Source organism: Polaromonas sp. A23, from assembly GCF_002001015.1.
Classification (GTDB): domain Bacteria; phylum Pseudomonadota; class Gammaproteobacteria; order Burkholderiales; family Burkholderiaceae_C; genus Polaromonas.
The window spans coordinates 1-57671 of the sequence record NZ_MUNO01000001.1 but is presented as its reverse complement, the minus strand read 5'-3'; the positions used below and the strand labels follow the sequence as shown (position 1 = coordinate 57671).

Annotated in this window: 49 protein-coding genes (1 of these 49 running past the window's edge); 20 read left to right on the top strand and 29 right to left on the bottom strand. The window is 58.2% G+C overall.

Features of this window, described 5'->3' with window-relative positions; all coding sequences use genetic code 11:
- On the top strand, positions 1-873 hold the 3' portion of the coding sequence (locus tag B0B52_RS00245) for an efflux RND transporter permease subunit (protein WP_077591594.1). 2262 nt of this gene lie to the left of the window's left edge; 873 of the gene's 3135 nt are visible here — the last part of the coding sequence; its start codon lies off the left edge, out of view; the stop codon is at positions 871-873.
- A 118-nt stretch (positions 874-991) separates the two neighbouring features.
- Here the strand turns inward: B0B52_RS00245 and rfaE2 are convergent, their stop codons facing one another.
- The 4 genes from rfaE2 to B0B52_RS00225 all read right to left on the bottom strand — a co-directional run bounded on the left by rfaE2 (position 992) and on the right by B0B52_RS00225 (position 4109).
- Positions 992-1495 (bottom strand): D-glycero-beta-D-manno-heptose 1-phosphate adenylyltransferase, encoded by a 504-nt coding sequence (gene rfaE2, locus B0B52_RS00240; protein ID WP_077591593.1) that lies wholly within the window; start codon positions 1493-1495, stop codon positions 992-994.
- Between the two features lie 9 nt (positions 1496-1504).
- A complete protein-coding gene (locus tag B0B52_RS00235; RefSeq protein ID WP_077591592.1) occupies positions 1505-1855 on the bottom strand; it encodes a Rid family hydrolase in 351 nt (116 codons plus the stop codon).
- Positions 1855-2724 carry a ferritin gene (locus B0B52_RS00230; RefSeq protein ID WP_077591591.1) on the bottom strand — a complete coding sequence of 290 codons (870 nt, stop codon included), beginning with the start codon at positions 2722-2724 and terminating at the stop codon, positions 1855-1857. The genes B0B52_RS00235 and B0B52_RS00230 overlap by 1 nt, the downstream gene beginning before the upstream one ends.
- A gap of 758 nt (positions 2725-3482) precedes the next feature.
- Positions 3483-4109: a glutathione S-transferase family protein gene (locus tag B0B52_RS00225; RefSeq protein ID WP_077591590.1), complete on the bottom strand. Its 627-nt coding sequence runs from the start codon at positions 4107-4109 to the stop codon at positions 3483-3485.
- A 182-nt stretch (positions 4110-4291) separates the two neighbouring features.
- Here B0B52_RS00225 and purB point away from each other — a divergent pair, with 182 nt between their 5' ends.
- Positions 4292-5680 (top strand): adenylosuccinate lyase, encoded by a 1389-nt coding sequence (gene purB, locus B0B52_RS00220; RefSeq protein ID WP_077591642.1) that lies wholly within the window; start codon positions 4292-4294, stop codon positions 5678-5680.
- A gap of 113 nt (positions 5681-5793) precedes the next feature.
- Here purB and B0B52_RS00215 read toward each other — a convergent pair whose 3' ends face one another.
- Both B0B52_RS00215 and B0B52_RS00210 read right to left on the bottom strand, forming a co-directional pair.
- Positions 5794-6102 (bottom strand): hypothetical protein, encoded by a 309-nt coding sequence (locus B0B52_RS00215; protein ID WP_077591589.1) that lies wholly within the window; start codon positions 6100-6102, stop codon positions 5794-5796.
- A 66-nt stretch (positions 6103-6168) separates the two neighbouring features.
- Complete coding sequence (locus B0B52_RS00210) at positions 6169-6609, bottom strand: DUF3717 domain-containing protein (RefSeq protein ID WP_077591588.1); 441 nt, start codon at positions 6607-6609, stop codon at positions 6169-6171.
- A 458-nt stretch (positions 6610-7067) separates the two neighbouring features.
- Here B0B52_RS00210 and B0B52_RS00205 point away from each other — a divergent pair, with 458 nt between their 5' ends.
- The 3 genes from B0B52_RS00205 (at position 7068) to B0B52_RS00195 (ending at position 8731) form a co-directional block, all read left to right on the top strand.
- Positions 7068-7796: a TerC family protein gene (locus B0B52_RS00205; RefSeq protein WP_077591587.1), complete on the top strand. Its 729-nt coding sequence runs from the start codon at positions 7068-7070 to the stop codon at positions 7794-7796.
- 63 nt (positions 7797-7859) lie between these two features.
- Positions 7860-8309 carry a hypothetical protein gene (locus tag B0B52_RS00200; RefSeq protein WP_077591586.1) on the top strand — a complete coding sequence of 150 codons (450 nt, stop codon included), beginning with the start codon at positions 7860-7862 and terminating at the stop codon, positions 8307-8309.
- A gap of 71 nt (positions 8310-8380) precedes the next feature.
- A complete protein-coding gene (locus tag B0B52_RS00195) occupies positions 8381-8731 on the top strand; it encodes a phage holin family protein (protein ID WP_077591585.1) in 351 nt (116 codons plus the stop codon).
- Here B0B52_RS00195 and B0B52_RS00190 read toward each other — a convergent pair.
- The gene (locus B0B52_RS00190) at positions 8690-10216 is read right to left on the bottom strand and encodes a M48 family metalloprotease (protein ID WP_254425584.1); all 1527 of its coding nucleotides are present in this window, start codon (positions 10214-10216) and stop codon (positions 8690-8692) included. The genes B0B52_RS00195 and B0B52_RS00190 overlap by 42 nt on opposite strands.
- Positions 10217-10280: 64 nt before the next feature.
- On the bottom strand, positions 10281-11132 hold the full coding sequence (gene tfpZ / locus B0B52_RS00185; protein WP_254425583.1) for a TfpX/TfpZ family type IV pilin accessory protein: 852 nt from the start codon (positions 11130-11132) through the stop codon (positions 10281-10283).
- On the opposite strand from tfpZ, the gene moaC reads away from it, so the two are divergent.
- Positions 11108-11596, top strand: a complete 489-nt coding sequence (moaC, locus tag B0B52_RS00180) for a cyclic pyranopterin monophosphate synthase MoaC (RefSeq protein WP_077591583.1) — start codon at positions 11108-11110, stop codon at positions 11594-11596. The genes tfpZ and moaC overlap by 25 nt on opposite strands.
- A gap of 8 nt (positions 11597-11604) precedes the next feature.
- Here moaC and B0B52_RS00175 read toward each other — a convergent pair whose 3' ends face one another.
- Positions 11605-13125, bottom strand: a complete 1521-nt coding sequence (locus B0B52_RS00175; RefSeq protein ID WP_077591582.1) for a PglL family O-oligosaccharyltransferase — start codon at positions 13123-13125, stop codon at positions 11605-11607.
- Between the two features lie 364 nt (positions 13126-13489).
- Here B0B52_RS00175 and B0B52_RS00170 point away from each other — a divergent pair, with 364 nt between their 5' ends.
- From B0B52_RS00170 to B0B52_RS00140, 7 genes are all read left to right on the top strand, one after another.
- A complete protein-coding gene (locus tag B0B52_RS00170; protein ID WP_139351763.1) occupies positions 13490-14770 on the top strand; it encodes a nucleotide sugar dehydrogenase in 1281 nt (426 codons plus the stop codon).
- Between the two features lie 99 nt (positions 14771-14869).
- Positions 14870-15679, top strand: a complete 810-nt coding sequence (locus B0B52_RS00165; RefSeq protein ID WP_077591580.1) for an ABC transporter permease — start codon at positions 14870-14872, stop codon at positions 15677-15679.
- Positions 15669-16958 carry an ABC transporter ATP-binding protein gene (locus B0B52_RS00160; protein WP_139351762.1) on the top strand — a complete coding sequence of 430 codons (1290 nt, stop codon included), beginning with the start codon at positions 15669-15671 and terminating at the stop codon, positions 16956-16958. Before B0B52_RS00165 ends, B0B52_RS00160 begins: the two co-directional genes overlap by 11 nt.
- On the top strand, positions 16958-18262 hold the full coding sequence (locus tag B0B52_RS00155; RefSeq protein ID WP_077591578.1) for a hypothetical protein: 1305 nt from the start codon (positions 16958-16960) through the stop codon (positions 18260-18262). Before B0B52_RS00160 ends, B0B52_RS00155 begins: the two co-directional genes overlap by 1 nt.
- Positions 18259-19392, top strand: a complete 1134-nt coding sequence (locus B0B52_RS00150; protein WP_371327346.1) for an acyltransferase family protein — start codon at positions 18259-18261, stop codon at positions 19390-19392. Before B0B52_RS00155 ends, B0B52_RS00150 begins: the two co-directional genes overlap by 4 nt.
- Positions 19393-19601: 209 nt before the next feature.
- Positions 19602-20465, top strand: a complete 864-nt coding sequence (locus tag B0B52_RS00145) for a class I SAM-dependent methyltransferase (protein ID WP_077591576.1) — start codon at positions 19602-19604, stop codon at positions 20463-20465.
- Between the two features lie 14 nt (positions 20466-20479).
- Positions 20480-22705 (top strand): glycosyltransferase, encoded by a 2226-nt coding sequence (locus B0B52_RS00140; protein WP_077591575.1) that lies wholly within the window; start codon positions 20480-20482, stop codon positions 22703-22705.
- 39 nt (positions 22706-22744) lie between these two features.
- On the opposite strand, the gene B0B52_RS00135 is transcribed toward B0B52_RS00140, so the two are convergent.
- From B0B52_RS00135 to B0B52_RS22625, 8 genes are all read right to left on the bottom strand, one after another.
- Positions 22745-23764 (bottom strand): glycosyltransferase family 2 protein, encoded by a 1020-nt coding sequence (locus tag B0B52_RS00135; protein WP_217349762.1) that lies wholly within the window; start codon positions 23762-23764, stop codon positions 22745-22747.
- Complete coding sequence (locus B0B52_RS00130) at positions 23761-24621, bottom strand: NAD-dependent epimerase/dehydratase family protein (RefSeq protein WP_168173449.1); 861 nt, start codon at positions 24619-24621, stop codon at positions 23761-23763. The genes B0B52_RS00135 and B0B52_RS00130 overlap by 4 nt, the downstream gene beginning before the upstream one ends.
- Entirely contained in the window at positions 24618-25715 is a 1098-nt protein-coding gene (locus B0B52_RS00125) for a glycosyltransferase family 4 protein (protein WP_077591640.1), read from the bottom strand. The genes B0B52_RS00130 and B0B52_RS00125 overlap by 4 nt, the downstream gene beginning before the upstream one ends.
- A 38-nt stretch (positions 25716-25753) precedes the next feature.
- Positions 25754-27316, bottom strand: a complete 1563-nt coding sequence (locus B0B52_RS00120; RefSeq protein ID WP_077591572.1) for a hypothetical protein — start codon at positions 27314-27316, stop codon at positions 25754-25756.
- A 54-nt stretch (positions 27317-27370) separates the two neighbouring features.
- Positions 27371-28252, bottom strand: a complete 882-nt coding sequence (locus B0B52_RS00115; protein WP_077591571.1) for a glycosyltransferase family 2 protein — start codon at positions 28250-28252, stop codon at positions 27371-27373.
- Positions 28253-28272: 20 nt separating this feature from the next.
- Positions 28273-29979: a pilus assembly protein PilF gene (locus B0B52_RS00110; protein WP_254425582.1), complete on the bottom strand. Its 1707-nt coding sequence runs from the start codon at positions 29977-29979 to the stop codon at positions 28273-28275.
- Positions 29980-30248: 269 nt separating this feature from the next.
- Positions 30249-30710, bottom strand: a complete 462-nt coding sequence (locus B0B52_RS00105; RefSeq protein WP_077591569.1) for a pilin — start codon at positions 30708-30710, stop codon at positions 30249-30251.
- 209 nt (positions 30711-30919) lie between these two features.
- Positions 30920-31465, bottom strand: coding sequence for a hypothetical protein (locus B0B52_RS22625; protein ID WP_254425581.1), 546 nt, complete (start codon positions 31463-31465; stop codon positions 30920-30922).
- Positions 31466-31468: 3 nt separating this feature from the next.
- Between B0B52_RS22625 and B0B52_RS00095 the strand changes: the two genes are divergently transcribed.
- Positions 31469-33841 carry a tetratricopeptide repeat protein gene (locus B0B52_RS00095; RefSeq protein WP_254425580.1) on the top strand — a complete coding sequence of 791 codons (2373 nt, stop codon included), beginning with the start codon at positions 31469-31471 and terminating at the stop codon, positions 33839-33841.
- An 11-nt stretch (positions 33842-33852) separates the two neighbouring features.
- Entirely contained in the window at positions 33853-36018 is a 2166-nt protein-coding gene (locus B0B52_RS00090; protein WP_077591567.1) for a glycosyltransferase family 41 protein, read from the top strand.
- Between the two features lie 13 nt (positions 36019-36031).
- Here the strand turns inward: B0B52_RS00090 and B0B52_RS00085 are convergent, their stop codons facing one another.
- From B0B52_RS00085 to sucC, 10 genes are all read right to left on the bottom strand, one after another.
- Entirely contained in the window at positions 36032-36958 is a 927-nt protein-coding gene (locus tag B0B52_RS00085) for a class I SAM-dependent methyltransferase (protein WP_077591566.1), read from the bottom strand.
- 270 nt (positions 36959-37228) lie between these two features.
- On the bottom strand, positions 37229-39634 hold the full coding sequence (locus B0B52_RS00080) for a GspE/PulE family protein (protein ID WP_077591565.1): 2406 nt from the start codon (positions 39632-39634) through the stop codon (positions 37229-37231).
- Entirely contained in the window at positions 39631-40422 is a 792-nt protein-coding gene (locus B0B52_RS00075; RefSeq protein WP_077591564.1) for an MBL fold metallo-hydrolase, read from the bottom strand. The genes B0B52_RS00080 and B0B52_RS00075 overlap by 4 nt, the downstream gene beginning before the upstream one ends.
- Before the next feature lie 35 nt (positions 40423-40457).
- Entirely contained in the window at positions 40458-42707 is a 2250-nt protein-coding gene (locus B0B52_RS00070; RefSeq protein WP_077591563.1) for a CHASE2 domain-containing protein, read from the bottom strand.
- A 63-nt stretch (positions 42708-42770) separates the two neighbouring features.
- Entirely contained in the window at positions 42771-43430 is a 660-nt protein-coding gene (locus B0B52_RS00065; RefSeq protein ID WP_077591562.1) for an FHA domain-containing protein, read from the bottom strand.
- 40 nt (positions 43431-43470) lie between these two features.
- Positions 43471-44256 (bottom strand): Stp1/IreP family PP2C-type Ser/Thr phosphatase, encoded by a 786-nt coding sequence (locus B0B52_RS00060; protein WP_077591561.1) that lies wholly within the window; start codon positions 44254-44256, stop codon positions 43471-43473.
- Positions 44257-44266: 10 nt separating this feature from the next.
- Positions 44267-46996 carry a CHASE2 domain-containing serine/threonine-protein kinase gene (locus B0B52_RS00055; protein ID WP_077591638.1) on the bottom strand — a complete coding sequence of 910 codons (2730 nt, stop codon included), beginning with the start codon at positions 46994-46996 and terminating at the stop codon, positions 44267-44269.
- 225 nt (positions 46997-47221) lie between these two features.
- The gene (locus tag B0B52_RS00050) at positions 47222-47923 is read right to left on the bottom strand and encodes a TerC family protein (RefSeq protein ID WP_077591560.1); all 702 of its coding nucleotides are present in this window, start codon (positions 47921-47923) and stop codon (positions 47222-47224) included.
- 161 nt (positions 47924-48084) lie between these two features.
- Positions 48085-48978 carry a succinate--CoA ligase subunit alpha gene (gene sucD, locus B0B52_RS00045; protein WP_077591559.1) on the bottom strand — a complete coding sequence of 298 codons (894 nt, stop codon included), beginning with the start codon at positions 48976-48978 and terminating at the stop codon, positions 48085-48087.
- 114 nt (positions 48979-49092) lie between these two features.
- Positions 49093-50253, bottom strand: a complete 1161-nt coding sequence (sucC, locus tag B0B52_RS00040) for an ADP-forming succinate--CoA ligase subunit beta (protein WP_077591558.1) — start codon at positions 50251-50253, stop codon at positions 49093-49095.
- A gap of 195 nt (positions 50254-50448) precedes the next feature.
- On the opposite strand from sucC, the gene argC reads away from it, so the two are divergent.
- Positions 50449-51372: an N-acetyl-gamma-glutamyl-phosphate reductase gene (gene argC / locus B0B52_RS00035; protein ID WP_077591557.1), complete on the top strand. Its 924-nt coding sequence runs from the start codon at positions 50449-50451 to the stop codon at positions 51370-51372.
- A 134-nt stretch (positions 51373-51506) separates the two neighbouring features.
- Here argC and recX read toward each other — a convergent pair whose 3' ends face one another.
- Both recX and recA read right to left on the bottom strand, forming a co-directional pair.
- Complete coding sequence (gene recX, locus B0B52_RS00030; protein WP_077591556.1) at positions 51507-51980, bottom strand: recombination regulator RecX; 474 nt, start codon at positions 51978-51980, stop codon at positions 51507-51509.
- 106 nt (positions 51981-52086) lie between these two features.
- A complete protein-coding gene (gene recA, locus B0B52_RS00025) occupies positions 52087-53223 on the bottom strand; it encodes a recombinase RecA (RefSeq protein WP_077591555.1) in 1137 nt (378 codons plus the stop codon).
- Between the two features lie 166 nt (positions 53224-53389).
- Here recA and B0B52_RS00020 point away from each other — a divergent pair, with 166 nt between their 5' ends.
- The 4 genes from B0B52_RS00020 to B0B52_RS00005 all read left to right on the top strand — a co-directional run bounded on the left by B0B52_RS00020 (position 53390) and on the right by B0B52_RS00005 (position 57302).
- The gene (locus tag B0B52_RS00020) at positions 53390-53893 is read left to right on the top strand and encodes a MarR family winged helix-turn-helix transcriptional regulator (protein WP_077591554.1); all 504 of its coding nucleotides are present in this window, start codon (positions 53390-53392) and stop codon (positions 53891-53893) included.
- Positions 53894-54137: 244 nt separating this feature from the next.
- Positions 54138-54812: a response regulator transcription factor gene (locus tag B0B52_RS00015; RefSeq protein ID WP_077591553.1), complete on the top strand. Its 675-nt coding sequence runs from the start codon at positions 54138-54140 to the stop codon at positions 54810-54812.
- Between the two features lie 139 nt (positions 54813-54951).
- On the top strand, positions 54952-56388 hold the full coding sequence (locus B0B52_RS00010) for a sensor histidine kinase (protein ID WP_077591552.1): 1437 nt from the start codon (positions 54952-54954) through the stop codon (positions 56386-56388).
- A 122-nt stretch (positions 56389-56510) separates the two neighbouring features.
- A complete protein-coding gene (locus B0B52_RS00005; RefSeq protein WP_077591637.1) occupies positions 56511-57302 on the top strand; it encodes a gamma-glutamyl-gamma-aminobutyrate hydrolase family protein in 792 nt (263 codons plus the stop codon).
- Positions 57303-57671 lie beyond the last annotated feature (369 nt).

Sequence of the window (57671 nt, the reverse complement as noted above, 5' to 3'; positions counted from 1 at the left end):
GACCTGAGCGTTCTGGAGCGCCTGTCTGTGCCGGGCACCAAAGGCCCGGTGATGCTGGGCCAGGTGGCGACGCTGGAGATTGCCGGTGGGCCGGCCGTGATAGACCGCTACGACCGTTCGCGCAACGTCAACTTCGAAATCGAACTGTCCGGCTTGCCGCTGGGCGACGTGACCAAGCTGGTTCAGGAACTGCCTGCCGTGAAAAACCTGCCGGCCGGCGTCAAGGTGGTGGAGATCGGCGATGCCGAAGTCATGGGCGAGCTGTTTGCCAGCTTCGGTCTGGCCATGCTGACCGGTGTGCTCTGCATCTACATCGTGCTGGTGCTGCTGTTCAAGGACTTCCTGCACCCGGTGACGATTCTGGCCGCTCTGCCGCTGGCACTGGGCGGGGCGTTCGTCGGCCTGCTGATTGCGCAGAAAAGCTTTTCCATGCCGTCGCTGATCGGACTGATCATGCTGATGGGTATTGCCACCAAGAACTCCATCCTGCTGGTCGAGTACGCCATCGTCGCGCGACGCGACCACGGCATGACCCGGATGGAAGCGCTGCTGGACGCCTGCCACAAGCGGGCCAGGCCCATCATCATGACCACCCTGGCCATGGGCGCCGGCATGATGCCGATTGCCATTGGCTTCGGCGCGGCCGATCCGAGCTTCCGCTCGCCGATGTCGATTGCGGTGATCGGCGGCCTGATCACGTCCACCGTGCTGAGCCTGCTGGTGGTGCCTGCCGTGTTCACTTACATCGACGACATCGAGCATGGCTTCAGGCGCCTGGCGGCACGTGTGCGTGGCCGCCGTTACGAGCCGCCGGAGGCAGGGAACCGGAAGCTGGCTTCCGAGGTTAGGCCGGCGGAATTGCCGGCACCGTAAAACAGGGCGCCAAAGGGAGGTAGCGAGGGCTTGTGAACAAAATCAGGCCTTTGCCCTTGATAGGCGGACACAGTCAGCTATCTATTCAATAGCATTTGAGAGGTGGACTGCAAGTGCTTCAGGGCTGCTGCCGGATCTTTTTCACCAGCGCCGTTGTTGAATAGCCGTCCACAAACGGAATGGCCAGCGCATTGCCGCCGTAACTTTTGACCACGGCGGTTTCGGCGAGCTTGTCCATGTCGTAGTCACCTCCCTTGACCAGGATGGCGGGCTTGAGTTCGGTGATGAGCTCCAGCGGGGTGTCTTCGTCAAACCAGGTGACGAGGCTGACCGACTCGAGCGCGGCCATCAGCACGGCGCGGTCTTCCTCATTATTCAGCGGACGGTCTGGGCCCTTGCCAAGGCGCCGCGCCGAGGCGTCGGTGTTGAGCGCCACCACCAGACTGCCGCCAAGGGCCCGCGCATTGGCCAGGTAAGTCGCGTGGCCGCGGTGCAGTACATCGAACACGCCATTGGTGAACACTACCGGCCGCGGCAGCGCCGCCACACGTTTTGCCGCTTCGGCGCGCGCGACAATTTTTTTTGTGAAGGGCGGTGGGGAAGTGGGCGACGCGCTTTGCATCACGCGACTTTACCGGAAGGCCGTGACCACCATCTCGACCAGCAGGCCGCCATCGAGCTGGGCGCCAATTACCGCGCGTTGCGGCCAGGTCGCACTGTCATCGCCAATCCACTCGCGCCAGGCGGCATCCAGCACGGGTTTGTGCTGGAAGTCGGTCAGGAAAATCTGCACACTGAGCAAGCTGGCGCGCGAAGCGCCCACGTGTGCAAGGTGGGCGTCGAGCATGGCGAGGGTTTGCGCGAGCTGTCCGGCGAAATCCAGCCCGGCATCGCTCGCATTCGCCACTGCAAACACCTGAGCATCCCGGGCAACCACGCGGCTGCGGCCGCCCGCTGCGCTCGGCCAGCGCAGGTCCTGCATCAGGCGCCGTTAGGGGCGGGCTTGGCAGCCAGTGAGGCTGCGATTTCCCGGCTCAACTCCTTGCGGTAGCGGTTGAGTTCCTGCACGGTCTTGAAGCTCTGGTTCATCAGCAGGCTCATGTTGTGCAGGATGCGTTCGACCACTTTGCCTTCCCAGACGGCATCAAAATTGATCTGCTTGTCCAGCCAGTGTTCCAGCCACTCAGGGTTGGGCAGGCGCGACTGGATGGTGTCACGTGGGAACAGGCTTTTGTTGACATGCAGGTTGGTCGGGTGCAGAGCCTGCGCGGTACGGCGGGCACTGGCCATGAGCACACCGACCTTGGTGAAGGCGGCCTTGGCGTCATTGCCGAAGTTGTTGATGGCGCGTTTCATGTAACGCAGGTAGGCGCCGCCGTGGCGCGCCTCGTCCTGGCTGAGCTGGGTGTAGATCTGTTTGATAACGGGCTCGGTGTGCCACTCGCTGGCGCGCCGGTACCAGTGGTTCAGGCGGATCTCGCCGCAGAAATGCAGCATCAGCGTTTCCAGCGCGGGAGCGGGCTCGAATTCAAAGCGCACCTCGTGCAGCTCTTTTTCTGTCGGGGCCAGCTCGGGGCGGAAGCGCCGCAGGTATTCCATCAGCACCAGCGAATGTTTCTGCTCTTCGAAGAACCAGATCGACATGAAGGCGGAAAAATCGCTGTCGTCCTTGTTATCACGCAGGAACATCTCGGTGGCCGGCAGAGCCGACCACTCGGTGATGGCATTCATCTTGATGGTCTGGGCCTGCTCGTCGGTCAGCCTGGACGCGTCGAAACTAGACCAGGGGATGTCCTTGTCCATGTCCCAGCGGACCGATTCCAGTTGTTTGAAGAGTTCCGGGTAAAGCATATGGATTCCTTATGCGGCACATGCCGTACTAGATTCAGCCAATTTTAGGGGCTGAATGTGACAACTCTTTTCAACAGGGCCTTTTAGGCCCATTTCGCGAAAGATTCAGGAGGGTTGAGCTCTTTTGAACCTCTTTGGTCCTTCTACACCGTTCCCGTGGCTCTGGATAGCAGCCAATGCCGCCAGAACAGCCGTGACTCGCACGTCGCAATCCTCCGGGCCGCCGGGTCCGGGCACCGGCGCTGCGAAGTCCAACCGTAGCGTAGGAGGCGCGAATTTAACTTCCTGAAGCTCTTTCGCCGTTAACAAAACTTTACCTCGATTGTTCTGCCGCCAGGGAACTGCCGGGTAATTTTCGAACTCTGATCTTTACCTGTGCCGCTCTCGCTCCACCAAGCATTACATCGGCACCACCTGTTTTTTGTTGCGAAGACTTCCAGACCCTTGTGGTCAGGATGCAATCCCGAGGCGGTTCTCCTCCTCCTCCCTCCCTCCCTTGTTCGCGTCGGGGCGCTTCGCAGCATTTTTATCTTCCAGCGGCTGGGCTGACTTGCCCGGCCTGGGTCTGCTTCCAGGCGACCATTGCCGGCAGACGGCCGCGGAGCCAACGCCGATCTCGCGTTGTTTAAACCTGGCAGTGACCGTGAAAGCCGCCTGCGGGCGAGCAGCTTGCGCTGGATCAGGAAGCGGCTTGCTCCTGTTTTTATAGCTACCTATACCCTCTTGACAAGGGCTAACAGCCAGTTTGACGCTTAAAGCTAGGCGGGCTGGGTGTCGATGAAGCTGGGACGCTGCATCAGCTTTTCATGGAGCCGAGCCAGGTTGGGGTATGACGTGCGCCAGTCGATCTGCGCGAAACGGAAGTCCAGGTAACCCAGTGCACAACCGACCGAGATATCCGACAGGCTCAGATGAATGCCGCTGCAAAAGGGTTTGTCACCCAGGCCAGTGCTCATCGCACGCACGGTGTCATGGATTTTTTTCAACTGGCGATCAATCCACGCCTGACTGCGCTGCTTGTCGTTGCGGCCGGCCCAGGTGGCCTCCAGCCGGGCCAGAATGGCCGCGTCCAGCAGGCCGTCTGCAAGCGCTTCCCAGGTTTTTACCTCGGCGCGTTCACGGCCCTGCACCGGAATAAGCTTGCCGACCGGCGAGAGCGTATCCAGGTATTCGACGATTACGCGCGAATCGAACACGGCCTCTTCAGAGCCGTTGGAGCCTTCCATGACCAGGCAAGGAACCTTGCCCAGCGGATTGGATTCGGACATGCTCGTACCTGCTGCCCAGACATCTTCAAGGACGAACTGGTAGTCGAGCTTTTTTTCAGCCATGACAATGCGCACCTTGCGCACATAGGGGCTGCTATGGGATCCAATGAGTTTCATAAGTCAATCTTTTGTCGTGGGCCAGGGAGCCCGTTTGGCTCACAACGCAACTTTAAAAATTGTGTTGGCCGGACCCAGCCGATTGCATTCTATCGAGTAAGCAGCGCCGGCGGACTGACAGGTACCCGAAAGTACCCAAAGCGGCCCCGGCGCCGACAGGCCGCCCGCCTACAATGACGCCCATGAATCCGTCCACCAGCTTCTCCATCACAGCCCTGTCTCCTCTGGACGGCCGCTACGCCGCCAGGCTTGCCCCTTTGCGCCCCCTGATGTCGGAGCTCGGTTACATGCACCGCCGCGTTCAGGTGGAAGTGGCCTGGTTCATTGCCCTGTCGGATGCGGGTTTTGCCGAATTCAAGCCCCTGAGCCCCGGTGCGCGCACCTACCTGCTGGGGCTGGTCAAGCATTTCTCGGAGGTTGACGCCGCCGCAATCAAGGAAATCGAAAAAACCACCAACCATGACGTGAAGGCAGTCGAATACTGGATCAAGTCCAAATTCGAGGCCCGGCCGGAACTTCAGTCGGCAGCAGAGTTCGTACATTTCGCCTGCACCAGCGAAGACATCAACAACACCAGCCATGCGCTGCAGCTGAAAAGCAGCCGCGAGCAGGTGCTGCTCCCGGCGCTCGACAAGGTCATCAAGCAGTTGCGCGAGATGGCTCATCGCTACGCCGACCAGCCCATGCTCAGCCGCACGCACGGCCAGACCGCCAGCCCGACCACCGTGGGCAAGGAAATCGCCAACGTGGTGGCGCGCCTGGATGTGGCCCGCGACCGCATCGCCGCCATCAAGTTGATGGCCAAAATGAACGGTGCGGTCGGCAACTACAACGCCCACCTGTCGGCCTGGCCGAACTTTGACTGGGAGGCGCTGAGCCGCCGCGTCATCGAATCACCCGAGCCCCTGGGCCTGGGCCTGACTTTTCAGCCCTACAGCATCCAGATCGAGCCGCACGACTACATGGCCGAGCTGTTTGATGCCGTGGCACGCACCAACACCATCCTGATCGACTTCGCGCGCGACGTCTGGGGTTATGTCAGCGTGGGCTACTTCAAGCAGCGCCTGAAAGCCGGTGAAATCGGCTCCAGCACCATGCCGCACAAGGTCAATCCGATTGATTTTGAAAATGCCGAAGGCAACCTCGGCCTGGCCAACGCCTTGCTGCGTCATTTGAGCGAAAAACTGCCGATCAGCCGTTGGCAACGCGACCTCACCGACAGCACCGTGCTGCGCAACATGGGTGTGGCCTTTGGTTACGCCGTGCTGGCCTACAGTTCAATGAGTACCGGCCTGGGCAAGCTCGAACTCAATGAGGAAGCGCTCGCCGAAGACCTGGATGCGTCCTGGGAAGTACTGGCCGAGCCGATTCAGACGGTGATGCGCCGCTACGGGGTGCAGGGCGCCTATGAAAAGCTCAAGGAAGTCACGCGCGGCAAAACAGTGACCGCCGAGGCCCTGCACGAGCTGATCCGTTCGCTGGAAATACCGCAGACGGAGAAAGATCGCCTGCTGGCCGTCACGCCGGGCAGTTACATCGGCAAAGCGGCCGAACTCGCAAAAAGAATCTGAGGCACCCACGGTCGCTCACTGCGTGTAGCTCCCTGCCCCCGAGGGGGCCGCTGCGCCTGCGGGCTGGCAAAGCCAGACCCGCGGCCCCTGCTTGAAAATGCGGGGACCCTGTTTCAGGCGGGCACCGGCATGTCGGCACCACAGGCCCAGCATTGCTCAAAACCACCGTCTACCGTTTCACCGCAGATGCAATGCCAGTGCCGCTGCGGCAGGTTCTGCAGGCTGTGCAGCAAGGCTTCTGCCCGTGGCTTTTCGTGGTCATGCGTCAACCAGACTTCGGGCTGGCACTGGTCCGGCGGTAACTCCCCAGCCACGCTACCGAGAAAGTAGCGCTGCACCGTGGCCGAGAAACCTGCCTGCTGCAGCACGTCGGCCCAGAGTGCCGCAATGGCGATATTGGGAGCGCGTGCAAGGCGAAGCATGCTTCAGTTTACTCCTGAATCCATAGCTGACAATGCCCGCCAGATAAGGAGCAACGAGCGAAAACTCTAAGAATTCAAGGCACCGCCGGCAGGCTGGTCCCGGTTTTCCAGCGCACGATCGGCATAACGGCCGAACCGCCACGCAGTCGCCTCCTGTGTGATGCGCCGCCAGGTGCCGCGTTTGGCGACCGGGCTCATCTCGGGCCAGAGTTGCACCTCTTCAAAAGTGCGGCCACAGCCTTTGCACAACTCGTCACCCTGGCTGGTCGAGCAGATGGCAATGCAGGGCGTATCTGCCGTCGTGTCATACCAGGCCCGCCAGGCCGTCATGGCCGCCAGTGGAAAACCGGTTACATCCGCCTCATCCTCACGGTAGAAAACCAGCAAGGCATAGACCTCGGCCAGGGCTCGCAGTTCGGGCGCAAGAGTTACGCCGTCGGGCGACGGTTTTTTCTCGCGCCAGTAATTGATCGCGGCTTCGATATCGGTAATGTGGACGCCGGGCATTGGAGAAGGAGAAGAGGTGGAAATGTAAACCGCGCGTGCAGGCGCGCCGAGGACAAGGAACTGCCGGACGAAGGATTATCGGCGAGAAGATCTGAGGGAATGCCTGATTCGCGGGAAAGTCCTACAAGAACGGGACTTGCGCTAAATCAAAATCTATCGGTAAAATGCAGGCACGAAGGGGAGTAACTCCCTCGTTTTGCTGCACTACAAGATAAAACAGACCAAACAGCAAAATCGCTACGGCAAGTCGTCATTTCGAAGCTAACGCTTCCGGCTTGCTGGACATGTAGAGACACTGCATGTCGAGCCAGACCTTCGATTGAAACCTGTACAGGTTTGATCGAGGTGCTCGCGGCCTTTTAACCAGCGGCATCCACTCACAGACCTGTCGGTTTCAACGAAGCCGGAAATCCGCCTGCGGATTTTCACGTCGAAACTCGATATGGAGTCTGTGAAACATGGAACTTTTCTCTACCCCCTGGTGGACGGCCCTGCTGGCCATCATCCTGATTGACCTTGTGCTGGCCGGCGACAACGCCATCGTGATCGCACTGGCCGCGCGCAACCTGCCCCCGCATCTGCAGAAAAAAGCGATTGCCTGGGGCGCCGTCGGCGCCATCGCAGTGCGATCGGCCATGACGATAGGCGTGGTGTGGCTTCTCAAAATTCCGGGCCTGATGCTCGTCGGCGGCCTGGGCCTGTTGTGGATCGCTTACAAGCTGCTGGCTGACACCGACGACAAGGAACACGACGGCCCTGCGGCCAGTACCTTCTGGGGTGCGATGAAAACCATTGTGGTGGCCGACGCGCTCATGGGCATTGACAACGTGCTGGGTGTGGCAGGCGCCGCGCACGGCTCATTTGACCTGGTCATCATCGGGCTGCTGGTCAGTGTGCCCATTGTCGTGTTTGGCAGCACCTTGGTGCTCAAGCTGGTCGAACGCTTCCCCGCGATCATCAACATTGGCGCTGCCGTACTGGCCTTCACAGCAGCCAAGATGATTGTGAGCGAGCCGCTGCTTGACGGCATCTACGGCGGCCCCGACGCAATTGCAAGCGCCGAAACCCTGCACAACATCGCCGAATGGGGCACTTATGCCCTGGCCGTCGCCGGCGTGCTGGGCGCGGGCTGGTGGGCCACGCGCCGTACCAAATCCAGTGAGGGGCACAAACTCATCACTGAATAAATACCACCGAGCAAGAGAGAGAGCCAGAGAGTCCGCATAGCACGTAAAACCAAGGAGAACTTTATGGACAACATGATCGTTTACATTGATGAAGCCGCCTACGCATTGAAGATGCTGACGCCGATGCTTCCATCCGGCGAGGGGCGCACACCTACGCGCTGGATCGTGGTCGGCTGTGCGCCGCGCGTTACCCACCACGCCAGCAAATGGGTCACCAACAGCGCACGTCAAAGTTGGCGCGGCAAATGGGCAGAAAAGGTCTTCGCACAGGTCATCCCCTTGCTGCAGGGCCCAGGCGACTCGGTGATCACCCAGGTGGCCAGCGGCCCCCTGTGCGATTTGACAGATTCGCTGATGGCCCAATATGGCTCGGGACGCGTGCTGGACGCACGCCGGCCCAAGCTCGGCCAGGACTTGCCGCCTGTCACACGCCAACAACCCCAAGAAGCGCAAGGCGTATGGGGTTACGCCGCGGTGGTGGCCGGCACCGGCATGCTGCTGGCGGTGGACTGAGCCGGCAGCTCCTGAATGCGGCCTCCTGACCCTCGTGGCCAGGGACCGCACAGGGTGCTATTCTTGCGCCCATGAAACTCATCATCAAGTGGATTTTCAGTGCTGCCGCCTTGCTGGCGGTGGCTTATCTTTACTCCGGCGTCACCGTGACGAGCTTTCCGGCAGCACTGCTTGCAGCAGCCGTGCTCGGTGCACTGAATGCCGTGGTCCGACCAATATTGGTGTTGCTGACGCTACCGGTCACGCTTGTAACGCTGGGACTGTTCCTTTTTGTCATCAACGCCCTGATGTTCTGGGCCGCGGCCAGCCTGCTCAGCGGACTGCAAGTCACCGGCTTTGTCGCCGCCCTGATCGGTTCGCTGATCTACTCCGTGCTGCAACTAGCGATTGAGTTTTTCCTCGAGCGCCTGTTCCCGAAGTAACTGGTCGATCTCTCTTGCGCGCGTGTCGATGATGGACGCTTCAATATAGCTGTTGGCGCCGGCGCCGCCGTCCCGACCGCTTCGTATCACATCCTGTGCAGCCCTGAATCTGTCTCTTGCGGCGCCGTAGTCGAGCTGGGCCACGCGGCTTTCCGCATCAGCGCGAATCGCCCTGAGCGTCTGGCCTTGCTGGCCATACGCCGTCGCCAGCAGTTGCCAGGCAACGGCGTCCCGCGGGTGGTTGCTGACCCAATTTTGCAGTGCGCCTGACACATCCTGGAGTCCTCGCCCCATGGCCAGATCGGCCCGCGACTGCAACAGCAAGGCGGCCCGGCTGCTGGTGTTGGCAAGACGGGGCAAGGCTGTCGTGCCGCCTGCGGCCAGTTCAAGTTCAAGCGCAAGACATTCTGCCGGCTCGGCCAGCGCTCTGGTTGGTGCTGTAGCTGCCTTCAGCCGGCCAGCCAGACTGCGCGCGAGCGCGTGGTCGCGAAGCCTGCTGGCCGCCAGGGCTCCGCCGTACAGGATGCCGGCGTCCCTGGCCGTCAACGGCGCGGTCGCTACAGCCGGCTGCGGTAGCGCCTGTGCCTCAATCACCAAGGGACGCAAGCCGTCAACCCCCGGGCCACCCAACACACGCGCCCGGGCGGCCATCATTGCGTGCACCGTCCGCGCCGTACCTGCCTCTGCTGTGGCACGCGACGGGGGTGTGTTGCCATCGAGCTGCAACCGGCCCTTGACCTCTGCAATCCGTTCGGTAGTCAGCGGGTGGCTGCGCAGGTAGGGAAAAGAGCCGTTGTCATTGAGCCGCGACGCCTGTTGCAGCTTGTCAAACATGCCGGCGAAACCCAGCTGGTCGAACCCGGCATCAGACATGACGCCAAAGCCCACGCGGTCGGCCTCCCGCTCCATGTCGCGCGAAAAATTGAGCTGGTTTTGCACGGCCGCTGCCTGTCCGCCGGTAATTGCTGCATTGGCCAGCTCGGGGTTCTTGCTTGCCGCCAACGCACCCAGGATCATGGCGGCCACCAGCCAGGGCATCTGCTCCTTTTGCTTGCTCATCAGGCGTGAAATGTGGCGTTGCGTCACGTGGGTCAATTCGTGCGCCAGAACCGAAGCAAGTTCGTCGCGTGTCGACACCGCTGCTATCAGCCCCATGTGCACGCCGAGGTATCCCCCCGGCAAGGCAAACGCGTTGACCGACCGGTCGCGGATTTGCATGACATCCCAGGCAAACCTGGTTTCCAGCTCGGGACCAAGTTCACCGCGCGCCCGCGCCGCGGTCATCAGCGGCTGCCAGATGCCTTGCAAATAATCACCCAGCACCGGGTCGTCCAGATAATCCGGGTCGCGGTAGATGCTGCTGGCGATCCTGTCGCCGATACGCCTTTCAGCGCTGGCCGACAGTTCCGAGGTGTCGCCCAGTGCCGGCAATGCGCCGCTGGGACGGGCCGGAGCCTGTTGAGCCCGCGACAAGTCTGTCGACACTATCAGAAGTAGAGCGGCTAGCGCAATGCAGTCCTTGGCAAACCGCCTGTTTGGCTTAAAGCATTTAGAAGGAGTCAATGGGAACAAAAGCAATCACCTCGGTGGTATGAAGATCTAGCAAAACTGTCCAGAACTTGTCGCGGCTGTTCATGGGCGCGTAGCCTATGGACCGACCAGGGTTGCCGCCAACCGAAGCAGATTTCAGGGCTGCGTCGATGGTCCCAGACTCCGCCGGGAAACGGTTTTTCAAGTCGCTCAGCGGCTTGGCAGCAGTGAGAATTTGCGATTTGGCTTTTTCGTAGCTTTGCCACAGGAAGGGTCTGGCACTCAACGAAACGCCTCCCAAAGCGGCCAGAGTTGTCTCGAGCTTCTCGTCCTCGTTTTTAAAAGCACGAACCGAAACCAGTGTCGGCCCGGTCCAGGAGAGATGCCGCAACTCAGCGGGAGCCTGGTTCATCTCTCCCTTCGGAATATCCACCGCATGAACCACCCGGAACCGGTCGATTTCAAACGCCAGATGCACCGGACGCACAACAGCCACGGTCCATAAACCATACACCAGCGCAGCCAGTTGCAGAAAACCGATTACCGTCAAATCACGACGCAACACACCAACCGGCTTGCTGCGATTGAATACCGACAAGGTCAAAAATGGCCCCATGATCACATCGACTGTCACCACGATGAGAAACAACTCGCGACCGCCGGAAATTTCCCGGTAGGGGTAGGGATACCAGAGCGCAAATACCAGCCAGGCCGCCAGAACTGCAACGGCCAGACTGAGCGTCAGATGAATGCCAGCCGCCAACAGGCGGCTTTTCAGGGAGGGGGAAAAAGAAAATGCAGGCATGCTCTTATGATGACGGTTGCTTGTAAAGGTTTCGTAACAACATGACCACAACTTCACCGTTGACACATTTTGACAGTCAGGGGCAGGCCCATATGGTGGATGTCACGGCCAAATCCGCCACGCACCGCGTGGCTGTGGCGCAAGGCCGCATCAGCATGAATCCTGCCACACTGGCCATCATCCTGGAAGGTACCGCCAAGAAGGGTGATGTACTGGGGGTTGCCCGGATTGCCGGCATTATGGCTGCAAAAAAAACCAGTGATTTGATTCCTCTGTGTCATCCGCTGGCACTGACCCGTGTTGCGATCGACTTCAATCCGAACCCAGCCAGCGCCAGCATCTCTTGCCAGGCGACGGTGGAAACGGTCGGACCGACAGGCGTAGAAATGGAGGCCCTGACTGCGGTGCAAATAGCCTTGCTGACCATTTATGACATGTGCAAGGCAGCCGATCGCGGCATGACGATCACTGACGTGAAATTGCTGGAAAAGCGTGGCGGGAAATCGGGCAGTTTTATTGCAACACCATAGCTTCCGCTTCAGTCTGCAGGCGCTCCGGCCAGCCCGTTGACCTGGCGCCATCTTTCATATTCTTTGGGAAAAGCAGCGCGGTAACGGACGAGGTGCAGCAAGGCTTCGTCGTCACGCCCAAGCATGACGGCACTTTCAATCACCTTTTCGATCACTCGCGGTTCTGGCGAGAAATGCAGCAACCCTGTGGCTGTATCGAACGTCCACTGCGCGTTGTCGCGTTTCAGTACAGTGGTCGTCAGCTCCGCAAAACGTACCTGGTTCCGGAAAAGCCAGGACCCGCGGATCTTGCTCACCGTATCGCCACGATAGGCTGGGTCGCGCATCTCCGGCGCCCGGTAGATCTGGCTGACGCGGTGGTAATCCCACGCGGCGTAGGCAACGGCCGCGGACAGGGCCGAGGCAAGAGCAAGCCGCACCACCAACGCCACGAGAGAACCGTCAGGGTTGCCGGCGATGCGCTCCCGCGGTGTTACCCACAACATCCACACGCACAGGCCAACCGCCATCTGGAACGGCCCGTACCAAAGCGGGTACTCCAGCAGGCTGTGCAGCATGATCACGGCCAGCACGCTCCAGGCCATCTGGCGGGCCGAATTCGTTTCGCGCAAGGGCCTTGTACGCCAAACGATCCAACCGAGCGCAGCACATACAGTCAGTGCAGTAGGAATACCGAGTTCTACTGCCAGGTGCAGGGGCAAGTTGTGGGCGTTGTCCAGAATGTCGCAAAACCGCCCGCCCGGGAAAAGTGTCATGTAGTGCGCGTAGTCCAGCTCGCCCCAGCCCCAACCAAACCAGGGCTTTTGCGCAATGAGCGTCAATACGTTCGCCCAGAGGGTAAGACGGCCGGTACAAACTGCGTCACCAGCACGCAAGCGAGCGACCATGCCGTGGCCCATCAGATCCAACCCTCCCAGCCAGGGCAACACCAGCGCCGCGAGCACATAAGCCAGCACCGCGGCCAACAACACGCGGCGAACAAATGGCTGACGCCAACCGCCCCAGATCCAGCACAGCGCGCAAATCAGAAAAAGCTGCAACAACCCGGTTCGCGACGAGGAGGCGGCATTACCAGCTGCCAGCAGTCCCGCCGCCAACGGGGCTACCCATGGATATTTGCTGTCAAACTGCCGCGCAGCGTCGACGTTCCTGGTGAAATTGACTGGCATCCAAAGGAGAACCACCAGGGCAACGCTGGTCAGGCTGGCAAATTGGTTGCGCTGGCGCAAATTCGCGAAAGCCTCCCCCAACCTGGCCTGATTTATCCAGGGCAGAAAGCTGTCTCCTGCGCCAAGGTACTGCCACAAGCCCATCACACTGCTGAGCAAGCCCGCACCCAGCCAGGCCAACGAAGAGGCCGCCACCAGCCGCCCTGCCGGGGCCAAAATCGGTACACGGCTGCCTGCCGCAAGCAATGCAGCAGTGCAGAACCAGGAGAACAGCAGCGGCACGGCAGCAGGCACCGGCCCCGGGGCGAACGGATTGAGCCAAGGCAGCGCCAAAAGAAGAAAAAGGGCAATTAACTGCATTGAATCTGGAGATGATGGAAAGAGAGATGCCCAGGTAATACATCGGGAAGCATCACACCAGCATTTGCGCCGCTGGCGCCCCCCCGGTGCACAGTTCCTTCGCCTTGAGTGTTGCCCCCAATCACGTGCCAACGAGTCAATTCTCGGGCACCTTTCTGGCCGTTTATTCCCCGGCAGCAAATATAGCAAGCCGGAGCGCACTTCCTGCGATCCCGTAACCAACTCCGTACTGTCAGCGCATCACATAAACCACAGAATACGCATGAAAGAAATTCAAGTCAGGAAAGACAGGTTAGCATCATGCCGTTCCGCCCCGAAACCGCCTGAGAACAAGCGCCCAAAGCATGAATTGGAAACGAACGCCGTGGAAATGATCGCAATCGTCGGACTCGGCTACGTCGGTCTTCCGCTGGCCGTTGCATTCGGAAAGCTCATGCCTACGATAGGCTACGATCTGTCCCTCCCCAAAATCGATGCCTGCCGCAACCACATCGACCCGAGCGGAACCGTCCCCAGTCGCGATATGCGTGAGGCCGCCAGACTCACCTTCACTCCGGACGCGGGCGGGCTCGCTGGCGCTGACCTCTTCATCATCGCGGTGCCAACCCCGATTGACGGTGCCCGCAAGCCCGATTTCACGCCGCTCATCCGTGCCAGTGAAGATGTTGGCAGGCACCTGAAACGGGGCGCGACCGTCGTCTACGAGTCCACCGTCTATCCTGGCGCCACCGAAGAAATATGCATTCCCGTCCTCGAGCGGGTATCGGGCCTGAAGTGGCGGCAGGATTTCCACGTTGCGTACTCGCCAGAGCGCATCAACCCTGGGGACAGACTGCACACGCTGGCGAACACAATCAAGGTAGTGGCTGGAGACAGTCCCGACACCCTGGAGCGCGTCGCAACGCTCTATGAAAAAGTAGTCACCGCGGGCGTGCACCGCGTGTCCTCACTCAAGGTCGCCGAGGCCGCCAAGGTCATCGAAAACACCCAGCGCGACCTGAATATCGCGTTGATGAACGAGCTGGCCGTGATCTTCAACATGCTCGGCCTGGATACGCTGGAAGTGCTCGAAGCTGCCGGGACAAAGTGGAATTTCCTGCCCTTCCGTCCGGGGCTGGTCGGCGGGCATTGCATTGGCGTCGACCCCTACTACCTGACCTACAAGGCAGAAATGCTGGGTTACCACCCCGAAGTGATCCTGGCGGGACGGCGCATCAACGACAGCATGGGGAAATTCATTGCCGAGCAGACCGTCAAACAGTTGATTCAGGCAGACAGACACATCAAGGGCGCGAAGGTCAATGTCCTGGGGATCACGTTCAAGGAGAATGTGCCGGACCTGCGGAATTCCAAAGTGGGAGACCTGATCACTGAACTGCGTGCCTACGGCGTGGAAGTGCTGGTGCATGATCCGGTTGCCGATGCGGCCGAGGCGCTGCTGGAGTATGGCGTGGAGTTGATGGCCTGGGACTCCCTCCCGCAGGCAGATGCAGTGATCGTCGCCGTGGCGCACGAACCATTGCTATCCACGTCGTATGCCTCGTACGCCGGAAAATTAAAGCCCGGCGGATGTTTTATCGATGTCAAGGCGCGCTTTGACGGCGACAAGCTCAGCTCGGACGGCTTTGCGGTATGGCGCCTGTAAACGGTCAATGAAAACCATGCAGTTTCCACTCAAGCGCTTGTCACTAAATATCAAATCAGACGCTCTTTGTATGCGAGCCTGTAGAACGTCTTCCTCAGCATGAATGCAGCCACGTTAAATCCGCTGCGGATTGTTTCCGATATTTGGCGCCACCGCTATCTTCTCGGACAGCTGATCAAGCGGGATGTATTGCTACGCTACAGGGGTGCAATGTTTGGCGTGGTATGGATTTTTCTCAGTCCACTGCTGATGCTGGCGATTTTTGCTTTTATCTTCGGTCATATTTTTCAGGCACGCTGGCCCCAACAAAGCGGCGACCTTCCTTTTTGGCTGCTCCTTTACAGTGGCCTTATTATTTTCAATATCTTCGGCGAGACGGTGTCTCGTGCGCCGGCGGCTGTGCGCGGCTACCCCAGTTTTGTGAAGAAGATCATCTTCCCTCTGCATATCTTGCCCGTTGTTCCCTTGGGCGCGGCCTTGGTTCACGGTGCATTCAACTTTCTCATATTCGTGACGGCGCTGACTTGGGCCGGTGGCCTTCATGCGCAGATACTGCTTTTCCCGCTTCTGCTGTTGCCCGTCCTGCTACTTGCATTGGGACTCTCGTGGTTCGTGGCAGCTTGGGGTGTATTCATCAAGGACATGACCCAGATCGTTCCCTTGTTTGTGCAGATGATGTTGTTTTTGTCGCCGGTGTTTTATCCGATGAGTGCTGTGCCGGAAGTGTTGCGGCCCGTCTATCAATTCAACCCTTTGGGAATAGTCATAGAAACCGCTCGCGCCGTAGTCACCGGGCAGCCGATCAGCTGGGGGGCTTGGGGCATGGCGCTCAGCTTTTGCCTGGGCGCAGCGGTGCTGGGTTATGCCTTCTTCCAGCACAGCCGGGAGGAGTTCGCCGATGCACTCTGATGTCGCCATTTCCGTCAAGAATCTGACCAAGGCTTACCGTATTTTTGGCCACCCCGGTGATCGTATCAAGCAGGCACTCACCTTGGGCAAGATGCGCTTTCATCGGGAGTTCACGGCCTTACAGGACGTCTCGTTTGAAATCAAAAAAGGAGAAACCGTCGGCATCATCGGCCGCAATGGGTCAGGCAAAAGCACCTTGCTGCAGCTGATCTGCGGCATCCTGAAGCCGACCTCGGGTTCAGTAGAAGTTAATGGAAGAATTTCAGCGCTGTTGGAATTGGGCGCCGGCTTCAATCCGGAATTCACGGGGCGGGAGAATGTCTATTTTCAGGGCGCATTGACGGGTTTCACGCAGGCTCAAATGGCCGAGCGTTTTGACGCAATCGCGGCGTTTGCGGATATAGGAGAGTTTATCGACCAGCCGGTGAGAACTTACTCAAGCGGAATGTTTGTCCGACTCGCTTTTGCTGTAGCTACTTCAGTTGATGCTGACATTGTCTTAATTGATGAAGCAATGGCGGTCGGCGATATTGCTTTTCAGGCGCGCTGTTTTAGCCGCATTCAGCAACTAAAAGGTAATGGGACAACTTTTCTGCTGGTGTCGCATTCGATGTCCCAAATTCTGAACAATGCAGATAGCGCACTATTACTGGAAAATGGCATGGCCGTTAAGTACGGCGGGAACGTTCAGGCGGTCGTAGCGGCCTATGAAGCCAGGGTTCGCAACACATCGCGCCAAGCTCCATATGTAGAAGCCACTCCGCACCTCTCTGCTCACCCCATTACCCCAAGTACCCATGAGCAATTGAGTGAGGTGGCAGCCGCGCAAGCAAGGCGCGATCTTCACGAAAGTAGGTTTGGAACATTCGAATCCATTGTCAGCAAGATTGTTTTCATGCAGCAAGGGATCGAAAGTGTTTGCCTCGCCCCCGACAAGGAGACGGTGGTGCGCTTCTGTATCGAGTCCTCCCGAGGTTTCAGTAGTGCGGTATTAGGAATCTCTGCCCGCCAACCAGGGTCGGGGGATCTATGGGGGGACAACAATCTACTCGCAGGTCATCCACTGACCCTCCATCCTGGCATGAATTATGTTGAATACACCTTCATACTTCCCTTAGCGAGCGGCCAATATCTGATCCACTGCGGACTTGCTGTTTTCGAGTCCGGAAATCGAATCGAGCTAGACCAACGCTGGCCCGCAGAACAAATTACCGTGATCTCCCCTCGCGTTCAGTTGGGGCATGTTTATGCGCCAATAACTGTAAAAGTGACAGGTTAATGTTTGCCGTTTTTTTACCGTCCCTCAACTTCAGGGGAAACAGCACACCCTATCTATGGTGGTTTTATAAGTTTGTCTCAGAACTGGGCGCGCAGGCCGCGTACATTTGCGGAGAAGAGTATTTTTTTGACCCGGGCGAACATCATGCTGCGGGAAGGCCGGATGTATCCAACGGTTTCGCCACCAGTTTTGGTTTTGCCATACCGAATATTGAAACACTCGCCGTATTGGCTAGACACGGCATTCCCAACCACGTCTGGCGCTCCCTTGAAGATCGCTTTCCATCCAATCCTCTAGCAGCCTTCCAAGACTTCTGCCTGCAGAAAAACGAGTTGCTGGGTGCTGCCATTTTCGAGTCTCTTGACCAAATTACGCAAACACATGGAAAGGTGGAGGCTGTTCTTACATGCGTCAATTGCGTTACCTTGGCTGAGCTCTGTCGAACGAGGGATGTGCCCCTTATTCATGTCGAACTGGGGGCATTACGCCGCCCCCACTTCCCCCTGACCGCATACTTCGACTTCAGCGGCGTAAACGGTGGTACAGAGGCTCGCGCGAGATTTACAGCAGCAGAGGACGCACTTAAGTCAGACGGGTGGGGGAACTTGAAAGCACTACAGGGCCTGTTTTTTAGCACAGCGCCGCAGGAGGGACTCTGTCCGGATGTGGATTTGGGGCTCGCCTTGCAGGTCGAAGACGACAGCAATGTGATTTGTTACTCCAACCGCTTTTCGTCATCCTCACTGATAAACGACGCGCAGATCCGGTTGGCTCAAGGGGCCATCGCTGCTCCAGTGTTGGTTCGGTCACATCCGGGCTCGCTCTTCTCCGTTCGAAATATTTCGCCCGAATTTGTAGCGGACACTTCCGAAACCTCCTTGCAATTTGTATCGAGATGCAAACGCATACACACCATCAACTCGAGCGTCGCCGTCGAAGCATTGCTGCACGGTAGAGAAGTGTTCGTTTTTGGCGAAAGCTCCTTCGGCTTTTGTATTGACCCGCTTACCCACCGAATCAATGGACCCGCGACGGCATTTTTCCTCCTAAACTACCTCGTCCCTTGGGACATCGCGTTTTCCAGTGACTATCTTCGATTTCGACTCGCAAGGCCCTCAGAGGAGCGCATTCGAGAGGTACATCTGGAGCAATTTATGCAGAAAAAAATAGAACTCTTGGAGACTCGGATAGACGCACTTGAGGAACAAATCACTCAGATAAAGTCGTCCCTATCTTGGCGAATCACTCAGCCGCTACGTACTCTTCTTAAGGTGCTCCGCCAAGTTAAAGCCCGCGTCCGTTGATCGACAGGCACGGGGGTCCGAGTTTGCGAGGAGGTATCAAGATCAACGACTCACGAAACTTCTGGCTAGACGCTTGTCGAAGCGCCGCCATAGCGATGGTCCTTCTTTCGCATGGTCGCCACTTTCTCACACCGATTTTTCCAGATTTGCATTCGCTGCGGATTGGTGGGTTCTTGGGGGTCGAGTTGTTCTTTGTACTTTCCGGGTTTCTTGTTGGAACCATCGCCTGGCGCCATTTTCAAGACGCATCAAAGCCATGGGTAACAAACTTCGTGGTCAGAAGGTGGATGAGGACTCTGCCCAGCTACTACTTATTTTTGCTTGTAAATTTTGCGTTGATCGCATACGCGATAGCACCAGGCAGCGTTTCAGATTTGGCGTTGTTTGCGATTTTTGCGCAAAATCTCATATCGAAACACCCACCAGTCTTTGGTGAAGCCTGGAGCCTGGCTGCAGAAGAGGTATTTTATTTAATACTTCCACTGAGTTTGCTTTTACTCGGGAAAACAATTACTTCCAGAAAATCTGCTTTTTTAACGGCGACCACACTGTTGGTGCTAATTCCTTTGGTTCTGCGCCATCTGAAGGTTGAGATCGCTGATCCCTCTTGGGACGAAGGCATTCGGAAAATCGTCGTTTTTCGGCTAGACGCTCTTATGTTTGGAGTGCTCGCCGGATGGTTAAGTTACGAATACGCCGTCACAAAAAAGGTCAAAGCATTTTGGTTGTTTATCTGTAGCACGGCAATCCTTTTGTCTGCAGCAGGGCTATATTTCTCTGCGGGAAAAGATATTGACTCAAGTTACTTTGCGAGAGTTTGGCTCTTTCCCATGGTCTCGCTGGGCTTTAGCTTGCTGCTTCTTGGGGGCCTCGATTGGAACAAGGCTCCGGCATGGGCTCGGGCATTCACCGATACTGTCGCACGGTGGTCCTACTCACTCTACTTGGCCCATATGCCTGTGTTTCATCTAATTTACTGGTGTTTTGGATCGACGCCAGAAGGTGATCTTGAGGGTGCCCTCGTCCGTTGGTTGGGTTTTATCCTCGCGAGTCTCGCAATAGCCGCTTTAGTCGAACGCTTTTTCGAACGCCCGGTACTTGTGGTTCGCGATAAATTTATTCCGCGCTGATATCGCGCAGCGCGACGTAACTATCGCTGTAACGGAAGGCTACAAGTCTCGTCGTCTACGCTGGACACGGTGGCCTTCCACAACTTTTCCGGGCGCACGCACCCCGTTCAGCCGCGCCAAGCGGCGAGGTTAGTGATGGACCGACCTCAATCTAGGTTATTCTGAACATTCTCCGTCGCCCCAATCCCCTCCAGTCACCCAAATTCGACATGCAATCCATCTGGCCACTGACCGACAAACAAAGACCTGCCCGGCGATTTATAGATACCGTGGCTCACACCTTGCGACTCGTCCCCGGCTTTTGCAATATTTGTGGAGGACTTACGATCTTCAATGTCAAGCATCCCAATTTTCGTGAGCATGCGAACTGTGTGCGTTGCAAAAGCGTCAACCGCCAGCGCCAGATAGCTGCCGCTTTACTTTCATGTGTGGAAGGCGACGGCACCATGACACGGCTGACCTCCAGCCTCTACAGTCTGCCCGCGGGGCTAGTTATCTGGAATGCTGAGACCACGCGCGCTCTGCACACCAGATTGAAACAGCATCCAGGAATTCACTACATTGCATCCGACTTTGTCGATGCCCGCCATGCCAGCGGAGAAAGGGTAGGTGAAGTTCTGCACGTGGATATGCAGCACACTCATTTTGAGGATAATTCCATCGACTTCATTCTGAGCAGTGATGTCCTGGAGCATGTACCATTCTTCGAAGTTGCGCTCAAGGAAACGTATCGAGTCCTTAAGCCCGGAGGGTGTCACATCTTTACAGCGCCCTTCTATCACCATCGCTTTACCAACGAAATCCGGGCCGCGCAAACAGATGACGGCAGCATCATCTACAACAGAAGGGCTTGGTACCATGATGATCCTCTGCGGCCCGAGGGCGTGCTGACCTATACCGTTTTTGCCCCGGAGCTACTGTGTCAGCTCGAGCGCACAGGCTTCGAAGCAAGGCTGCTGCGCCTGCATTCACCGTGGCATGGCATCTATGGCCAGAACGGACTCGTTATCGTCGCGCGCAAGGCACTTCCGCCAAATCACGCGCGCGACTGGATCTTTTCCGATCCTGCCTGAGCCATTCGATAGCCATGATTCGTCGCCTCTTGCGTGCCCTGCCTAGGGCGGTCTCGTTTTACGACGGCTCGCTCTGGCGTACCGTGTGGCGTGCGCTGGTCTTGCTGCGTCGGCACGGCTGGCGTGGTGTCCTGCTGCGCGCACGGCTCCTTAATGTCCTTCCCCCGCCACGCCAAGAACTCGACATAGCGCCCAGCGATCTGTTTCATTGTCAAGAGGTGCCGTGGCCCGGAGGAGCACCCAAGGTTTCAGTCATCGTGCCTTGCTTCAACCACGCAGCTTACCTGCCTGATCGACTGGACTCCATCTTTGCGCAAGGCTACCCGAACCTGGAAGTCATCCTGTTGGACGATGCATCGACCGACGGCAGCCAAGCCATCTTGCAACGCTACGCCCAACGGCCCGAGGTTACGCATTGCGTGCTCAACACCGGCAATTCGGGGAGCGCTTTCCGGCAGTGGAGACGAGGTTTACAGCTGGCCACAGGGGACCTGGTTTGGATCGCAGAAAGTGATGACTACTGCGACAACAATTTTCTGCAGGAAGTGCTGCGCTGTTTTTCCAATCCAGCCGTGCGACTGGCCTTTGCGCGCACCACTTTCGTACGCGGCACGCCACCTGTCGAGATTTGGAGTTCCGAGGAGTACTTGGGTGATCTGGGGTTAGGGCTGTGGTCGCGCCCCTTCACCATGGCCGCGCACAGCTTGGTGAAGCTGGCTTGGAGCCGCAAGAACATTCTTCCAAATGTCAGCGCGGCTGTGTTTCGTCATCCTGGTCAGTGCAGCTTGCTTGAAGATCCACAATGGCAATCCCTGCGCGCTTGTGGCGACTGGTTGCTCTATCTGCACCTGGTGCGTGGTGGCTTGGTGGGGTACACCCCGAAAGCCACCAACTTTTATCGACAGCACGAGGGAAACACATCCGTTAGCTTCCAAGCCCAGCCCGAGTACTACCGCGAGCACGCACTAGTGGCCCAGCATATGGTGCAGCTTTACCGACTGGAAGATGCCGATCTGCAGCCGCTGAGGGCACAGCTTTTGCGCCAATGGCGGCAACATCATCCTTTAGCGCCAGAACATGAGCTTGATGGGCTGTTCGCGCTAGCCCCGATTCTGGTGCATGGAGCGCGGCGTCAGCCGAATGTGCTGATGGCGCTGTTCGCATTCGCGGCAGGTGGGGGCGAAACTTTCCCCATTCAGCTGGCCAACTTGCTGTACTCGCGCGGCTATGCCATCACACTACTGGACTGCCAGCTGGCTGAGACCGAGCCCGGCATACAGGCCCAAGTACATCCGGGCATCGCTATCCTGCGCTTGGACAAGCCGTACTTGATTGGGCGGGCATTGCGCGATATGGGGATAGAGCTAGTGCATTCGCATCACGCATCTGTGGACATGATGATGCACAACCTGCTTTCGATGTATCCGGAAATTGTGCGTATCATTTCTCTTCACGGCATGTATGAACTCATGTCCACCGCACAACAACGTACAACGTTACGTCGGCTCGACGGCAAAGTGGATGCATTTGTTTACACGGCAGAAAAAAACCTACAGGCCTTCACTCCCGATTTCCAGGCACGCCATCGGTTCACCCGCATTGACAATGCGCTGGAGCGCCGCCCGTTTCACCCCACATGCCGTTCCGCGCTGGGCATCTCCGATGCGGACTTTGTGTTTTGCATGGTGGCTCGCGCTATTCCAGAAAAGGGATGGGAAGAGGCCATCGCAGCCACCCAGCTGGCGAATACGCGCAGCCACCGCCGCATCCACCTGCTTCTTATCGGCGAAGGCCCCGAGTTGAGTCGCTTGCGGCCCCAACACGTGCTGGATACCTGTGTGCATTTTGTCGGTTTTCAGGCCCACGTGCGAGACTACTTCGCAATGGCCGATATGGGTTTACTGCCCTCCCGCTTCAGAGGTGAAAGCGCTCCGCTTGTACTCATCGATTGCCTGTTTTCCGGCCGCCCTTTGCTGGCCAGCGACATAGGCGAAATACGCACCATGCTCGCAGGTCCGCAAGGGCTTGCTGGTGAGTTGTTTGCACTGACAGACTGGACGATTCCCGTCGCCGTACTCAGCGACCACATGCTTGAGCTAGCCAATGATCTTTCTCGATATGCCGCCCTGCGTAACCGTGTCGACGCTGCAGCGGCAAAGTTTGATCCGGATCGAATGGCCGAGCGTTACGAGCAGGTTTATGCCGAATCCCTGCAAGGTAGGCGCATCGCATCCCCATAAGCCGTCGCAAACTCTGCACCGCCCCTTCGAAGCACACCGCTACCGGAGATGCGGTATCCCGTATTTCCAGAGCAGTGCCAGCTTACGTGGAAATCGTGTGAACGCGAGGCCATAGTCTCTGGCCGTAATGCGCCCGCATTGCTGCAGGTTCTTTCGTTTTTGGCACAGTTGAGCCCGCATTTTCCATACATGCTTCCACGCTGGCCACTGCACCTGCAACCCATAGTCGAGGCTGGCGCGCGCCAAGCACAGCGCCAGAGTTTCCAACAGACATAGCATCAGATGCAGCGGCAACAGCCACGCCAGCCGCATACCGGGTGACATCAGCAACATCACCTGCAGCTTGTTGCGCTCTGACAAATACCTGCGCCTGAATGTACTGTTCAAGCGATGGCCTTGCGGCTTATTGCCGCCAAAGCTCGCTCCCTGTACATGGCGGTAGCCCGACACGGGAAGCACCTGTACCGCGTACCCCGCCCAGCGCGCTTGGCAACAAAGATACATATCCTCCGCAATCGAGCCGAACCACTCTGGAAAACCGCCCAATTCTTCCCAAATATTTCGCGGTATCCAGAAGCAGGCGCCAATCACCATGGCCACATCCCGTCGCTGCGGATTCAAATTGGGTACCGGGTTGTAGAACGGATCCAGCAAGCAGCCGCGGTCGACGATGCAACCGATGGTGGCATCAAACTGAGGTAGAGTGAAAATCGACGGTTTACCTAGGCAAGTGGCTTCTTCCAACAGTGTTTTCAAGGCATCCGGATACAGCGCCGCATCGTTATTGAGCAGCAGCAGGTATTGGCCCTTGGCTTGGGCTGCCATGCGATTGTTGGCGACGCAAAAGCCAACATTGTTCGCACTGACAATGAGTCTCACCTCCGGGTAGTGATCGCGAATGTACATTGCCGACCCGTCGCTTGATGCATCATCATGGACCAGAATTTCCACGCAAATTTGCCCTTCCTGTTTCAGTACCGACTGCAAGCACTCGTCGATCACATCCATGCCGTTGTAATTGGCAACGCAGACAGAAATCAGGGGAGCAACGACGGTCATGTACGCTGCAGCCATGCCCAAGTGCCCGCCACGCCGTCCACCAGCGCAACACCGGGTTGCCAACCCAGTCGTGCATTCAGGCAACAACTATCCAGCACAACACTGCGAACATCTATGCCTCTTGCTGGTCGGTACATGGTCTGCAGGGCCTTTCCGCACACCTGCTCGACGATGGCTTTAACCTGATTCACGCTGTAACCGATACCACTGCCTAGGTTATAGGTACCAGAATCATCTGCCAACTGGATCAATCGCGTGCTCGCTTCCACGACATCACCGATGTAAATGAAATCTCGCACATTTTCCCCGTCGCCCCAAATTTCCAGCGGGGTGCCCAAGCGTGCGGTTTCGAGCATGGTGCGGATCAGGCCGAAGCCGTGGCGCATGGTCTGCCCCGGCCCGTACGCATTGGAGAGTCTAAGAATGGTAACGGCGTGGCCTCTGGCACGGAATGCATGGCAGAAAGCCTCCTGCGCAACTTTGCCGGCACCGTGAGGGGAGAGCGGGTTCAGCGGGCTGTCTTCTGCCACGGGGACTGCTGCAGGGTTTCCGTAAACAGTGCCCCCGGAAGAAAAGAAAATCAAACGGGTTTTTGGCTGCGCCTGCAGCAACTCGAGCAACCGCAAGGTCAAGGCTAGATTGGCCAACTCCAAGCCAGGGTGGACAGCAGATGATCCTGGCGTGGTACCAGAGGCCAAATGAACCACTGTGCCGCATTGAGGCAGCAAACGGGCGAGCAACTCGCCGTCATGACGGCCAACAACATGAACTGGTATTTTTTCCTGATGCAGGCGCGTGGCCAGCGCACTGCCAATGAAGCCACCACCGCCCAGCAACAATACGCCGCCGCGGCTCACAGTTTGGCCTCCAGCAGGCTTTTGTAGGCATCGGCGTAGCGGACAGCACAGTCGTCCCACGAGCCCACCGCTTCTTTAGCCCATTGACGTGCAGCTTGGCCAACTTGCTGATTTTTCGTGAGCTCTTCGAGCCAATTCAGGCCCTGACCCAATTCGCTGGGCGAGGTCGCAAGCCAACCCGTTTTCTGGTGTTGCAGCAGATTCCGGTGGGCGGGCAGATCAGAGGCGATCACCGGCAGGCCTGCAGCCATGGCCTCCAGCATGACTTGCGGGCGCCCTTCGTCGTGGCGGCTGAGGGTAATCAAACCACAGGCCCGGGGAAACCACTGCTGCTGCAACTCGGCTGGATGCGTTGGCCCGTGGTAGTGCACCCAGGAGGGCAGAACAAGCTGCTCCTGCATCGGGCCAAACAGATGCAGCTGCCGCTCCTGACCGAACACTCCATCGCCCCAGCTGAACAGATCGCCAATCTTGTTTTTGGTCAACCGCGTGATTGCCAACCAATGACGCGTCTTGTCCGGCGGCGGATGACGCGCGACTTCGAACCAGGATGCGTCCACGCCGAACGCAATCGGACGGATTTCGGCCAGGTCACCAAAAGCCCGCTCCAGGGCGGGCCGCATCCAGTCGGCATTAGGGGCGAGGATCGCACGACGTTGCCGCAGCACGGCGCGTAACAAGGCCTTCATGCCGGGCAGGCGCAACAGGCCAAAATCGCTGCCCAGCACCGTTATCAGCGCCGGCGTCGTGGTGCCCCACAAGGGCAAGGCATTTTGAAGCCAGTTGACATGGACGACATCGGCAGGCGTGCGCCGGTAGGCACGCCCCATTCGCACCAGCAAAGTCAGAATGCTCCCTGCTGCCAGTGCTCGCCGGGTACGCAGCAGATGCGCGATGCCGCCTTGTTGCGACAAAGCCTCCAGCCAAAGTGCATCAGCTGGTGTCGTCGCAGCAGCCACATCGGCAGGCAACTCCCCCGGCGGCGCCCAGAGCGAAAGACGGACATCGCTACACCTTGCCAGCGCAGCGGCCTGATCGGCAATAAAACGGCCACGCCAGTCCTGAGGGCTTGTCGGGTAGGAGGTGCTGCTCATCAGGATGTTCAAACGCTTACTTTCTGGATCAATGAGCATCAGTCAACATACATGGACGGTGCGGCTTTTCCGGCAGGTCGCAGCAAGCGCCATTGTGACTTTTCTTTTAAACAGTCAGCCGCCCAGGGCGGCAACTCCACACTATCCACGAAAAGGATGCCACCGGCCGTGATGTTCGCCCATTGTTTACAGTCATTGCCTACGGGGGAATAGGCTTTCGCACCCGTCAAGTATCGGATATAGAGCGCGCGATAGTCGGTCAGTATGACTGTCGATACGTCGGTGGGGCCTATGCTTTCCTTGATCGCACGGCTGGTCGGAGAGGTATCGCGCAATTCCCTGTATCCGAGGCCAAACGCGGACCGCCAGCGGGGTATCCCGTCGGCCGCATAGTTTTCGCGGGTCCTGTATGCCTGGTCCATGCCGGCATACACCAGCAAGCCCAGCAGCAAGACGGCCAGTATCTTGCGGGTATCCAGGGCGCGATCCGAGAATGCGGCATTCACGAAGGGCGTCATGGCAAGAAGAAGAAAGGGAACGGCGATGGCTACCATGCGAAGGTCCAGATCGACCGTGGTCTGGATTCTCCTGGCGTAAAGCAGAAAGAGCAGATACCCCGCCAGCCAGACCATCGGCAACCAGACTTCGGGGGGACGAAGCCATTGCACACCGCTGCGGCGAAACGCTTTGTAAACCACAAAGGAGGCCGCAATGAGTATCGGGATTTCCAGGTTTGCCCTCAGCACCATGCTGAAAGCGAAAAAACAATGCTCGAACAAATCAACGATGATCGCCAGGTCTTCAAGCCATCGATCAACCTTTGGCACTCCCCCGCGAATTGATCCAGAAATGTTTCCGGCCAGTTGCCAGTTGCGAAGCCACAAGGGAAAGGCTATCGCAGCACCCACCAACATCGCGCCGGCAGCATGCCACATCCGCCTGCCCAGGGCCGAACTTGACGCCGCAAGAACCGAAAACCCCAAGATGGGCAAAAAAACCACGCCGGCGTAACGAACCCAGTTGCTGCTACCAACGAGGACGGCTGCGACCGCCAGCCAGAGGAATTTTCCTCCAGATATCCGGTATTTCCAGAAGGCAGCGTAAGCCAGCAACAGCACGGGAATGAACAGGGTCTCGCTCCATGCATGGCCGTAGACAATCATGTTTGTCGGCGTGAACGCATTCACGGTTGCCATGACAGCGGCAATCACAGGACTGCCGGTGACCCTCAAGCAAATCCAGAAAATGGCACAGGTCGTGATCACCAGGAGCACTGGATTGAGCAGCGATGGCACCTCGTCGACAAGGCCACCTTGCAGGCTCAGACCGAAGGCCCACAGGGCCGGATAAGCGGGCGGCCAGTTCAGCAAAGGCTGCAGTTCCGGTGTCTGCGCCATCACGTTGCTTGCCTGCATCGGGTGACCAGCAACAAAATGAAGGGCGGCATCCCGGTAGGTCAAGGAATCCATCGTGTATGCCACTCGCCCACCGGTGGCGTAATGCATCAAACCCAACACCATGACCACTGCGATCACGGCCCAAGCAACATTCCTCATGTTGCGCGACACAGGGGAACGTGTGGGGTTCAAGATCATGGTCAAGACAGGTTTTCCGGAACAGGCGAACGGTGCGAAGCCTCTTGGATTGCGGTCACACTACTCGTGGTCGCTGGTATCAATATTCTTGTAGTGCAAGGCGGAGATTTGCTCGGAAACGATACCGATCAGAAAGGTGAAGACCGCAGAGATGAACAGCAGGGCACTCATGTTGGTAAAGCGGCCGGCCGTCAGGTAGGTGTACAGGTAGTAGGCAAGACCCGTCAGGAAGAAACCCGCGCTGACTGGCAGAAAAAGCTTCTGCGGTGAAAAAAGCGTGCCTATCTTGATGATGATCAGCAGGAAACGCAGGCCGTCTCGCAACGGGTGGATATGGCTGGTGCCGCTAGCCCTGCGCGGCGAATGGATGGAAACATAGGCCACGCCATAGCCGGCGCGGAAAAAGCTCATGGTGATCGTCGTCGGATACGAGAAGCCATTGGGCAAGAGATACAGGAACTGGCGGAACCGGGCTGCACGGACGACCCTGAATCCCGAGGTGAGGTCGGCGATCGGCTGCATCACCATCCAGCTGGCGAAGCGACTGAAGATGTCGTTGGCGGCGGCACGATGCAGGCCGGCTTGGGAGCCAGCCTGCCGCGCACCCACAACCATGTCATAGCCCTTGTTGAACTCATCGAGCAGGCCGGGAATGTCTTCCGGTCGATGCTGGCCGTCGGCATCCATGAAAACAATCACCTCTCCGAGCGCAGCCCGGGCGCCAGTCTTGATGGCTGCGCCATTGCCTTTGGGATAGTGGTGCCGCAGATGTTTGACCCGGTGCTCGGCGCATGCTGCGGGGGTGTCATCGGTAGATCCGTCGTCGACCACAAGCACCTCCGCATCGGGCATCAGGGCCAGGATGCGGGGAAGGATGGCTCGCAATCCGGCCGCTTCGTTTCTGGCCGGGAGGACAATGGAAAGGCGGGCGATGTGGGGCATTGGCAGGCGATCGGTTGGCGTCAATGTGCCGTCATGTTAAGCGTAGCGAGCAGCTCATCCAACGTCTTTCGCTCGTCGGCAGAAAAATATCCATTGCTCAACGCCTGGAGCAGTTGCCGTGCCTGTACACGTTCTCCGGAGATCATGAGCAGTTGGGCCCATTTGAGGCGATTGCTCTGATTGGAGGGATTCAGTGCCAGTGATTGCCCCAGCGCGCTTCGTGCTGCGACGACGTCGTGCTCATGCAGCCACAGATAATCGGCATGCCAGGAGTGCAAAATCGCCTGGATCCCGGGCGATACCCCGGGGTTAGCAAGCGCCGCGGCAAACACAGCATCCGTTTCCGGCCGGCTCAGGCACACTGAGCCGGCAATCGACATCTCCTTCAGGTTGTACAGGACGCCGGTGTCGCCCGGTGCAAAGGGCGTCTCTCGCAAGCGGCGTGACAACTCATCGATGTCCGCCTGTTTTGCGGGTAAACCTGCCTGGCAGTTCAGGTGGATCAGCCCGAGCCAGTTCATCTTGAGATTCGGGTCAAGTTCGCCGGCCATTTCGTAATGCGTGCGAGCGAAAGCGTAGGTCGGTGAATTCCGCGAAGCCGCACCCGGCAGCCCGGCCAGGGTGAGCCCCGCCTCGTGCTGGGCCCGAGCCGATGTTCGGTGATGCTGTGCTTCGATCTGGGTACGTCGCACTTCCTCGCCGAACTGATGCGCGCGCAGCGCAGTGACGAGCGAGCAATATCCCAGCGCCGCAGCCATGAGCGTGACGCCAATCGTCTTGCGCGGCCCCTTGCCTTCCAGGGCGCGCATGAACAACCACCCGGCCGCCAGCAGGAGGCCGAAGACGGGAAGGTAATTGCGGTGCTCGTGCACGAGTTCAAGCGGCAACGCGGTGGACTCCAGTGCGTGCCCAATCAGGAACCAGGAGACGCCGAAGGCGACGAGGGGCGCACTTCTTCGCGTCCGCCATGCAAGCAGGATCAAGCCGACGAGACCCAGCAGCGCGGGAAGTGTGGTCCACGGAGAGAACAGGCCTCTGGAAACCACGAAATCGTCGTGGTACAGGCCCAACGCCTCAATGTCCGGGGCAACGATCAGATCGAGATAGAACCAGAGTACCCGTCCCTCCGTCAGCAAACGTTCCATCAGCGAAAACGGTCGCAGCAGGTAACCGGCCCACAACCATTGCGCGCGCGGGGATAGTGCATACGCCAGCCCTGCCACCAGGAACAGACCCACCAGGGCCGTCAAGCCACGCGCAAAGCGGTCCAGCTTGCCTGAGAAGCTCCTGCGTACCGTCAGTTCCCAAGCGAGCACAAACACGGGAAACAAGCCACCAGTTTCCTTGCTCAGCAAAGAAAGCGGCCAAAAGAGCCCCCATGCCAACAGGAGCCACGCGACTCCCCTCCAGCTCGTGTTTTCACGTCCATGAATGTGCAGCAGCAGCGCAGCGAGAAGAAAAAAAGCCGACAGACTCGTCATCCGCTGCACAACATGCAGAACCGGAAGCAGCTGGATCGGATGCAGCAGCCACAGCGCAGTCACGGCGCCGGACGCGATCAGGAGATTGGCTTGTTTTGCCGGCGGCCTGACCGAGCCCAGCAGGCGTCGCGTGAGCGCAAATACCAGCAACCCACAGGCAAAGTGGATGGCAAGGTTGGTCGCCTTGAAAGCGAAGGGGTCGAAGCCGCTGAAATAGTGGTTGAAAGCAAAACTCAGTTGGGCCACTGGCCTGCCTGAGGGGCCGGCACCGCCGCTGACCCAGGCCTGGTGGAGGGGCTCTGGAGACAACGTCTCAAGGCGCACACCTTCGGCCAGGAGAATGCTGGGCCCGTCATCAAAAAAAAAGCTGCCCTGCAAACCCGACCAGTAGAGGGCGACAAGGATCATGGCAGCCAAGACTGCCGTGACCAGGATGAGGTATCGGATTCGCGTCATGCGCAAGAAAGAAAAAAGCCCCTTGGCATGGCCAAGGGGCTTTTTATCCCATCAAGCGATCAGAAGTCTTTGCACGAGCTAGGCAGGTATTTCTTGGGAATGGCATTGGCCGTACCATCGGTACCGCAAAGCCAGGCAACCGTACCCGTTGACGTATTGCCACTGCCACGCAAGATCATGGTCTTGCTTGCAGCGCCAGCCAGCCCCGTATCAGTCGAAGCCGTGACAACAATATCACCGATCGTGGTGCTGGTGCCCGTATAGGCCACAGAAGCGACATAGCGTGAAGTTTGAGATTGCACACCCATGGAATTTTGGTTTAAGTCCATCCGGCCTTTCTGAGAGAAGGTCTCAGATACGGCCGTGCGACCCGAAGATGCAGCCAACACAACCTCAGAAACCTTGGCGCGAACCATGTAGTCCTGATATGCCGGCAAAGCCACAGCGGCCAGAATACCGATAATCGCAACCACGATCATCAATTCGATCAGGGTAAAACCCTTTTGCAGAGAACGCTTCATAAAAAGCTCCTTAAATAAATTACAAATAAACCAGAGATGCCCCGAAGCTCCGCAGTTTTCGTGCCAAGTCCCCAAAAGCCTCAAACGGCCATTTTGGGTCAATAAACAGGTGCAAAATTGAATCGCGAGTGGCGGTTTCTGTCAGTCCCCGAGCTTGTGGTGACATTTTTGTCACGTCATTTCTGCCTGCCACCCGCCGACACTGCGTCCTAGCCAATTTTCTGCATCAGCCATGTCGTCATCTCATCGGCGTAGTCGGTATCAATGCCCGCATCCAGAAGCGCCCATTTGAATACGTTTCCCAGCTGCGCTTTTTTATAGGTGTTTAATTTTTGTTGCTGTTTGAACTGGACAATCTGCACCACCATTTTTTCCAGGACATGGTCGACTTTCTTGGCGAATTCCTTATCGCCTTTTTGCGACGCCTTGGGAACTCTTTCCAGGAAAAACTTCGCCAGAGAGTCTCCAAATTTTTTCGCCTCTGCAGCGTCAAACCAACTCAATATCATGTGACCCCCAAGTGTTTTACGCGATTGTGGCATTATAAAAACCCAGGCACAACAAGCTATCAGGCCAAAGGGTAGGCTAAAAATCTTCTCGTTTCTATCACTCCGAAAAGCCGATTTCCCCGGCCTTCGGTTGTTTCCGCTAATCCGACGGCGACGAGGACTACATTCAGGAGTTCGGCCGGACAGGCATCTTTCCGGAGAATCAATGGACACACCGGCTGGCATGGCATCAAATTGAAGAGGCAAGAGATGGGTTTATTTGATCGATTTGCGAAGGCCGGATTTCCTGCAGCCGGGGGCGGCACGCACAAGGCACCGGAGCCTAATCCAAGTGCCGAACAATTGCTTGAGCAAGGCATGCAATTTGAGCAGCAAGGACAGGTGGAGGACGCCCTGCGGTGCTACGAGTCGGCGATTGGCCTGATGCCTGAACTGGCACGCGCTCACTTCAATCGGGGCACCATTTTGCTGGACCGCGGGGATGCGCAAAATGCGCTGGACGCCTTGTCCAAGGCCGTCCAATACAAACCCGATTCGGCGGGTGCCCATTTCAATATCGGTGCTGCCTATGCCCGTCTGGACCGCCATGAGGCGGCTGTGTCCGCCTATCAACAGGCGCTCACCCTGAAGCCGGATTTCGCAGAGGCGGAGATGGCCTTGGGGGCGGCACTGGAAGAACTTGAACAGCAGGAGGCGGCAGCTGCGAGTTATCGTCGCGCTCTCGCGGTCCAGCCCGACTACGCCCAAGCTCATCACAAGCTGGTCGGTATCCTGAAAAGTCTCGGCCGCCTCGATGAGGCCTCGGACTGCTACCGTCGCATGCTGGCATTTGACCCCACCAATGTTGAGCTACTCAACCAGCTGGGAGCCGTTCAGAAAGATCAGAAACAATTCCAGGCGGCAGCGACCAGTTTTCGCCAGGCACTGAAGCTCAACCCGCAAGATGCTTTGGCGCACAACAATCTCGGGGCCACGTTGCGCACTCTTGGGCAGCTGGAAGCTGCCGTCGAGAGTTATCGCCAGGCCTTGAAGATCAGACCGGATTTCCTCGAGGCCCATCACAACCTCGGGAACGTTTTAGCCACGATGGAACAGCCCGATCTTGCGCTGGCAAGTTATCGTCGTGCGCTTGAGATCAACCCCAATTTCGCTGAATCGCTCACTGGCATGGGTTCTGTCTTTCACACGCTTGGGCGATTTGACGATGCAGTGGCAAGTCATCAGCAGGCAGTGAAACTGAAGCCCGACTATGCGAATGCCCACAGCAATCTGGGAATTGTTTTACAGGATCTTGGCCAGCTTGAAAGCGCACTCAAAAGTACGCGCCGTGCGCTGGAAATCAACCCTGACTTTTGCGAGGCATACAACAGCCTGCTTTTCATGCACAACTATCTGGCAGACCAATCCCCCCTTGATCTGCGGTCTGAAGCCGAACGCTATGGAGATATGGTTGCCCGCCACGCGCGCCCAAAGCTGTCCTGGGAAAACACGCCCGACCCAAGCCGAAGCCTGCGCGTGGGCCTGGTGTCGGGGGATTTTTGTGACCATCCGGTCGGCTATTTTTTGGAAGGAATCCTGGCGGCCTTGGCATCGTCAGCTCTGCCACTGCAATTGTTTGCCTACCCAACACGCGCGTGTGACGACACGATCAGCCAAAGAATCAAAGCGGCCTGTACCGGGTGGCACCCGGCGGCAGGACTTTCCGATGAGGATCTGGCCCAGAAAATTCACGACGACCGGATTGATATCCTGATGGATCTCTCCGGACATACTGCACACAACCGCTTACCGGTTTTTGCGTGGAAACCTGCTCCAGTGCAAGTGTCCTGGCTAGGTTATTTTGCGACTACCGGGGTGGCTGCCATTGACTACCTCATTGCAGACCCGTGGACCTTGCCAGCCAGCGAAGAACGCAGTTTTACGGAGAAGATCTGGCGCCTGCCGGAGACAAGACTTTGCTTTACTCCGCCGGATGCGGACGTTACTGTCTCGCCTCTTCCGGCGCTCTCGAATGGCTACGTCACCTTCGGCTGCTTCAATAACCTGACCAAGATGAACAATGCAGTCGTTGCGCTGTGGGCCCGCATCTTGAAGGAGGTGCCGGGTAGCCGGCTTTTCCTCAAGGCCCGACAATTCAAGGAGGCTTCGGAACAGCATGAGGTCGTGGCTCGCTTCTCCGAACATGGTATTGAAGCCGGACGGCTGATTCTGGAAGACTATGTTCTGCGCGAGAGCTATCTGGCAACGTACCAACGGGTAGATATCGCCCTGGATCCTTTTCCTTACCCCGGTGGCACGACGACAGTGGAGGCCTTGTGGATGGGCGTACCCGTGCTGACACTGGCGGGTGAACAGTTTTTGTCGCGTCAGGGCGTTGGCCTGTTGATGAACGCCGGATTGCCCGACTGGATCGCGACGGACGCTGATGACTATCTCGCCCGCGCTGTGTCGCATGCCAGCGATTTGCAACGCCTGGCTAGGCTGCGGGCTGGTTTGCGTCTACAGGTGCTTGCCTCGCCTATCTTCGATGCGCAACGCTTTGCAGTGCAGTTTGCAACTGCCCTGCGCGGCATGTGGCGGGTTTGGTGTAAGCAGAATGTCGGACACACAGCGGCACATTGAGGAGGTAAGAGATGGGGCTATTTGATCTATTTGTGAGATCCGGACGTCCTGCCGGCGGAGACGACGCACATGAAATGTTGAACTCCGGACAATCCGCTGAGCAATTGCTTGAACAAGGCATGGAACTTCAGCAGCAAGGACAGATGGAAAAAGCCTTGCAGTGCTACGAATCGGCGGTTCGCCTGATGCCTGAATTGGCGCGCGCACACTTCAATCGCGGCAACATCCTGCTCGACCGCGGCGACGCGCAAAATGCGCTGGACGCCTTCGCCAGGGCCGTTCAATATAAACCGGATTCCGCGGGCGCACACTTCAACATGGGGGCGGCCTATGTAAGACTGGATCGCCATGAGGCTGCCGTGTCCGCCTATCGACAGGCGCTCACACTGAAGCCGGATTTCGCAGTGGCAGAGATGGCTCTGGGAGCGGCATTGGATGAGCTTGGACAGCATGAGGCGGCAATTGCGAGTTATCGCCGTGCTCTCGCGATCCAGGCTGATTACGTCGAAGCTCATCACAAGCTGGTCAATGTCCTGCTACGACTGAACCGACTTGATGAAGTCGCAGCCTGCTACCGTCGCATGCTGGAGTTTGACCCCAAGAATGTTGAGCTACTCAACAACTTGGGGCTGATCCTGAGTGACCTCGGGCATCTGCGCGAGGCTGTTGACTGCTTCCGTCGTGCCGTGCAACTTGAACCGGATTTTGTACCGGCACTCGGCAATCTCGGCAACGCATTAATGGGGTTACGCTTGGTCGGCGATGCGATGTCATGTTATCGCCAAGTACTGGCGATCGATCCTGGTAATGCGGAAGCGCATAACAACCTAGGAAATGTTTTCAAAGACTTTTCTCACCTGGATGAGGCACTTGCAAGTTACCGCAGCGCACTGACTATAAATCCTGATTTTTCTTGCGCACATAGCAATCTTTTGCTGGTCCATAATTTTCTGGCCGACCAGTCGGCTGACGAATTGCTCACTGAGGCTCGCCGATTTGGTGAGAGTGTTGCGCGACTCGCCCCGCCACCGGTCGCTTTGCAGAACTCTGCAGATGCTGAGAGGTGTCTGCGGGTAGGCTTTGTATCAGCGGATTTGCGCTCGCACCCGGTTGGCTTCTTCATTGAAGGTGTGCTGGCCGCGCTGTCCACCCAAGCACACGGCCGGCTGGAACTCTACGCGTACTCCAACTCCCCGACTTGTGACGAGGTGACTGAGCGGATCAAGCGTCATCTTCATGGATGGCATGCAGTGGTTGATGAGCCCGATCCATTGCTGGCCCAGCGAATCCGCGATGACGGGATAGATATCCTCATTGACCTTTCCGGACACACCGGAATGAACCGCTTGCCTCTCTTTGCATGGAGATTGGCCCCGGTGCAAGTTAGCTGGTTGGGCTATTTCGCAACCACCGGAGTGGCGGCTATCGACTACCTCATTGCCGATCCGTGGACGCTTCCTGAAAGCGAAGAGAAAAACTTCACCGAAAGGATCCTGCGATTGCCGGAGACCCGGCTTTGCTTCACCGCACCGACACTGGATCTGGATGTCGGTCCCCTTCCGGCGCCCAGCAATGGCTACTTCACTTTCGCCTGCTTCAACAACTTGGCCAAGATGAACGACGATGTTGTGACCTTGTGGGCTCGGATACTTCACGCCGTCCCTGGCAGTCGTCTGCACCTCATGGCACCCCAGCTCAACGAGGACGCTCTACAGCGAACGGTGGTTGACCGTTTCGCCGCGGTCGGCATTGATGCGGGACGACTGAATATGCAAGGATCCGTCCCCCGCGCCGACTACCTTGCGACCTATCAGCAGGTGGATCTCGCCCTCGATCCTTTTCCCTACACAGGGGGCACCACGACGGCCGAAGCCTTGTGGATGGGTGTCCCAGTGTTGACGCTGGCGGGAAAAAGTTTTCTGTCGCGGCAGGGAGTTGGCTTGCTGATGAACGCCGGATTGCCCGACTGGATTGCCGATGATACCGATAACTACCTGAAACGCGCGGTATCGCACGCCACGGATTTGCCCCGCCTGGCCTTGCTGCGCGCCGGATTGCGAGAACAGGTGCTATCTTCGCCGGTCTTTGACGCCCCGCGCTTTGCGGAGCACTTCGAGTCCGGCCTGCGCGGCATTTGGCAGGAATGGTGCGCGGAGCAGCGTGGCCCGGGCTCCTGACGCTGTGGTTGGCCTATCGACCGATCAGACGTAAGACGGCTGCGTAGTCATTCTCAACCAGGTTCAAATGGTCATCGATCCTGGGCTGAAAGGTGTCCAGTTCGAATTCCATTGCCTGGCTGCAGATGAGTTCAAAGTCATTCCAGAGCGCATTCGAATCCGGATTCAGACCCGTGATCACGCCCAAACCACTCGGGTATGTCGGGATCGTGAATATTTTGAGATCCGGTCTGAATTTTTGAAGAATCAGCATCACCTTCCAGGTGTCACCAACCCAGAATCTCGTGTTCCGATCCCTTCGTGCGGTTTCCGGAACGACAGGAAAAATGTCATGAAACAACACGACCGTTTCGGCATCCGAAAACTTCTCGATATTCATGAAATCTTTTAGCGCTTGATCGAAGGTATGCAGCCCGTCGATGAAGGCCAGGTTGGCGCTTTTGGCATCCAGCACTTGCCGAAGGTCATGGTTTGCAAAGAAGTCATCGCTGGGAAGTTGATAAAGCTTGACCCAGGCTTCCTGTGGGTGGACTATCTGAAGCGCCGGGTCGACTCCAACCGCACGCGTTGGCGAACGGGCGAACTGAAGCGATTGTCCGGACTCGACACCAATTTCCAAGTATGAGGCTGGTTTTAACGTAGCATGAAACCATATAAGCCAGTCGAGATACGTGGGCCCAGGAAATCGTTTCTCCACCGCAGCAATGCATTTGCCAAACTCAATTTCCGACAGCAGGTGGTGCGCTTCCGCATCTTCCGGGAAGCGTGCCAAGGCATCAGCGCAGAGTTTTTCGGCGGCCGCAATGTCTTTCGATTTCAATTTGGCATGACCGAGTTCCAATAGTTCCGCTAACAAATTTTGTTCAGAATTCTGAAGCAAGGTATTGGGGCGGTTTTTGCCAAAAAACAAATCTTTAAGCACATTCGACAGTATGGACAAAGCTCTCTCCTGATAAATCTTTCTGCTCTTCAAACAACAAACAGTCCCAGCAACTACCAGCCATCGGAGCAACCCAGGTTCGTACGCATTATGGTTGGGAATATGAGCACCCCGATGCACGGAATGCCCGTAGGAATGCTATCGCTCATCATTGGACTGTGAGCCGACTGAAGGAAACCGTAACTGACCTCATCAGGGTTTCAACAGCTCAAAGTGATGGTAGTTGAGGTGCTGCCAGCGTTTGGCAGAAATAGCGTTTTGCCATTCTCGTCACTTGATGCACACCGACCGGACCATTTTCAAATCGGTCAGTCCCATCAAAACCTTTTCCATGCCATCCATCTTGAGTGTATGCATGCCACTGTTAACCGCTGAAGAAAACAGCTCAGCAACTCTTGCCCGCTCCTGGATCAGCTTTTTGGCCGCATCGTCGGCAATCATCAATTCATGCAAACCGATACGGCCTTTATAGCCGGTCTGGTTGCATTTGTCGCATCCTACTGCTCGGTACATGGTGAGTTGGCCATCTTTGCCGTACCGTTCTACCCAATCGTCCAGCAGCTTCTGCGCCTCACCGCCAGGATCTGTCTTCCAGGCATCCGTACCCCGCAGTTCCTCAGAATACTCCTTGATGAAGTCCTTGACCTCCTGCGCCGCCGGCAGGTAGGCCTGCTTGCAATCGCATAATTTTTTGGCCAAGCGCTGGGCAAGGATGCCCAGCAAGGCGTCAGCAAAATTAAACGGATCCATCCCCATGTCGAGCAGGCGCGTGATGGATTCTGGTGCCGAGTTGGTATGCAACGTCGAAAACACCATATGACCTGTCAGCGAGGCTTCCACACCCATCGAAACGGTTTCCTTGTCCCGCGATTCGCCGACCATGATGATGTCGGGATCGGCGCGCAGAAAGGCGCGCATGACCAACGCAAAGTCGATGCCCGCCTTTTTGTTGATCTGAACCTGACGCAGACCTTTTTGCGTAATCTCCACGGGATCTTCTGCGGTCCAGATCTTGGTATCCGGCGTGTTCAGGAACTTCAGGATGGAGTGCAAGGTGGTGGTCTTGCCCGAACCCGTCGGACCACAGACATAAAAGAGTCCGTAGGGCTTGGAAACGGTTTTTTCCAGCCGCTCCTTGTTGTGCGCCGTCAAACCCAGCTTTTCGAGCGGGATAGGCTCGCCTGCCGCGAGAATCCGCATCACGACATCCTCGACCCCACCCGCCGAAGGGATGGTCGCAACACGCAGTTCAATGTCCAGCGGCCCATATTTTTTGAACTTAATTTTTCCGTCCTGCGGCTTGCGCTTTTCGGAAATATCCAGATCGCACATGATCTTGAGCCGTGTCACCATCGCCTGCCGGAACTGGGCAGGAACTTCGATGTAGGGCAGCAAGGTACCGTCAATGCGAAAGCGTATGCCGGTTTTGGCTTTGCCCGGCATGGGTTCTATGTGTATGTCTGACGCCTTCTGTTTGTAGGCGTCAATGATCACCTTGTTGACAAACTTGACCAGCTCATTGTCGGCCGCGGCGGACTCCAGGCTGGAATCATCATTGGCGTCATTTTCGAGCGGTGAATCCATGTCAGCCAGCAGCTGGTCAATGGAACCACCTTCGTTGCCCACACCAAAAAGCTGATTCAGGGTTTCTTCAAATTCGGTCTGCGTGGTCACGCAGTAGGCAAATTTGCTGATTTTCGGGAACACTTGCGGAACAACCCTGGCGCCTCGTATGGCCTCCGGGTCAACACACATGATGACCAAGCCTTCGGGCGTTTCTTCCAGTGGCATCCAGCTTTGTTGTTCGACAAAATGCCTCTTTAGCGACCCATGCAACATTTCAGAGCGTATGCGACCCGCGTTGAACGCTTCGTACGGAACGCCAAAAAACTTACTTAAGGACGCACCCATCTGCGCCGGGCGGATACGGTAGTCGGCCATGAGAAGGTGCTCTACCGATTGACCTTCTTCGCGCGCTTTCTGGATGCATTGCTCCAACTCGGCCTGAGTCAGCACGCCTTCTGCCACCAGGCCGTCATATTTGGTTGCCCTGCGTCGCAGGCCGTCTTCGGCCCTTTGCATCCGCTGCCGGATAGCAATCCCCAGGGTCTGGCACAACTGCTGGGCGCCATCCTCCTCCAGCTTGGCAAACGGCTGATCGCTACGATTGTTGATGACCTGCAGAACGCCATAAAGAGTGCTGCCGTCCATCACAGGGGCGACCAGCATCTGTTTGGTCCGATAACCAGAGCGTTTGTCAACTTCCTGCAGAAAGCTCAGGCCGGGATGAATTTTCTTGAGCGCCTCGTCGTCGTAGACGTCAGCGATATTGAGCATCTGTTTTGACATCGCCACATAGCCTGCAATGCTTTGGGCGCTGATGGGAAGCTTCAGGTCGCGGCTGGTATTCAAACCGGTCTTGACTTTGGAGATGATGGAAGTGCGGTCCTCATTGACCGCATAAAGCGTCAACCTGTCGGCATTGAACAACTTGCAGATGTCCTGGCTTGCCTCCAGCATGATCTGGTCAATGTTTTCGGTTTCATGAATGCGGTTGGTGACCAGCTGCAGCTGGCGAAAGTACAACGCCTCAAAAGTCACACCCCGTTCCTGGGGAGGCAGCATTTGCGAGTCAAAAAACTCGTCTTCATGGTCTCGCTGTGCAACGGCATTCATAATTCAAACTCCTGGCCCGCACGCAACCAGCGTATGTCATGCGTGACATTCGGACCAAATGGCGCTGTCTGATCGAAGCGCTGAATTTCGGCCATGATCAGGTCCGTCTCCGCCGGCTTGGTGTGGGTAATATAAATAGGATAGTTTTTTCCTTTGTCGATACAGTCAAGCTCGCTGGCCAATGCATGAGGCGACAAATGCAGGCTGCGCTTGGCAAGATCCCGTTCACGATTGCTGAATGCTGTTTCGATCACCAGCATCGCAACGTTGAGCTGGTTGATACGGGCCCACAACGCCGGATTACGTTCGGTGTCTCCTGTGAACACCCAGCAACCCGCACCGGTAGCCACTGCGTAACCCACCGCCGGCACGGTATGAACTGCCGGTAACACCTCAATGTATTTTCCTGCAAGCAACAAGGTTTGCCCAACAGCCAAGGAGTGAAAGCTCACAAACGGCGCTTCCGGGGTGGGAATTCTTGAGAAATCGGGCCAGATGGTGTTGTTGAAAATATGTGCTCTCAGCGCATCAATCGTGCCCTGCAAGGCGTGAATCTGGATAGGCGCCGTCCGTTGGGAGGCAATGGCGTCCACCATCAATGGCAGAGCCGCCACATGGTCCAGGTGGGAGTGGGTCAACAACACATGATCAATGCCGCGCATCTCTTCGAGCGTCAAATCACCTACTCCGGTGCCGGCATCAACCAGCACGTCGTGATCAAGCAAAAAAGACGTGGTCCGGCAGCCTTTGGCAATGGCTCCGGAGCAGCCGAGTACGCGTACTTTCATGGTCTTTTTTGGCTTGATGCCCCGTCAGGGCCGGGTTATTTGGTTTCGAAGTTTGTAGCCCCGTCCCATTCGGGATCAAACGGCAGCAACCTCATTGAGGCTACACGTTCGGCATATAACCGGTAAAGGTACTTTTGCGCATTCATGCGCTGTAAATTGAGCAAATGCACGTCGCAATCGTCCCAAGACTGCTCCCGATAAGCCTTGAGTGCAAGTGTCCATTCCTTAAGCTCGGCTGCAATTTGCTTATCGAGTTGCCCCAAAGCGACCACGGGGGAGAAAATAGCAACCGCTTGGTCTTTGCCCTTGACGCGAACCTTATCGAGCTCCTGCCACGCAAATTCAGTTGCAAGCTTGCGCGTGGACTCGCTGGCCACCGTATCGGCGCCATAGGTCTTGCAAAGACCCTCCAGGCGCGAGCCCAGGTTGACCGCGTCGCCGATAACGGTATAACTGCGCCGAATATCGGAGCCCATGTCCCCCACACACATGCTACCGGTGTTCAGTCCGATACCTATGCCGATTTCAGGGAGCCCCTTGGCGCGGTGCTCCGCGTTGAGCTGCCGCATCGCTTGCACCATTTCAAGCGAGGTCTTGACAGCAAAACCGGCATGTTCCGGGGTATCAACAGGTGCCCCCCAAAAAGCCATCACGCAATCGCCCATGTATTTGTCGATGGTGCCGCGGTTGCTCCGGATCAAATCGGTCAACCTGCTGAAGACACTATTGAGCAGAGCCTGCAGCTGCGTCGGCTCCATGGTCTCTGACATTCTGGTGAAGCCCCGCATGTCACAAAACATCACCGTCAGCTCTTTGGCCGAAGCTTTCATGCTGTAGCTGTCGGGGTCCTTGACCATCTCATCGACCAGCTCTGGCGGTACATAAGTGCCAAACAGGTTGGCCAATTCACGCTTCGAACGGCTTTCGACGAAATAGCCATAACTCATGTTCAGCGCGAACGCCGTAAGCGCCATTACCATCGCTGTCGCCAGGGGCAATACGAGCCCGTACGCCGAATACAGCCAGAAGTTCAAGCCCGCCAGGCCAACAATGACAGCCACACTGGCCGCTACAGCCTTGGGCGCAGACAACATGGGTAATGCGAAGGCCAAGATCAGTCCCGACAGAACCAGAATGACCACTTCAAAGCCAACGGCGTAGTCGGGCTTGACGAACACCCTGCCGTCAAGGAATCCGGAAATGACGTTGGCGTGGGTTTCAACACCGGGGTAGGTTTCTCCGACGGGCGTAACACGCAAGTCCAGCAGGCCTGGCGCAGTGGTACCCAGCAAAACAATTTTGTCTTTTAACTGGCCCGGCGCAACTTTCTGGGTCAACACGTCAGATGCAGAAATATACCGGTAAGACCCACCCCCAGCCCCCCCTGGGCCGCGAAACGGAACCAAGGTAGCCACCCGATCATCCACAGGAATGGCCAGTGTTTTGTCACCCTGCTTGAGCAAGATGCTTTCCAGCCCCTGGTAACTGCGACTGAGGAATTTCTCTCGGGGGAAACCGGGCTCCACGCGTGGTAGCCCCACGAGCATGCGAAACATCGCCAGCGAAAGCGACTCATAGTACTGGCCTTTGTATTCAGCCAGCAACGGAATGGATCGCACCACCCCATCGCCCTCGGTGATCGAATTGAAAAACCCACCCATGGGAGCAGCATTGGCGATGCGATCAATGTTCGCCCCATAGCCATTCCAGGTCGTGAACTTGATCGGTCGCCCCTTGAGCGATTCGTGCTCCATTACCGGCGCCGGCAACACACCATTGACGCGACCGTCCCGATCGCTGGTGAAGTAGTACCCCAGAACAACCGGCCGCTTCTCGACCGACTTTGCGAACACAGCATCGTAGTCAAGACTGCCCTGCAGCTGGTTCAGCTTTTCTGTAAACGCTGGTTGGTCTTTCAGCTCGTTTTGGGCCAATTGCTTGAGGCGCTTGAGGCCAGAGCTGTCGTCCGCCTCGGCAAAAACCACGTCAAACCCAAGTAGAGCCGCCTTCTGCCGATCCAGCAGTTCGTGCACAAGTTCGGCAAGCCGGTCGCGCCCCCACGGCCAGCGGCCAACTTCCGCCAGGCTTTTCTCATCGATATCGACAATGACTATGCGCTCGTCCAGCGTTCTGGACATCGTTGCACGAAGGCGTGCATCGTAAAGAATGTCATCAAGGCGCTGCAAAACATCCATGCGCAACGCGCCGGTAGCATGCAACAAGGCAAGAACCAGCGGAATCAGCGTTACAGCGATGCGAGGCCAGTGCCGGGAGAAAAGTCGCATAGGGCCTCTTGGGGAGCCGCGATTGGGAGTGGTCTTCCAGTCAGGGACAGGAAGACCGCCTGGTCAGCGCTGGACAAACTGCATTTGCGTGCCCGCCAACTCCAGCACATCGCCATTTTTCAGTTGTACAGGCTCAACCCCAATAGGAGCGCCATTAAGGGTTGGCTTGTTGTCGCCCTCGACATGCGCCACAACAAAACCTTGGGGGCGCTTGGTGATGGCCGCAACCGCCACGCCCGGCTTTCCAATGGTCGTGACCACCTTGACCAGAGCCACTTCCCTGCCAGCTGCCGCGCCGGACATGACTTTGATGGCGGCGCTTCCGCCCGAATCGCCCGAGGCTGGCGCCGCCGGCGCTGCTACAGCCCCAGCCGGGGCGACCAAGCCGGCCGAACCTGCCTTGATAATCATGGTCTTCTCAAAGCCAGCGCTGGCAACCTCGTTGACGTACTTGATCTTGTACTTCCCGATTTCAACCGTGTCGCCGTTGTTGAGCTGCTGCTTCTTGACAGCCTTGCCATTGAGATAGGTGCCGTTGGTGCTGTTCAAATCCTCAACGAAAACCTCGTTGCCGGACATTTGCAGAACGGCGTGCTCTCCACTAACGGCCAGGTTGTCAATGACAATGTCGTTATAGGGGCGACGTCCCAAGGACGTACGGTCCTTGGTCAGCTGCACCTCTTTGATCACAACACCGTCAATAGAGACGATCATTTTCGGCATGGCCGACTCCTGTCTGTTTTTAATATCGCACTCAATCTGGCTACTTTCCCAACATCCTGGACAACAAGCCGCGCTTGCCCGAAGTTTCCTTGGCCTGCGCAAGCAGGACTGAAATATTATCCCGTCCGCCTCCGTCATTTGCCGCGACGATCAGTTGCCGGGCCATCGGGTCCAGTGACTTCGACCCCGATAGAATAGCCGCAATCGCCTCGTCACTGATCATGTCAGACAGCCCATCGGAGCACATGAGGTAAATATCACCCAGCTCCACACGGTGTTCGTTGACTTCCAGCAACACCGCATCCTCCACACCCAGCGCCCTCGTCACCAGGTTTTTGTTGACCGAGGTTAGCGCCTGCTCGGGCGTAATCAGTCCCGCATCGATCTGCTCCTGCAACAGGGAATGGTCCTTGGTGATCTGCTCCAGCTGTCCATTGCGCCAACGGTAGCAGCGTGAATCACCGATATGGCCCAGCATCAGGCGGGTGTTCTGGAACACTCCCACCACCAGCGTAGTGCCCATCCCCGAATACTGGGGATTGGAATTGGCAGCGTTAAAAATGGAGTGGTTGGCATTTTCAACACAAATCTCCATGGCACGCCGAACTTCCTTGCTGTTGGCATGCTTACCTGCCTGCGACAACCAGCGACCGAGCTCGGACTTGATGAATGCAGTCGCCATGCCGCTGGCAATTTCCCCCGCGTTGTAGCCGCCCATGCCATCGGCGAGGATGCAAAGGTGAGTGGCGGCGTCAAACGTAACGGAGTCTTCGTTGTTGTCCCGCGTTAGTCCGGGATCGGTCTGGGTGCAAATCTCGTAAATCATCGTATTCTTGTTATGTCTTCGGATCAGTCGCGCCGTCATCAGTCGGGGAATCCGGCAGAGAACGAGCGGCAATGGTTTTCTCAAAAGCAGGATTGTCGCTGCTCGCCGTAAAAGCCACGGTTTTTTCGCTTTCTTGCGCTCCCGCGGCAGCAGGTGCCGCTGCAGAAACAGAGACATTGGCGGGCGCACCCGACAGCTCCGCAATAACCGCCCGCAAATCAGCGGCAAACTGGTCTCCATCCTGATAGCGTGTTTCAGACTTTTTGCTCAAGGACAAAGCCACGATGTCAGCAAGTCGCGCTGACAGCTCCTGCCGGATGATGCGTATGTCCGGCGCCGGTTCATTGGCAATCTTGTACATCAGCTCAGCCATGGAGTCGCCGCGGAAAGGCAACACGCCAGCGAGCATCTGGAACAGCATCACACCCAGGGAATACAGGTCCGAGCGCCCATCGACCTTCTTGCCGGCTATCTGCTCAGGCGACATGAAACTGGGGGTGCCAAGCACCAAACCGGTTTTTGTCTTGCTCGAATCCGTGATGCGGGCAATACCAAAGTCCGTCACCTTGACAATATCGGTGTCCGCGTCGTACATGATGTTGGCCGGCTTGATGTCACGGTGCACCACATGCTGCTTATGGGCATAGGCCAGCGCCTCGGCAACCCGCGCTATGATCGACAGCACTTTGGGGATGGGTAGAAGCTGCCCATCTTTGGTCATGTCAACCAGATCCTTGCCCTTGAGAAATTCCATCGCAATATAGGCCAGATCGTGCTCCTCGCCGGCATCGAAGATGGTCACAATGTTCTGGTGCTGCAGGCGGCCCGCCGTTTCGGCCTCACGGAAGAAGCGTTCACGGGCATCTGTTAATTCGTCACCTTCAAACTCCTGGCTTAACGCCATGGTCTTGATGGCCACCACACGCCCGATCTTGGGGTCTTTACCCAGATAAACCACTCCCATGGCGCCCTTACCCAACTCTTTTTCAACCTGGTATCGGCCCAGCATGGGTTTTTCGACCCCGCCACCGTCGAGCAACATGGTGCCGCCGGGATGGGCACCGCCGCCCCCCAGAATGACGGTTTCCGACAAATTCTTGGCGCGGTTGAGTTTGGACTGCAGGTCCTTGTGGTTCTTGTTGTAGCTGGCCATGTATTCGTACACCGCCTGAGCCTTGTTGAACTGCCGTTTGCGTTCAAAATCGAGCGCCAGGTTGTTCATGTTGTCCATCAACGCGTCGGTAAAAGGTACGCGGCGAAAGCGGTCAAATGCCATGTCGAGCTGGCCCTGCCCCTGTAACGCCAGACCCATCATGCGGTTGGTCTCGGCTGACTCTTCGTCAGACTTGAGCTTCCCGGCCTCCGTCATGAGGAAGCGTTTAGTCGTCAGCGCCAGATGCCCGATGACCAGCAAAGCGGCAGGAAAAACCAGTTTGAGCCAGGTCGCTGCGGCAGAAAGCAGGCCGAACTCAATGACGAGCAGCACCACAAACAGGACCAAGGTAACAACGGCCGCCTTGCCCGCCGACAAGCGCGGCAATCCGGCAATCAGGTAGGCCGCCACAACCAGCAGCAAACCCAGCGTAGCCCAGATTCCCCATGCCGGCTGAACAATGAAGTGCTCGCTCAGAAGGCTGGAGGTGATGTGGGCAATCGTCTCAGCGGGAGAAAGCCCCGGACCCGCAGGCGTTGGAAACTGAGTGCCAACCCCGGCTGCAGTGGCTCCGATGATCACAATCTTGTCGGCGTACTTGCTCGCGGGGATCTTGCCGGACAACACGTCATAAAACGAATCCACGGCAAATGCCGGCCGGCCGTCCCTGCCTTTGTAGAACTGCGGCAGCATCAGAGCCGATTCGTCCGTACCTATGCGCAATTTTCCGATCTGCACCGACTCGCCCGCGTTGAGCTTGATATCGGCCGGCACCAGATTCAAACTCTTGACGGCCGCCAGCAAACTCATGGAAGGCACCGCCTTGCCGTAATAGTTGATCAGCAGAGGCTCTTGCCGCACGGCACCATCCACGTCGGGCAGCTGGTTCAAATGGGCCACGCCGGCCGCACTGTTGCCGATAATCTCTATGGGCTGCTGGCCGCGGACAGCGGGCAGCGAAAATCCACCGGGCTCCTCGACCGCGCTTTTGAGCGCAAAAGCAGGCAGGGGATTGTCCGGCTTGCCTTGGGGGTCACCCAGCACAAAAACCGAAGGCACGAGCACATTTCCGGCCTTGGCCATGCTTGTCGCAAGCTTGGCGTCGGTATCCAGCGCAATCTCTGCCTCGGCAATCACTTTGCCCAGTTGTTCGCTGAGCCCACTCGGCGGGACGGCAGGATCCGCAGGGTTGGCCGAACCGGCAGGCACGGCAACCGGGCCAAGTGCCTCTTTCATTTTCCTGATAAACACCAGCCCGCGGTCGGTTTGCGGCTCAAAAAAGAAGGCTGTGTGTGCAATGGTCTTGGTTTTGGCAGCCGCCAGTTGGTCAATCAACTGGGCATGCACATCGCGCGGCCAGGGCCAACGCCCAATGTTGGCAATGCTCTGGTCATCGATAGCAATGATGGCAATCCGGTCTGACGGCTGGCGCGACGTGCTGGTGCTGGCAAAGTCGTAATAACGGCGCTCAAGCGTGCCGAAAAAGTCGGTCGCGCTGTGAAGCACCAGAACCGCCAGCACCACCAGGACGCCCACAAACCAGTCCGCTCGCCAGAACTGTCCGCGTTTACTTGATGATGTGGCCACGTCCGTCCCGCCTTTGTCCTGGTTTACCGCCGCACACCTGCTGCGCCGTTTTTCTTTGCGCACTTGCCACCCGGCCTGCGTTACAGGTCGGTTACAAATACGCCGTTTGTGGACATTAACAGACGCCATCCACCGGGACAAGGGACTTTTGCACACCGCCCCTCGCTTGTGTTGCAATTTGGCGCCGCCGCAGCCTTCTGCTTGGCGTGCGGCGGTGGCTGAGGCTCAGGCCTCCGGCGCGGAAGCGTGGGCGCGTTTTTGCAGATATGTACCCAAAGCCACCACCAACGCGGCGCCGAGGACTCCACCGATGGTCACTGTCTGATCGGCAATCACACCAAATTGGGCGGTAACGGCCGGGTCGGTCAGCAGCATTTCACCAGCCAGAAAACCGAGCAGGGCGGCACCAATGGTGATGATGATCGGGAAACGTTCCATGACCTTGGTCAACAGCGTTGCGCCGAAAATAATCAGAGGAATGCTGACCAGCAGGCCCATAACCAACAGTGGCAAATTGCCCTTGGCGGCGGCGGCCACAGCCAACACGTTGTCCAGACTCATCACCAGATCGGCCAGCAAGATGGTGCGGATCGCCGCAGCCATGCCGTTGATTTCCTTGCCGTCGTCCTCGCCATCGTCTTCACCCTTGAGCAGATCGACACCGATGTAGACCAGCAAAACAGCACCGATCATTTTCAGATAAGGCAAGCTCAGAAGCTGAATCGCGACGATGGTCAAGACGATTCGCATGACGATCGCTGCCGCACTGCCCCAGAAAATGGCCTTGCTGCGCTGGCTAGGCTCCAGTGTCCGAGCAGCCATCGCAATGACCACCGCGTTATCACCGGACAAAACAATGTTGGCGATCATGATGGAGCCGAATGCGCTCCAGAAAAGAGGGGACGAAAAGTCAAGTCCGAAAAACATGGGTAGCTCCTGTTATGAATTAAAAAAGCGCCGGGAAAGCGCTTTTTTGTTTTTTTGTTTTTTTGGAGAGTCTAAGCCGCAACCCGGCCACAATGATTGGTAAAACTGCTTACGGGCTTGACCGCAGTCAAGTTTTCCAAATCAACTGTGAAGTTTGCGCCTTAGAGCAGCGCCTTGAGCAGCTTGGCCATTTCGGACGGATTGCGCGTCACGGTGAAGCCGCACTCTTCCATGATCGCCAATTTGGCGTCTGCAGTGTCCGCACCGCCGGAAATCAGCGCGCCGGCATGGCCCATGCGTTTGCCGGCGGGAGCCGTCACACCGGCGATGAAGCCAACGATGGGCTTTTTCATATTAGCCTTGCACCACATGGCCGCTTCCGCCTCGTCCGGGCCACCAATTTCGCCAATCATGATGACGGCGTCGGTGTCCGGGTCGTCATTGAAGGCGCGCATCACGTCAATGTGCTTCAGGCCGTTGATCGGGTCGCCGCCAATACCGACGGCGCTGGACTGGCCCAGGCCGATTTCGGTCAATTGCGCCACGGCTTCATAGGTCAGCGTGCCGGAGCGGCTGACCACGCCAATGCGGCCCTTGCGATGGATGTGGCCAGGCATGATGCCAATCTTGATTTCTTCCGGCGTGATCAGGCCAGGGCAGTTGGGGCCCAGCAGCAGGGTTTTCTTGCCACCGGCCGCTTCCTTGGCCTTCATGCGGTTGCGCACTTCCAGCATGTCGCGCACGGGAATACCTTCAGTGATGCAGATCGCCAGGTCGAGGTTGGCCTCAACGGCTTCCCAGATCGCTGCGGCAGCGCCGGCTGGCGGCACGTAAATCACCGACACCGTGGCGCCGGTGGCTTTGGCGGCCTCGGTCACGTTGGCAAAAATCGGGATGCCTTCGAAGTCTTCGCCGGCTTTTTTCGGGTTCACGCCGGCGACAAAGCATTCTTTGCCATTGGCGTAGTCGCGGCACATGCGGGTGTGGAACTGGCCGGTCTTGCCGGTAATACCCTGCGTGATGACTTTGGTGTTTTTGTTGATGTAAATGCTCATGGCTGCCTCATTCGGTAACGGTTGCGATCAAGTGGCCGCAGTGGACCTGGCTTTGCCAGGCCACATGTGGCCGCCCCCTTGAGGGGGAAGCGCCAAAGGCGCATCGGGGGTGGTTCATTTGACAGCGGCGACGATTTTGGTCGCGGCTTCGGCCATGGTGTCTGCAGCGATGATGGGCAGGCCGGACTCGGCCAGCATCTTCTTGCCCAGGTCTTCGTTGGTGCCCTTCATGCGCACGACCAGCGGAACCGAAAGGTTCACGGCCTTGCAGGCGGCGATCACACCGTCGGCAATCGTGTCGCACTTCATGATGCCGCCGAAGATGTTGACCAGGATGCCTTTGACGTCGGGGTTCTTCAGCATGATCTTGAAAGCTTCAGTAACTTTCTCTGCGGTCGCGCCACCGCCCACGTCCAGGAAGTTGGCTGGCTCGCCGCCGAACAGCTTGATGGTGTCCATGGTTGCCATGGCCAGACCGGCGCCATTGACCAGGCAGCCGATGTTGCCGTCCAGGGAGATGTAGGCGAGATCGAACTTGGACGCCTCGACTTCGGCCGGGTCTTCTTCGTCCAGATCGCGCAGGGCCACGATTTCGGAGTGACGGAACAGCGCGTTCGGGTCAAAGTTGAACTTGGCATCCAGCGCGATGAGCTTGTTCTTGCTGTCGCGGTTCAGGGGATTGATTTCCACCAGCGATGCGTCGGTGTCCATGTAGCACTTGTAGAGCTTCTGGAACACGTCCACGGCCTGGGCGGTCGACTCTGCCGGCAGCCCGATGCCACTGGCGATCTTCGTGGCCTGCGCGTCGCTCAATCCGGTCAGCGGGTCGATGAATTCGGTGATGATCTTTTCGGGGGTGGAGTGCGCCACTTCCTCGATGTCCATGCCGCCTTCGCTGGACGCGATGAAGGCCACCTTCTGGGTGGCGCGGTCGGTCACGATGGAGACGTAGTATTCCTTCTGGATGTCGGCGCCGTCTTCAATGTAGAGGCGGCGCACCTTCTGGCCTTCCGGGCCGGTTTGGTGCGTGACCAGCTGCATGCCGAGGATTTCGCCGGCGAGTTTTTTCACGTCTTCGATGCTGCGCGCCAGTTTCACGCCGCCGCCCTTGCCGCGACCACCGGCGTGGATCTGGGCCTTCACGACCCAGACCGGTCCGCCCAGTTTCTGTGCAGCTTCAACAGCTTCTTGCACGGTAAACGCGGGAATGCCGCGCGGCGTAGGGACACCAAAGTTACGCAAGATTTCCTTGCCTTGGTACTCGTGAATTTTCATGAAATTACTTCCAGGATTCGGTAAATGGGGCGTTCCAAGATTTGATGTGTATCTGCGACATTTCGCAAAATTCACCAAAATGTAACGTCTTCGGTCACTGCAGGCAGCAGCGCAGAACTGTATCATGTTGCGATGCACAATTATTGTGCGCGGCTTATACCGCCCTTTTAAGCACTTTCCACAGGAAAAAGCCACATGGCCAAGGTTTTTATTGACGGCGAAGCGGGAACCACGGGTCTTCAGATCCGGGAACGCCTGCAAGCCATGCCTGCCATCGAGTTGGTCAGCATTGCGCCCGAGCTGCGCAAGGATGCTGCCGCCAAGCGCGCGTTGATGGGCACCGTCGACCTGGTGGTGCTTTGCCTGCACGACGACGCAGCACGCGAATCGGTGGCCATGATTGATGACCTGGCACGCGTCAGCGGCAAAAAGGGCCCCAAAGTCATTGATGCTTCCACCGCGCACCGCACCGCACCGGGCTGGGTTTTCGGCTTTCCCGAGCTGACGCCCGGTCAGCGTGACGCTGTCGCGGGTGCTGATCGCGTAGCCAACCCGGGCTGTTATTCCACCGGCGCGATTGCCCTGATCCGCCCGCTGGTCGATGCGGGATTGCTGCCCAAAGACTATCCGCTGGCCATCCCGGCCGTCAGCGGCTACTCCGGCGGCGGCCGCACCATGATTGCAGACTACGAATCCGGCAAGGCACCGGCGTACCAGATCTACGGCCTGAACCTCAAGCACAAGCATCTGCCGGAAATCATGCGCTATACCGGGCTGACACGCCGGCCCGTGTTCACGCCTTCGGTAGGCAACTTCAAGCAGGGCATGCTGGTGCAGCTGCCGCTGCACCTGGACTTGCTGCCGGGTCGGCCAACGGCGGCCCAGCTGCAGGACGTGCTGACGCGCCACTATGCGGGTAGCCCCTGGGTCACGGTCGAACCGGCTGGAGACAGCACCTCGATAGACGCACTCGCGCTGAACGACACCAACAAGATGGAACTGCGGGTTTTCGGCAACGAAGAGTTCCGTCATGCCGTGCTGATTGCACGGCTGGACAACCTCGGCAAGGGTGCTTCCGGCGCCGCCGTTCAAAACCTGGAATTGATGCTGGGCCTGTAACACGCCACAAGCAGGTCGCTTCGTCTGCGGTGCGCTATTTAATTGATAGCTGTCCATGCCCGCCCAATGAGGGCCAGTGGCCAATTCGGCGCTACAGACTCATGGACAGCGGGCGGTCAGGCCCGCCACGACGACTAGTCGTCTTCTGCCTGCGACACCACGCGGCGAATCGCCTCAGCCCCAAAACCGCGCGCCGCCAGGAAGCGCATCTGCTTGCCACGCGCCGCAGCGTCTGCCGCCGGCTCGCCAAACTTCTTGCGCCAGACCTCGCGAGCCCGATCGACCTCGCTGGCTTTCAGTCCGCTAAGCGCCTCGGCCACCGCCTCGGGCGCCAGACCCTTGCCCTGCAACTCATGGCGAATGCGGGCAGCGCCAAACCGCCCGGCGCGGCGATTAATGACCGACTCCACCACCCGCGCTTCGCTGATGAAATCTTTGGCCTGCAATTCGTCCAGCACCCGGGCCAGTTGCTCGGCCGACTCGGCATGCGCTGCCAGCTTGCGCTCCAGCTCGGCGCGTGAATGCTCCCGCTGCGCCAGGCAACGCAAGGCCCGGCCTTTCAGGGACAGGCCGAAACCCGGCGTGGCGGCAGGCTTGTCTGTTGTCATACGCAATTTCGGCAATCAGTCACTATTGTTTTGATAGCTGCTTGCGCCCGTGGAATAAGGGGTTAAGGCCGATTTCACCCTCAACCTGGACCTATCACCCCTTTTTTCACTCGACGGCGGCGACTTTGGGGGCTTTTTCAGCTTTCTCGACCTTGTCGGCTTTGTCAGCCTTCTCAGGCTTCTCTGCCTTGTCCGGCTTGCCGCCCACGGCCTCCTGGATCAGCGGAATGCCCAGCGACTCGCGCACCTTGTTTTCGATTTCCATCGCAAGGTCCGGGTTTTCTTTCAGGAATTCGCGCGAGTTGTCGCGGCCTTGGCCGATTTTTTCGCCGTTGAAGGCATACCAGGCACCGGCTTTCTCGACGATGTGGCCTGCCACACCGAGGTCCAACACCTCACCCAGCCGGCTGATGCCCTCGCCGTAGAGGATGTCGAACTCCGCCATCTTGAACGGTGAGGCCACCTTGTTCTTGACCACCTTGACCCGGGTTTCGTTGCCGACCACTTCCTCGCCCTTCTTGATCGAGCCAATGCGGCGAATATCGAGGCGCACCGAGGCGTAAAACTTCAGTGCATTGCCACCGGTGGTGGTTTCGGGGCTGCCGAACATCACGCCGATCTTCATGCGGATCTGGTTGATGAAGATGACCATGCAGTTGGCCTTCTTGATGTGAGCCGTCAGCTTGCGCAGCGCCTGGCTCATCAGTCGGGCCTGCAAGCCGGGCAGGGAGTCGCCCATTTCGCCTTCGAGTTCGGCCTTGGGCGTCAGCGCCGCCACCGAGTCGACCACGATCAGATCAACCGCGCCGGAGCGGGTCAGCGAGTCAACGATCTCGAGCGCCTGCTCGCCAGTGTCGGGCTGGCTGATCAGCAGGTCCTGCAGGTTCACGCCCAGCTTTTGCGCGTACTGGATGTCCAGCGCGTGTTCGGCATCCACAAAGGCACAGGTGCCGCCCAGCTTCTGCATTTCAGCAATCACCTGCAGGGTCAGCGTGGTTTTGCCGGACGATTCCGGGCCGTAGATCTCGACCACACGGCCGCGCGGCAGGCCGCCGACTCCCAAGGCAATGTCCAGGCCCAACGAACCGGTAGAGACCACCTGGATGTCCTCAATCACCTCGCCGGCACCCAGCTTCATGATGGTGCCTTTGCCGAACTGCTTTTCGATCTGGGCCAGCGCGGCCTGCAAGGCCTTGGCTTTTTCGGTGTTCAGGGCGGGATTGGTCTTGTTCGGCAGGTCCATGGAAAACTCCTTGAATGTCAGTAAGGGAAAACTTTTTGGCTTCGGGCTCCAGCTCTGCTTTTAATTACAGTACTGGGTGCATGACCAGTACTTTATGATTGCCATATAAATAAGTAAACCCTGTTTTTAGTCAGTTTGCCTGATCAATAGAGATTATCATTTCCGCATGAATTCCTCCTCTGTTCCCCCACCCGGCGGCGGCGCCCCAGACGAGGAGAACTGGCGCCTCACTCACCTCGGTCGCCTGCTCGGCCACGCCCTGCGGCGTTTTGACGAACGCGTGCTGGTGTTGATGGCCCGCAATGTCGACGTGCCCCTGGCGCTGTCGAATCTCGCAGCGCGCGGGCAGGTGGGCGCCGCGCACATTCACATCACGCGCCACCTGGCGGTAGGCGGCTCGCGGCTGACCGACCTGGCGCAAAGCGCCGGCATGAGCAAACAGGCCATGGGCGACCTGGTGGACCAGTGCGAAGCCTGGGGCCTGGTCACACGCCAGCCCGACCCGCACGACAAACGCGCCCGCACGGTGGTGTTCACCGCTTCCGGTCTGCTCTGGCTGCAGGCCTTTCGTGACGCCGTGGCCCAGGCCGAAGCCGAGTTCAAGCAGGCCGTGGGCACCGACGTCGCCACCGTGGTGGCGTTAGGCCTCGAAGCCTACGCTAGCGCCTGATCCGCACCACAGGAACACTTCTCCCATACCAGCAGGGGCCGCGGAACCGGCTTTGCCGGGCCGCAGGCGCAGCGTCCCCTCGGGGGGCAGAGAGTTACACGCAGTGAGCGAACGTGGGAGCCCAGTCAACAGTAAGCAAACAAAGGGGGATAAAGGCCTAGAATTTGAAAAACAGGCCGCAGAGCCGTTTCGCCCTGAGCGTTCCGCCGGACCGCGCGGGGGCACCCCCCATCAGGAGACAAGCATGCGCATATTGATTGCCGAAGATGACCAGGTCCTGGCCGACGGCCTGCTTCGTACCCTGCGCGCCTCCGGCGCGGCGGCTGACCACGTGGCCAGCGGCACCGAGGCCGATGCCGCCCTGATGACCAACACCGAGTTCGACCTGCTCATCCTGGACCTGGGCCTGCCGCGCATGCACGGGCTGGAAGTGCTCAAGCGCCTGCGCGCCCGCGGCTCGGCCCTGCCGGTGCTGATCCTCACAGCCGCCGACAGCGTCGAAGAACGCGTCAAGGGCCTGGACTACGGGGCCGACGACTACATGGCCAAACCTTTTTCGCTGCAGGAACTCGAAGCTCGCGTGCGCGCCCTGATCCGCCGCGGCATGGGCGGCGCCAGCAGCACCATCAAACACGGGCCGCTGGTGTATGACCAGGCCGGGCGCGTGGCGACGATCGACGGCCAGATGCTGGAATTATCGGCACGAGAACTGGGCCTGCTCGAGGTTCTGCTGCAACGCGCCGGCCGCCTCGTCAGCAAGGACCAGCTGGTCGAACGCCTGTGCGAATGGGGCGAGGAAGTCAGCAACAACGCGATCGAGGTGTACATCCATCGCCTGCGCAAGAAGATCGAAAAAGGCCCGGTGCGCATCGCCACCGTGCGCGGCCTCGGTTATTGCCTAGAGAAGATCCCCGGCTAATCATGGGGCCCCCACGGTCGTCCGCTTCGCGTAACTCCCTGCCCCCCGAGGGGGCCGCTGCGCCTGCGGCCCGGCAAAGCCGGTTCCGCGGCCCCTGCTTGGATGAAACCAACGCGTCGACGGTTTTCGAGCCGTGCCATTGAGACTCTTCCAGCGTGAACGCCGAAGTCTGTTCGGGGAAATCCTCGACTGGATGCTCACGCCGCTGCTGCTGCTGTGGCCCATCAGCCTGGCGCTGACCTGGCTGGTGGCGCAAAACATTGCCGGCAAACCGTTTGACCGTGCGCTTGAATACAACGTACAGGCCCTGGCCAAGCTGGTCGTGGTCAAGAACAGGCAGGTGCAGTTCAACATGACTGCACCTGCCAGCGAACTGCTGCGCGCCGACGACACCGACCTGGTGTACTACCAGGTGCTGGGCACCCGCGGCGAATACCTCAGCGGCGAGCACGGCCTGCCCCTGCCGCCCGACGAAGAAATGGGCTTTGAAGGCGAGGTGCGGCTGCGCGAGGACACCATGCAGGGTCAGGAAGTGCGCGTGGCCTACACCTGGATCAGGGCCGACGTGCCGGGCGGCCATCCCATCCTCGTGCAGGTGGCCGAGACCCTGGAAAAGCGCAAAACGCTGGCCACCGAAATCGTCAAGGGCGTGATGGTGCCGCAATTTGTCACCCTGCCGCTGGCCGTGCTGCTGGTGTGGCTGGCGCTGGTGCGCGGCATCAAGCCCCTGGACCAACTGGAAAAACGCATACGCGCACGCAAGTCCGACGACATGAGCCCGCTGGACGAAACCATCGTGCCGGAGGAAGTCGCGCCGCTGGTGTCGTCCATCAACGACTTGCTGAGCCGGCTCAAGGTTTTGCTGACCACGCAAAAGCGCTTCCTCGCCGATGCCGCCCACCAGCTCAAGACCCCGCTGGCCGGACTGCGCATGCAGGCCGACCTGGCCCAACGCGAAACCGACGCCGACGAGCTCAAGAAATCCCTCAAGCAGATAGGCCGCGCCAGCATTCGCGCCACCCATACCGTCAACCAGTTGCTGGCGCTGGCCCGCGCCGAGACCACCGGCCGCAGCCTGGCCAAGCAAAAGCTGGACGTGGTGCACATCATTTCGGAGGCGATCCAGGACTCGGTTCCCCGTGCGCTTGAAAAACGCATCGACCTCGGCTACGACGGCCCACCGCCCGGCGAGCCCGCAAACATGCTGGAGGCCAACCCGACACTGCTCAAAGAACTGGTACGCAACCTGCTCGACAACGCCCTGAATTACACACCCGACGACGGGCAGGTCACGGTGCGGCTGCTGACCGACCGCTTTAGCGGCGCGATCCTGTTGCTGGTCGAGGACTCGGGGCCGGGCATCCCGGCGCCCGAGCGCGAGCTGGTGTTTCAGCCCTTTTACCGCGCGCTGGGTACCAACGTCGACGGCTCCGGGCTGGGCCTGGCCATCGTGCAGGAAATCGCCCGGCAGCACGATGCCACCGTCTCGGTGGACGACGCGCTGCCGGGACACACGCCTCCCGGCACCCGAGTCACAGTTCGTTTCACGGGCTTTGCAGATCTGCCACAAGAATAAGGCTACGCGTCACTACACTGTCTTCATACCTTTGGAGACCTTTCACCCCCATGAAGATGACGACGCCCTCGGCCCCTCCGCCCGCCCAGGCCGACGTGAGTGCCCGTGAAAGCAGGCGCCACATGCGCACGCGTCTGAAAATCGGCCTGTCGGCCTGCTTCTCCCACGCCGACCCCACGCGCTCGCTGTTCACCGGTAAAACGCTGCAGTATGTCGAGCAAACCGTCGCACACTGGATCATGTCTTCCGGCGCCATGGTCGTCATGGTGCCTTGCCCGACCGGCAGCACGCAACGCGGCGACGTCCATTTTGACGACTACGCCCAGTGGCTTGACGGGCTCGTGCTGCACGGCGGCGCCGATATCTGGCCCGGCAACTATGGCGAAAATCCGCTCGAAGAGCGCTGGTCCGGCGACCGTGTGCGCGACGAGTACGACAAGGCCCTGGTCGCCTCCTTCGAGAAAGCCGGTAAACCGGTGTTCGGCATCTGCCGCGGCATGCAGCTACTCAACGTCGCGTTCGGCGGCACGCTGTACCAGGACATCGCCACCCAGGTGCCCGAGTCCTTTGTGCACCGCGACGCGGTGGTTTACGACCAGAACTTCCACAGCGTGGAGATCGTCCAGGGCACACAGCTTTCCCGCCTGTACCCGGGCGTGGAACGCGTGCGCGTCAACAGCATTCACCACCAGGGCATCAAGGACCTGTCACCCGAGTTCGTGGCCGAGGCCTTCAGCGTGCCCGACGGCATGGTGGAAGCCATACGCCGCAAGGACCCGTCGAAAAGCTACATCGTGGCGCTGCAGTGGCACCCCGAGTTTCACCAGCCGGGGTCGGACACGATTGACGATGCTGCGGTGCTGGAAGACTTTCTTTCTGCGGTGGCTGCTGCGAAAAAGCACGTGACAGCCTGAGGCGCCGCCGCTTTTAAGCAGAAAAGCCTCTACTCCCAATAGGGATGTGCGCCGATAGCTATTGAATTCATAGCACCTTTACCCACTCCAACTGAACCTGTTGAAGCTGGTTCTTCGATTGCGTTTTGCGGTATGCCAGCAAGCCGGGTCTCGCCCCGGCGGGCGAGGCACTTTGTCTTTGCTTCGCCAAAGAAAAGTACCCAAAAGAAAGGCGACCCGATGGTCTGGGTCCCCTACGCTGCGCTCCGGGGCAACCTGCGGTGCTCGCCGAAAGTGGGGTCGAGCTCGAACTCGCTACGCTCAGACAATCGCTCGCCCTGATCCACTTTCGGCGAGCACCGCAGGTTGCCCCGGAGCGCAGCGTAGGGG

Coding starts and splice junctions, on each gene's coding strand:
- B0B52_RS00095 (WP_254425580.1), top strand. CDS start 31,469: ATGGGTTTATTTGATCGATTTGCGAAGGCCGGATTTCCTGCAGCCGGG.
- B0B52_RS00235 (WP_077591592.1), bottom strand. CDS start 1,855: ATGCAGGACCTGCGCTGGCCGAGCGCAGCGGGCGGCCGCAGCCGCGTG.
- B0B52_RS00065 (WP_077591562.1), bottom strand. CDS start 43,430: ATGCCGAAAATGATCGTCTCTATTGACGGTGTTGTGATCAAAGAGGTG.
- purB (WP_077591642.1), top strand. CDS start 4,292: ATGAATCCGTCCACCAGCTTCTCCATCACAGCCCTGTCTCCTCTGGAC.
- B0B52_RS00195 (WP_077591585.1), top strand. CDS start 8,381: ATGAAACTCATCATCAAGTGGATTTTCAGTGCTGCCGCCTTGCTGGCG.
- argC (WP_077591557.1), top strand. CDS start 50,449: ATGGCCAAGGTTTTTATTGACGGCGAAGCGGGAACCACGGGTCTTCAG.
- B0B52_RS00060 (WP_077591561.1), bottom strand. CDS start 44,256: ATGATTTACGAGATTTGCACCCAGACCGATCCCGGACTAACGCGGGAC.
- B0B52_RS00015 (WP_077591553.1), top strand. CDS start 54,138: ATGCGCATATTGATTGCCGAAGATGACCAGGTCCTGGCCGACGGCCTG.
- B0B52_RS00090 (WP_077591567.1), top strand. CDS start 33,853: ATGGGGCTATTTGATCTATTTGTGAGATCCGGACGTCCTGCCGGCGGA.
- B0B52_RS00205 (WP_077591587.1), top strand. CDS start 7,068: ATGGAACTTTTCTCTACCCCCTGGTGGACGGCCCTGCTGGCCATCATC.
- sucD (WP_077591559.1), bottom strand. CDS start 48,978: ATGAGCATTTACATCAACAAAAACACCAAAGTCATCACGCAGGGTATT.
- B0B52_RS00225 (WP_077591590.1), bottom strand. CDS start 4,109: ATGAAACTCATTGGATCCCATAGCAGCCCCTATGTGCGCAAGGTGCGC.
- recX (WP_077591556.1), bottom strand. CDS start 51,980: ATGACAACAGACAAGCCTGCCGCCACGCCGGGTTTCGGCCTGTCCCTG.
- B0B52_RS00050 (WP_077591560.1), bottom strand. CDS start 47,923: ATGTTTTTCGGACTTGACTTTTCGTCCCCTCTTTTCTGGAGCGCATTC.
- B0B52_RS00125 (WP_077591640.1), bottom strand. CDS start 25,715: ATGAGCAGCACCTCCTACCCGACAAGCCCTCAGGACTGGCGTGGCCGT.
- moaC (WP_077591583.1), top strand. CDS start 11,108: ATGACCACAACTTCACCGTTGACACATTTTGACAGTCAGGGGCAGGCC.
- B0B52_RS00145 (WP_077591576.1), top strand. CDS start 19,602: ATGCAATCCATCTGGCCACTGACCGACAAACAAAGACCTGCCCGGCGA.
- B0B52_RS00075 (WP_077591564.1), bottom strand. CDS start 40,422: ATGAAAGTACGCGTACTCGGCTGCTCCGGAGCCATTGCCAAAGGCTGC.
- B0B52_RS00080 (WP_077591565.1), bottom strand. CDS start 39,634: ATGAATGCCGTTGCACAGCGAGACCATGAAGACGAGTTTTTTGACTCG.
- B0B52_RS00115 (WP_077591571.1), bottom strand. CDS start 28,252: ATGCCCCACATCGCCCGCCTTTCCATTGTCCTCCCGGCCAGAAACGAA.
- B0B52_RS00155 (WP_077591578.1), top strand. CDS start 16,958: ATGTTTGCCGTTTTTTTACCGTCCCTCAACTTCAGGGGAAACAGCACA.
- sucC (WP_077591558.1), bottom strand. CDS start 50,253: ATGAAAATTCACGAGTACCAAGGCAAGGAAATCTTGCGTAACTTTGGT.
- B0B52_RS00070 (WP_077591563.1), bottom strand. CDS start 42,707: ATGCGACTTTTCTCCCGGCACTGGCCTCGCATCGCTGTAACGCTGATT.
- recA (WP_077591555.1), bottom strand. CDS start 53,223: ATGGACCTGCCGAACAAGACCAATCCCGCCCTGAACACCGAAAAAGCC.
- B0B52_RS00165 (WP_077591580.1), top strand. CDS start 14,870: ATGAATGCAGCCACGTTAAATCCGCTGCGGATTGTTTCCGATATTTGG.
- B0B52_RS00200 (WP_077591586.1), top strand. CDS start 7,860: ATGGACAACATGATCGTTTACATTGATGAAGCCGCCTACGCATTGAAG.
- B0B52_RS00160 (WP_139351762.1), top strand. CDS start 15,669: ATGCACTCTGATGTCGCCATTTCCGTCAAGAATCTGACCAAGGCTTAC.
- B0B52_RS00210 (WP_077591588.1), bottom strand. CDS start 6,609: ATGCCCGGCGTCCACATTACCGATATCGAAGCCGCGATCAATTACTGG.
- B0B52_RS00175 (WP_077591582.1), bottom strand. CDS start 13,125: ATGCAGTTAATTGCCCTTTTTCTTCTTTTGGCGCTGCCTTGGCTCAAT.
- B0B52_RS00005 (WP_077591637.1), top strand. CDS start 56,511: ATGCGCACGCGTCTGAAAATCGGCCTGTCGGCCTGCTTCTCCCACGCC.
- B0B52_RS00135 (WP_217349762.1), bottom strand. CDS start 23,764: ATGACCGTCGTTGCTCCCCTGATTTCTGTCTGCGTTGCCAATTACAAC.
- B0B52_RS00020 (WP_077591554.1), top strand. CDS start 53,390: ATGAATTCCTCCTCTGTTCCCCCACCCGGCGGCGGCGCCCCAGACGAG.
- rfaE2 (WP_077591593.1), bottom strand. CDS start 1,495: ATGCAAAGCGCGTCGCCCACTTCCCCACCGCCCTTCACAAAAAAAATT.
- B0B52_RS00230 (WP_077591591.1), bottom strand. CDS start 2,724: ATGCTTTACCCGGAACTCTTCAAACAACTGGAATCGGTCCGCTGGGAC.
- B0B52_RS00105 (WP_077591569.1), bottom strand. CDS start 30,710: ATGAAGCGTTCTCTGCAAAAGGGTTTTACCCTGATCGAATTGATGATC.
- B0B52_RS00215 (WP_077591589.1), bottom strand. CDS start 6,102: ATGCTTCGCCTTGCACGCGCTCCCAATATCGCCATTGCGGCACTCTGG.
- B0B52_RS00140 (WP_077591575.1), top strand. CDS start 20,480: ATGATTCGTCGCCTCTTGCGTGCCCTGCCTAGGGCGGTCTCGTTTTAC.